This window comes from Rhizobium sp. Rhizsp42, from assembly GCF_047304155.1.
Taxonomy (GTDB): domain Bacteria; phylum Pseudomonadota; class Alphaproteobacteria; order Rhizobiales; family Rhizobiaceae; genus Rhizobium.
This window is the reverse complement of sequence record NZ_JBGLYS010000003.1, coordinates 1-55,150: the sequence shown is the minus strand read 5'-3', so window position 1 is coordinate 55,150 and position 55,150 is coordinate 1. Positions and strand designations below refer to the sequence as shown.

59 protein-coding genes and 1 other RNA gene (1 of these 60 cut by a window edge) are annotated in these 55,150 nt (G+C 62.6%); 24 read left to right on the top strand and 36 right to left on the bottom strand.

Going from position 1 to position 55,150, the window contains the following annotated elements:
• The 3 genes in view from ACCD05_RS04675 to ACCD05_RS04665 are tightly spaced (at most 10 nt apart) and all read right to left on the bottom strand, a layout consistent with a single transcriptional unit that may run on beyond the window.
• On the bottom strand, window positions 1–947 hold the 5' portion of the coding sequence (locus ACCD05_RS04675) for an ABC transporter ATP-binding protein (protein WP_413391325.1). Its footprint begins 82 nt before the window's first position; only the first 947 of its 1,029 coding nucleotides appear in the window; the start codon lies at window positions 945–947; the stop codon falls past the left edge of the window.
• The gene (locus ACCD05_RS04670) at window positions 935–2,629 is read right to left on the bottom strand and encodes an ABC transporter permease (protein WP_413391323.1); all 1,695 of its coding nucleotides are present in this window, start codon (window positions 2,627–2,629) and stop codon (window positions 935–937) included. The genes ACCD05_RS04675 and ACCD05_RS04670 overlap by 13 nt, the downstream gene beginning before the upstream one ends.
• Before the next feature lie 10 nt (window positions 2,630–2,639).
• Window positions 2,640–3,617 (bottom strand): ABC transporter substrate-binding protein, encoded by a 978-nt coding sequence (locus ACCD05_RS04665; protein ID WP_413391321.1) that lies wholly within the window; start codon window positions 3,615–3,617, stop codon window positions 2,640–2,642.
• Window positions 3,618–3,785: 168 nt separating this feature from the next.
• Here ACCD05_RS04665 and ACCD05_RS04660 point away from each other — a divergent pair, with 168 nt between their 5' ends.
• Window positions 3,786–4,844 carry an aldo/keto reductase gene (locus ACCD05_RS04660; RefSeq protein ID WP_413391319.1) on the top strand — a complete coding sequence of 353 codons (1,059 nt, stop codon included), beginning with the start codon at window positions 3,786–3,788 and terminating at the stop codon, window positions 4,842–4,844.
• 19 nt (window positions 4,845–4,863) lie between these two features.
• Here ACCD05_RS04660 and ACCD05_RS04655 read toward each other — a convergent pair whose 3' ends face one another.
• Entirely contained in the window at window positions 4,864–6,087 is a 1,224-nt protein-coding gene (locus ACCD05_RS04655; protein ID WP_413391317.1) for a PLP-dependent aminotransferase family protein, read from the bottom strand.
• A gap of 201 nt (window positions 6,088–6,288) precedes the next feature.
• On the opposite strand from ACCD05_RS04655, the gene ACCD05_RS04650 reads away from it, so the two are divergent.
• Window positions 6,289–7,389 (top strand): branched-chain amino acid aminotransferase, encoded by a 1,101-nt coding sequence (locus ACCD05_RS04650; RefSeq protein ID WP_413391315.1) that lies wholly within the window; start codon window positions 6,289–6,291, stop codon window positions 7,387–7,389.
• Window positions 7,390–7,463: 74 nt separating this feature from the next.
• Here the strand turns inward: ACCD05_RS04650 and ACCD05_RS04645 are convergent, their stop codons facing one another.
• Entirely contained in the window at window positions 7,464–7,955 is a 492-nt protein-coding gene (locus ACCD05_RS04645) for a YidB family protein (RefSeq protein ID WP_047505570.1), read from the bottom strand.
• A gap of 143 nt (window positions 7,956–8,098) precedes the next feature.
• Between ACCD05_RS04645 and ACCD05_RS04640 the strand changes: the two genes are divergently transcribed.
• Window positions 8,099–8,356 carry a GlsB/YeaQ/YmgE family stress response membrane protein gene (locus tag ACCD05_RS04640; protein ID WP_413391313.1) on the top strand — a complete coding sequence of 86 codons (258 nt, stop codon included), beginning with the start codon at window positions 8,099–8,101 and terminating at the stop codon, window positions 8,354–8,356.
• Window positions 8,357–8,461: 105 nt separating this feature from the next.
• Window positions 8,462–9,049 (top strand): class I SAM-dependent methyltransferase, encoded by a 588-nt coding sequence (locus tag ACCD05_RS04635; RefSeq protein ID WP_413391311.1) that lies wholly within the window; start codon window positions 8,462–8,464, stop codon window positions 9,047–9,049.
• Between the two features lie 79 nt (window positions 9,050–9,128).
• Here the strand turns inward: ACCD05_RS04635 and ilvC are convergent, their stop codons facing one another.
• The 3 genes from ilvC to ACCD05_RS04620 form a co-directional block, all read right to left on the bottom strand.
• On the bottom strand, window positions 9,129–10,148 hold the full coding sequence (ilvC, locus tag ACCD05_RS04630) for a ketol-acid reductoisomerase (protein WP_018900336.1): 1,020 nt from the start codon (window positions 10,146–10,148) through the stop codon (window positions 9,129–9,131).
• A 58-nt stretch (window positions 10,149–10,206) separates the two neighbouring features.
• Complete coding sequence (locus tag ACCD05_RS04625) at window positions 10,207–10,860, bottom strand: TetR/AcrR family transcriptional regulator C-terminal domain-containing protein (RefSeq protein ID WP_037178795.1); 654 nt, start codon at window positions 10,858–10,860, stop codon at window positions 10,207–10,209.
• Window positions 10,861–10,980: 120 nt separating this feature from the next.
• The gene (locus ACCD05_RS04620; protein ID WP_413391309.1) at window positions 10,981–11,883 is read right to left on the bottom strand and encodes an AraC family transcriptional regulator N-terminal domain-containing protein; all 903 of its coding nucleotides are present in this window, start codon (window positions 11,881–11,883) and stop codon (window positions 10,981–10,983) included.
• Window positions 11,884–12,120: 237 nt separating this feature from the next.
• Here ACCD05_RS04620 and ACCD05_RS04615 point away from each other — a divergent pair, with 237 nt between their 5' ends.
• On the top strand, window positions 12,121–13,167 hold the full coding sequence (locus tag ACCD05_RS04615; RefSeq protein WP_047505580.1) for an NAD(P)-dependent alcohol dehydrogenase: 1,047 nt from the start codon (window positions 12,121–12,123) through the stop codon (window positions 13,165–13,167).
• A gap of 152 nt (window positions 13,168–13,319) precedes the next feature.
• On the opposite strand, the gene ACCD05_RS04610 is transcribed toward ACCD05_RS04615, so the two are convergent.
• Window positions 13,320–14,582: an NAD(P)/FAD-dependent oxidoreductase gene (locus tag ACCD05_RS04610; protein WP_111562008.1), complete on the bottom strand. Its 1,263-nt coding sequence runs from the start codon at window positions 14,580–14,582 to the stop codon at window positions 13,320–13,322.
• 218 nt (window positions 14,583–14,800) lie between these two features.
• On the opposite strand from ACCD05_RS04610, the gene ACCD05_RS04605 reads away from it, so the two are divergent.
• From ACCD05_RS04605 to ACCD05_RS04595, 3 genes are all read left to right on the top strand, one after another.
• Complete coding sequence (locus ACCD05_RS04605; protein ID WP_413391306.1) at window positions 14,801–15,718, top strand: GNAT family N-acetyltransferase; 918 nt, start codon at window positions 14,801–14,803, stop codon at window positions 15,716–15,718.
• A gap of 66 nt (window positions 15,719–15,784) precedes the next feature.
• Entirely contained in the window at window positions 15,785–16,402 is a 618-nt protein-coding gene (locus ACCD05_RS04600) for a TetR/AcrR family transcriptional regulator (RefSeq protein ID WP_413391304.1), read from the top strand.
• Window positions 16,403–16,473: 71 nt separating this feature from the next.
• On the top strand, window positions 16,474–17,685 hold the full coding sequence (locus tag ACCD05_RS04595; protein WP_413391302.1) for an MFS transporter: 1,212 nt from the start codon (window positions 16,474–16,476) through the stop codon (window positions 17,683–17,685).
• 53 nt (window positions 17,686–17,738) lie between these two features.
• Here the strand turns inward: ACCD05_RS04595 and ACCD05_RS04590 are convergent, their stop codons facing one another.
• Window positions 17,739–18,158 (bottom strand): winged helix-turn-helix transcriptional regulator, encoded by a 420-nt coding sequence (locus tag ACCD05_RS04590; RefSeq protein ID WP_018900326.1) that lies wholly within the window; start codon window positions 18,156–18,158, stop codon window positions 17,739–17,741.
• Between the two features lie 123 nt (window positions 18,159–18,281).
• Between ACCD05_RS04590 and ACCD05_RS04585 the strand changes: the two genes are divergently transcribed.
• Window positions 18,282–19,169: an SDR family oxidoreductase gene (locus ACCD05_RS04585; RefSeq protein ID WP_413391300.1), complete on the top strand. Its 888-nt coding sequence runs from the start codon at window positions 18,282–18,284 to the stop codon at window positions 19,167–19,169.
• Between the two features lie 69 nt (window positions 19,170–19,238).
• Here ACCD05_RS04585 and ACCD05_RS04580 read toward each other — a convergent pair whose 3' ends face one another.
• The gene (locus ACCD05_RS04580; protein ID WP_413391298.1) at window positions 19,239–19,991 is read right to left on the bottom strand and encodes a pyridoxine 5'-phosphate synthase; all 753 of its coding nucleotides are present in this window, start codon (window positions 19,989–19,991) and stop codon (window positions 19,239–19,241) included.
• Window positions 19,992–20,420: 429 nt separating this feature from the next.
• On the opposite strand from ACCD05_RS04580, the gene ACCD05_RS04575 reads away from it, so the two are divergent.
• Window positions 20,421–21,110, top strand: a complete 690-nt coding sequence (locus ACCD05_RS04575; RefSeq protein ID WP_413391296.1) for a MerR family transcriptional regulator — start codon at window positions 20,421–20,423, stop codon at window positions 21,108–21,110.
• Window positions 21,111–21,114: 4 nt separating this feature from the next.
• Here the strand turns inward: ACCD05_RS04575 and ACCD05_RS04570 are convergent, their stop codons facing one another.
• On the bottom strand, window positions 21,115–22,242 hold the full coding sequence (locus ACCD05_RS04570) for an ATP-dependent DNA helicase (RefSeq protein WP_018900321.1): 1,128 nt from the start codon (window positions 22,240–22,242) through the stop codon (window positions 21,115–21,117).
• 174 nt (window positions 22,243–22,416) lie between these two features.
• Here ACCD05_RS04570 and ACCD05_RS04565 point away from each other — a divergent pair, with 174 nt between their 5' ends.
• The 3 genes from ACCD05_RS04565 to ACCD05_RS04555 are packed head-to-tail and all read left to right on the top strand — an operon-like array spanning window position 22,417 to window position 24,113.
• Window positions 22,417–22,797, top strand: coding sequence for a lipoprotein (locus ACCD05_RS04565; protein WP_047505596.1), 381 nt, complete (start codon window positions 22,417–22,419; stop codon window positions 22,795–22,797).
• 21 nt (window positions 22,798–22,818) lie between these two features.
• Window positions 22,819–23,334 carry an RNA polymerase sigma factor gene (locus ACCD05_RS04560; protein WP_413391294.1) on the top strand — a complete coding sequence of 172 codons (516 nt, stop codon included), beginning with the start codon at window positions 22,819–22,821 and terminating at the stop codon, window positions 23,332–23,334.
• Entirely contained in the window at window positions 23,331–24,113 is a 783-nt protein-coding gene (locus tag ACCD05_RS04555) for an anti-sigma factor family protein (RefSeq protein WP_413391292.1), read from the top strand. Before ACCD05_RS04560 ends, ACCD05_RS04555 begins: the two co-directional genes overlap by 4 nt.
• A gap of 27 nt (window positions 24,114–24,140) precedes the next feature.
• Here the strand turns inward: ACCD05_RS04555 and ACCD05_RS04550 are convergent, their stop codons facing one another.
• The 8 genes from ACCD05_RS04550 to ACCD05_RS04515 all read right to left on the bottom strand — a co-directional run bounded on the left by ACCD05_RS04550 (window position 24,141) and on the right by ACCD05_RS04515 (window position 28,060).
• Window positions 24,141–24,512, bottom strand: a complete 372-nt coding sequence (locus ACCD05_RS04550; protein WP_413391290.1) for a nitrile hydratase accessory protein — start codon at window positions 24,510–24,512, stop codon at window positions 24,141–24,143.
• A gap of 80 nt (window positions 24,513–24,592) precedes the next feature.
• Window positions 24,593–25,018 (bottom strand): type II toxin-antitoxin system death-on-curing family toxin, encoded by a 426-nt coding sequence (locus ACCD05_RS04545; RefSeq protein ID WP_413391288.1) that lies wholly within the window; start codon window positions 25,016–25,018, stop codon window positions 24,593–24,595.
• Window positions 25,015–25,266 (bottom strand): hypothetical protein, encoded by a 252-nt coding sequence (locus ACCD05_RS04540; protein WP_413391286.1) that lies wholly within the window; start codon window positions 25,264–25,266, stop codon window positions 25,015–25,017. Before ACCD05_RS04540 ends, ACCD05_RS04545 begins: the two co-directional genes overlap by 4 nt.
• A 71-nt stretch (window positions 25,267–25,337) precedes the next feature.
• Window positions 25,338–26,003: a nitrile hydratase subunit beta gene (nthB, locus tag ACCD05_RS04535; RefSeq protein ID WP_413391284.1), complete on the bottom strand. Its 666-nt coding sequence runs from the start codon at window positions 26,001–26,003 to the stop codon at window positions 25,338–25,340.
• Window positions 26,000–26,656: a nitrile hydratase subunit alpha gene (gene nthA / locus ACCD05_RS04530; RefSeq protein WP_413391282.1), complete on the bottom strand. Its 657-nt coding sequence runs from the start codon at window positions 26,654–26,656 to the stop codon at window positions 26,000–26,002. Before nthA ends, nthB begins: the two co-directional genes overlap by 4 nt.
• Before the next feature lie 78 nt (window positions 26,657–26,734).
• Window positions 26,735–27,328, bottom strand: a complete 594-nt coding sequence (locus ACCD05_RS04525; protein ID WP_413391280.1) for a LysE family translocator — start codon at window positions 27,326–27,328, stop codon at window positions 26,735–26,737.
• 110 nt (window positions 27,329–27,438) lie between these two features.
• Window positions 27,439–27,762 (bottom strand): type II toxin-antitoxin system PemK/MazF family toxin, encoded by a 324-nt coding sequence (locus tag ACCD05_RS04520; RefSeq protein WP_413391278.1) that lies wholly within the window; start codon window positions 27,760–27,762, stop codon window positions 27,439–27,441.
• A 28-nt stretch (window positions 27,763–27,790) separates the two neighbouring features.
• Entirely contained in the window at window positions 27,791–28,060 is a 270-nt protein-coding gene (locus ACCD05_RS04515; protein ID WP_112982586.1) for an AbrB/MazE/SpoVT family DNA-binding domain-containing protein, read from the bottom strand.
• A gap of 62 nt (window positions 28,061–28,122) precedes the next feature.
• Here ACCD05_RS04515 and ACCD05_RS04510 point away from each other — a divergent pair, with 62 nt between their 5' ends.
• Entirely contained in the window at window positions 28,123–28,971 is an 849-nt protein-coding gene (locus ACCD05_RS04510; protein ID WP_413391276.1) for an aldo/keto reductase, read from the top strand.
• 41 nt (window positions 28,972–29,012) lie between these two features.
• Here the strand turns inward: ACCD05_RS04510 and ilvN are convergent, their stop codons facing one another.
• Genes ilvN through ACCD05_RS04490 form a run of 4 tightly spaced genes read right to left on the bottom strand, consistent with a single transcriptional unit; the run spans window position 29,013 to window position 32,137 of the window.
• Complete coding sequence (gene ilvN / locus ACCD05_RS04505) at window positions 29,013–29,585, bottom strand: acetolactate synthase small subunit (protein WP_018900306.1); 573 nt, start codon at window positions 29,583–29,585, stop codon at window positions 29,013–29,015.
• A 26-nt stretch (window positions 29,586–29,611) separates the two neighbouring features.
• The gene (locus ACCD05_RS04500) at window positions 29,612–30,013 is read right to left on the bottom strand and encodes a type II toxin-antitoxin system VapC family toxin (protein ID WP_413391273.1); all 402 of its coding nucleotides are present in this window, start codon (window positions 30,011–30,013) and stop codon (window positions 29,612–29,614) included.
• Window positions 29,994–30,287, bottom strand: a complete 294-nt coding sequence (locus ACCD05_RS04495; protein ID WP_413391271.1) for an AbrB/MazE/SpoVT family DNA-binding domain-containing protein — start codon at window positions 30,285–30,287, stop codon at window positions 29,994–29,996. The genes ACCD05_RS04500 and ACCD05_RS04495 overlap by 20 nt, the downstream gene beginning before the upstream one ends.
• Window positions 30,288–30,343: 56 nt before the next feature.
• On the bottom strand, window positions 30,344–32,137 hold the full coding sequence (locus ACCD05_RS04490; RefSeq protein ID WP_413391269.1) for an acetolactate synthase 3 large subunit: 1,794 nt from the start codon (window positions 32,135–32,137) through the stop codon (window positions 30,344–30,346).
• 341 nt (window positions 32,138–32,478) lie between these two features.
• Here ACCD05_RS04490 and ACCD05_RS04485 point away from each other — a divergent pair, with 341 nt between their 5' ends.
• Window positions 32,479–34,569, top strand: coding sequence for an ATP-binding protein (locus tag ACCD05_RS04485; RefSeq protein WP_413391267.1), 2,091 nt, complete (start codon window positions 32,479–32,481; stop codon window positions 34,567–34,569).
• 14 nt (window positions 34,570–34,583) lie between these two features.
• Here the strand turns inward: ACCD05_RS04485 and miaA are convergent, their stop codons facing one another.
• Window positions 34,584–35,477 carry a tRNA (adenosine(37)-N6)-dimethylallyltransferase MiaA gene (gene miaA / locus ACCD05_RS04480; protein ID WP_413391634.1) on the bottom strand — a complete coding sequence of 298 codons (894 nt, stop codon included), beginning with the start codon at window positions 35,475–35,477 and terminating at the stop codon, window positions 34,584–34,586.
• Between miaA and serB the strand changes: the two genes are divergently transcribed.
• Entirely contained in the window at window positions 35,476–36,366 is an 891-nt protein-coding gene (gene serB, locus ACCD05_RS04475; protein ID WP_413391265.1) for a phosphoserine phosphatase SerB, read from the top strand. The genes miaA and serB overlap by 2 nt on opposite strands.
• A 60-nt stretch (window positions 36,367–36,426) precedes the next feature.
• Here serB and ACCD05_RS04470 read toward each other — a convergent pair whose 3' ends face one another.
• From ACCD05_RS04470 to ACCD05_RS04450, 5 genes are all read right to left on the bottom strand, one after another.
• Complete coding sequence (locus ACCD05_RS04470; RefSeq protein ID WP_413391263.1) at window positions 36,427–38,016, bottom strand: DegQ family serine endoprotease; 1,590 nt, start codon at window positions 38,014–38,016, stop codon at window positions 36,427–36,429.
• A gap of 197 nt (window positions 38,017–38,213) precedes the next feature.
• Window positions 38,214–39,158 (bottom strand): protease modulator HflC, encoded by a 945-nt coding sequence (gene hflC, locus ACCD05_RS04465; RefSeq protein WP_112941792.1) that lies wholly within the window; start codon window positions 39,156–39,158, stop codon window positions 38,214–38,216.
• A gap of 3 nt (window positions 39,159–39,161) precedes the next feature.
• Window positions 39,162–40,256: an FtsH protease activity modulator HflK gene (hflK, locus tag ACCD05_RS04460; RefSeq protein ID WP_047505628.1), complete on the bottom strand. Its 1,095-nt coding sequence runs from the start codon at window positions 40,254–40,256 to the stop codon at window positions 39,162–39,164.
• A gap of 154 nt (window positions 40,257–40,410) precedes the next feature.
• Complete coding sequence (locus ACCD05_RS04455) at window positions 40,411–40,923, bottom strand: dihydrofolate reductase (protein WP_413391260.1); 513 nt, start codon at window positions 40,921–40,923, stop codon at window positions 40,411–40,413.
• Window positions 40,924–40,935: 12 nt separating this feature from the next.
• Complete coding sequence (locus tag ACCD05_RS04450; RefSeq protein WP_111562032.1) at window positions 40,936–41,730, bottom strand: thymidylate synthase; 795 nt, start codon at window positions 41,728–41,730, stop codon at window positions 40,936–40,938.
• Window positions 41,731–41,846: 116 nt separating this feature from the next.
• Here ACCD05_RS04450 and ssrA point away from each other — a divergent pair.
• The 5 genes from ssrA to ACCD05_RS04425 all read left to right on the top strand — a co-directional run bounded on the left by ssrA (window position 41,847) and on the right by ACCD05_RS04425 (window position 43,965).
• Window positions 41,847–42,216: a transfer-messenger RNA gene (gene ssrA / locus ACCD05_RS04445) on the top strand.
• A 127-nt stretch (window positions 42,217–42,343) separates the two neighbouring features.
• On the top strand, window positions 42,344–42,862 hold the full coding sequence (locus ACCD05_RS04440) for an SspB family protein (protein ID WP_018900294.1): 519 nt from the start codon (window positions 42,344–42,346) through the stop codon (window positions 42,860–42,862).
• Between the two features lie 63 nt (window positions 42,863–42,925).
• On the top strand, window positions 42,926–43,120 hold the full coding sequence (locus ACCD05_RS04435) for a DUF4169 family protein (protein WP_018900293.1): 195 nt from the start codon (window positions 42,926–42,928) through the stop codon (window positions 43,118–43,120).
• Between the two features lie 79 nt (window positions 43,121–43,199).
• Window positions 43,200–43,475: a ribbon-helix-helix domain-containing protein gene (locus ACCD05_RS04430; RefSeq protein WP_413391257.1), complete on the top strand. Its 276-nt coding sequence runs from the start codon at window positions 43,200–43,202 to the stop codon at window positions 43,473–43,475.
• Complete coding sequence (locus ACCD05_RS04425; protein ID WP_413391255.1) at window positions 43,459–43,965, top strand: GrpB family protein; 507 nt, start codon at window positions 43,459–43,461, stop codon at window positions 43,963–43,965. Before ACCD05_RS04430 ends, ACCD05_RS04425 begins: the two co-directional genes overlap by 17 nt.
• 36 nt (window positions 43,966–44,001) lie before the next feature.
• Here ACCD05_RS04425 and ACCD05_RS04420 read toward each other — a convergent pair whose 3' ends face one another.
• From ACCD05_RS04420 to ACCD05_RS04410, 3 genes are all read right to left on the bottom strand, one after another.
• Window positions 44,002–47,754, bottom strand: a complete 3,753-nt coding sequence (locus ACCD05_RS04420) for an AsmA-like C-terminal region-containing protein (RefSeq protein ID WP_413391632.1) — start codon at window positions 47,752–47,754, stop codon at window positions 44,002–44,004.
• A 242-nt stretch (window positions 47,755–47,996) separates the two neighbouring features.
• Complete coding sequence (locus ACCD05_RS04415) at window positions 47,997–49,409, bottom strand: FAD-binding oxidoreductase (protein ID WP_018900289.1); 1,413 nt, start codon at window positions 49,407–49,409, stop codon at window positions 47,997–47,999.
• Window positions 49,410–49,515: 106 nt separating this feature from the next.
• Window positions 49,516–50,550, bottom strand: a complete 1,035-nt coding sequence (locus ACCD05_RS04410) for an aldo/keto reductase (protein WP_413391253.1) — start codon at window positions 50,548–50,550, stop codon at window positions 49,516–49,518.
• Window positions 50,551–50,642: 92 nt separating this feature from the next.
• Here ACCD05_RS04410 and ACCD05_RS04405 point away from each other — a divergent pair, with 92 nt between their 5' ends.
• Together ACCD05_RS04405 and ACCD05_RS04400 are read left to right on the top strand one after the other, a co-directional pair.
• Window positions 50,643–51,545, top strand: coding sequence for a LysR family transcriptional regulator (locus ACCD05_RS04405; protein ID WP_413391251.1), 903 nt, complete (start codon window positions 50,643–50,645; stop codon window positions 51,543–51,545).
• 157 nt (window positions 51,546–51,702) lie between these two features.
• A complete protein-coding gene (locus tag ACCD05_RS04400) occupies window positions 51,703–52,791 on the top strand; it encodes an AbrB family transcriptional regulator (protein WP_111562079.1) in 1,089 nt (362 codons plus the stop codon).
• Here ACCD05_RS04400 and ACCD05_RS04395 read toward each other — a convergent pair.
• Complete coding sequence (locus ACCD05_RS04395) at window positions 52,788–53,672, bottom strand: AraC family transcriptional regulator (RefSeq protein ID WP_413391249.1); 885 nt, start codon at window positions 53,670–53,672, stop codon at window positions 52,788–52,790. The genes ACCD05_RS04400 and ACCD05_RS04395 overlap by 4 nt on opposite strands.
• A gap of 33 nt (window positions 53,673–53,705) precedes the next feature.
• Between ACCD05_RS04395 and ACCD05_RS04390 the strand changes: the two genes are divergently transcribed.
• Window positions 53,706–54,113 carry a DUF2000 family protein gene (locus ACCD05_RS04390; RefSeq protein ID WP_413391247.1) on the top strand — a complete coding sequence of 136 codons (408 nt, stop codon included), beginning with the start codon at window positions 53,706–53,708 and terminating at the stop codon, window positions 54,111–54,113.
• Between the two features lie 117 nt (window positions 54,114–54,230).
• Here ACCD05_RS04390 and ACCD05_RS04385 read toward each other — a convergent pair whose 3' ends face one another.
• Window positions 54,231–54,896 carry an OmpA family protein gene (locus ACCD05_RS04385; protein WP_047505753.1) on the bottom strand — a complete coding sequence of 222 codons (666 nt, stop codon included), beginning with the start codon at window positions 54,894–54,896 and terminating at the stop codon, window positions 54,231–54,233.
• Window positions 54,897–54,936: 40 nt separating this feature from the next.
• The coding region (locus ACCD05_RS04380; protein WP_413391245.1) for a hypothetical protein at window positions 54,937–55,150 on the bottom strand (214 nt) is incomplete at its 5' end.

Below are 55,150 nucleotides of genomic sequence, written 5' to 3'. Positions count from 1 at the left end.
TGCCCATCCGCAAGCCTGAGCCGGGCCGCGTAGCGCTCGCCTTCATAGAGCACGGATTCGACCGTTGCCGCGATCCCTTCCCCGCCGAGGATGACATCCTCCTGCCGCACCAGAATATCCGACCGCAAAGCCGAACTGCCCTCACCCGCAAACAGCGGCTCGACCGCCGCCCAATCGAGTTGCCTGACATCACCATCAGGAGACATCAGCGAGAGGATAGCCCCGCGCCCGATCAACCCGCCGACGACACGCCCTTCCGGCCGCGCATAGATCTCATCCGGCGGCGCCACCTGCAGCAGCTGCCCTTCCGACATCACCGCGACATCGGTCGCCAGCGCCATCGCCTCGCTCTGGTCGTGGGTGACATAGACCATCGTCGCGCCAGAACGCTGGTGGAACTCGCGAAACGTCTCCTCCATCTCCTGCTTCAGGTGCCGGTCGAGATTGGCGAGCGGTTCGTCGAGCAGCACCACGTCGGGCGACGTCACGAGGCAGCGCGCCAAAGCCACGCGCTGCCGCTGCCCGCCCGAGAGATCGGCCGGCCGCCGTTCCGCATAGGCTTCGAGCCTCACGGTCGATAGCGCCTCTCCCACCTTTTTACGATAGGCCTCCCCCGAGATACCGCGCACCTTGAGGGGATAGCCGACATTGTCGGCAACGCTCATATGCGGCCACAGCGCATAGGACTGGAACACCATCGCCATGTTGCGCTTTTCCGGCGGCAGCGATTGCGAGGCGTCGGCAAGCAGCCTCTCGCCGAGATGGATCGACCCGTCCGTCGGCGTCTCGAAGCCGGCTATCATTCTGAGCACCGTCGTCTTGCCGCAGCCGGACGGCCCGAGCAGCGCCAGGAAGCCGCCCTCGCGCACGTCGATCGAAAGGTTGGAGACGGCGGCCCGGCCGGTGCCGAAATCCTTGGCGACGCGATTGAGGATCAGTTTCGCCACGGCACAACTCCCTTCGGCAGCCGCTTTGCCATCAGTTCCAGAAGCAGCATCATGAAAACGACCATGAGAACGACAAGCACCGACAGCGCCGAAGCGAGATCGGAGCTGCCGCTGTCATCGAGATTATAGATGGCGACGCCGAGCGTCTGCGTGCCCGCCGACCAGAGCAACGCCGAGATGGTGAGCTCGTTGCAGGCGATCAAAAAGACGAGGATCACCGAGGCGCCGGCCGCCGGTGCGATCAGCGGCACGATGATATCCTTCAGCCGCCGGAAAAACCCCGCCCCCGAAAGCCGCGCCGCCTCTTCCAGCGCCGGATCGAGCTGGTGGAAGGCGCTGACCACGGGCTTGAGGCTGACGGCGAAGAAGCTCGAGAGATAGGCGATCAGGATGATCCAGACCGTGCCGTAGATCGTCACGTTGATCAGCGGGATCGGTGCGGCGAAGACCAGGATGAACGACACCGCGACGACGATCCCCGGCAGCGAATACGGGATCTCGATGACGCTGGCGACCACACGCCCAAGCAGATCCCTGCGCCGCGTCAGCGCATAGGCAGTGAGCACAGTCACCACGAGGAGACATATCGCAGTACCCGCTGCCAGCGACAGCGAATTGACGAAGGCCGTGCGCGTCACCGCCTGTTTGAACAGGATCTCGGAGAAGGCGTGGAAGGTCATCGTCTTGAAGGTCAGCGGCACACCATAGGCCGGCACCAGCGCGCCCGCGAGCAGCGCGAAGAAAGGGGCGGCGAGCATGAAGAAGATGACGATCCAGAGCACCGGAGCGAACAGCAGCTTCCAGTATCCGAGCTCGAAAGTGGCGGTCGCGCCCGCGAGACCGAGCACGCGATAGTCTCGCCCGCGCAGCGCCCGGTCCTGAATGGCGAGCCCCGCCACCGAGATGATCGCGATGATCGCCGAGAGCAGCGCCACGTCGCCGAAGGTGCGGCTGGTGAAGGCCGAGAACTTTGTGAAGATCAGCGTCGGCAGCGTGTAGATCGAGGCCGGAATGCCGAGAATGGCGGGAATGCCGAAATTGCCGGTGCAGGAAACGAAGGAGATAGCCGCTCCAGCGATGATCCCGGGCAGCGACAGCGGCAGGATGATGTCGCGAAACACCCGGAAGCTCGAGGCCCCCGAAAGACGAGCCGCCTCGACCCCATCGCGCGGCAGCGACATCAGGCTCGCCCGCAGCGCCAGATAGACCAGCGGCGCATGCTGCACGCCATAAAGCAGGGCAATGCCGCCGATCGAATAGAGCGGCTGCGGCGAGCCCAGCGGCGGCGCGATATGCAGCGCCTTCAGAAGCGGGCTCGACGGCCCCGACATCTGCACCCAGGCTAGTGCCGTCACCTGCGGCGGGATCATCATCGGCAGCACGAAGAGGAAGCTGATCAGCCCCTTGGCCCTGATATCGGTGAGCGTCAGCAGGAAGGCGAAGGCGCAGCCGATCGCAAGCGAAATGACCGTGCCGAAGACGGCCGTGACCAGCGTGTAATAGGTCGCCGACCAGAGCGCAGGATCGGACAGAACCGCGATCGCGCCGCCATTAGCGAGCGCTGCAACACCCGTCATCGCCAGCCGCGCAAGCGGCAGCACGCTGAGAATGAGAACGATCAGAACGATAAAAGGAAACAGCCAGACGGGCTGGCTGTTTCCGGGACGCACATATCCGTACATCGAGATGAGATCAGTTCGAGCCGTAGATGCCCGAGAAGGTCTTCAGGTCGGCATCGGTGTTCTTCAGCGCGGCGGCAGCGTTGATCGGCAGCACCTTGATCGTGTCACGTGCCGGGAAACCCTCCGGAAGCTTCATGCCGTTGCGAGCAGGAATATAGCCGAGCTTGACGAAGCCTTCCTGGCCCTTTTCGGAGAGCACGTAATCGACGAACTTCTTGGCGGCGTCGGCGTTCTTGGCGCTGGCGAGGATGCCGACCGGCTCGGTCACAGCGGAAACACCTTCCGTCGGGAAGACGAACTCGACAGGTGCGCCCTTGGCCTTTTCGCGGATCGGCATGTAGTCGACGATCATGCCGTAAGCCTTCTCGCCCGAAGCGACGGCCTTGAGGATGCCGCCGTTACCGCCGGCAGCGGTTGCGCCGTTTGCAGCCAGATCCTTGTAGAAGTCCCAACCGAGGCCATCGACGCCGGCAAGCGTCTGCGCGTGGATGAGGGCAGCACCCGAGGTCAGCGGGCTCGGCATGGTGACGAGGCCCTTGGCTTCCGGCTTCGTCAGGTCCTTCCAGCTCGTCGGCTTCAGCGAAGCGGACGTGTTGTAGATGATGCCTGTCGTGATCAGCTTGGTCGAATAGTAGTAGCCGTCGGCGTCAAAAAGCGAGGCGTCGTAGTTGGCAGCCTCAGGCGACTTGTAGGCCATCAGCTTGCCGGCTTCCTTGAGGCGCTCCAGCGTCACGGTGTCGGCGATCAGGAGAACGTCGGCAACAGGATTGCCGGCCTCGATCTCGGCCTGCAGCTTGGCCATGATCTTCGGCGTGCCGTCGCGCACCCAGTCGACCTTGATGTCGGGGTTGGCGGCCATGAAGCCATCGACGGTTGCCTGCGCATCCTCGTTCGGCTGGCTGGTGTAGAGCACCAGGTTTTCGGCGGATGCGGGAATGGCAAACAGGCTTGCAGCGAGAAGGGCTGCGGCGGAAACGATGATCTTCATGGATAATGCCCTCGGTGATGGAAGGCCGTTCATTAGACATCTGGATTAACACGATTGTGACAGCTGCTATTCACCGATCACCGCACCGTCCGCCCCTTGACCCGTTCCCCTCACCCCTATCTTCTAGCCCGCGTTTTCATTTTCGATTTCGGGACAGGAGGAAGTCTTATGGAATATCGTCAATTGGGCCGTTCGGGCCTCAGAGTTTCGACCCTCACCATGGGCACCATGACCTTCGGCGGTAAGGGCTGGGCAAAGACCGTGGGCGACCTCGGCGTTTCGGAAGCCCGTCGCCTCGTCGACATGTGCATCGACGCCGGCGTCAACTTGATCGACACGGCCGACGTCTATTCGGCCGGTGCATCCGAGGAGATCATCGGTGAAATCCTCGGCGGCGTCAGGAAGAACGGCACGCTGATCGCCACCAAGGCCCGCTTCCCGATGGGCGAAGGCCCGAACGACGCCGGCAATTCGCGTTACCACCTGATCAGCGCCTGCGAAGCCAGCCTCAAGCGCATGAAGACCGATGTCATTGACCTCTACCAGGTGCACGAATGGGACGGCCAGACGCCGCTTGAGGAGACGCTGGAGGCGCTCGATACGCTCGTGAAGCAGGGCAAGGTCCGCTACGTCGGCTGCTCCAATTTCTCCGGCTGGCACATCATGAAGGCGCTGGGGATCAGCGAGCGCGAGCACCGCGAGCGCTTCGTCAGCCAGCAGATCCACTACACGCTGGAAGCCCGCGATGCCGAATTCGAGCTGCTGCCGATCAGCCTCGACCAGGGGCTGGGCGTGCTCGTCTGGAGCCCGCTCGCCGGCGGTCTTCTGTCGGGCAAGCACCGCCGCAACCAGGCCGCCCCCGAAGGCACCCGCCAGTTCGCCGGCTGGACCGAGCCGCCGATCCGCGATGAGGACCGCCTCTGGAATATCGTGGAAACGCTGGTGTCGGTCGCTGAAAGCCGCAACGTCTCGGCGGCCCAGGTGGCGCTCGCCTGGCTGCTTGGTCGCCAGGCGGTGACGTCGGTCATCATCGGTGGACGCACGGAAGCGCAGTTCAAGGACAATCTGGCGGCGGCCGACCTGAAGCTGTCGGCGGAAGAGCGCAAGCGGCTCGACGATGTCAGCCTGCCGCAGTTGCTCTATCCCTACTGGCACCAGCGCAACACCGCTAGCGACAGGCTTGGCGAGGCCGATCTATCCCTGCTCGGCCCACACCTCGATCAATAAAACCGAAACGGTCGGCGGCTCAGTGGCCGCCGATCTCGCCCGCGATCAGCTTTCCGAGCCGCGCGATGCCTTCCTCGATCTTCTCTTCGTTGCTCGACGAGAAGCTCATGCGCAAGGTGTTCTCGCCCGAACCATCGGCAAAGAAGGCGCGGCCCGGCACGAAGGCGACCTTGACGGTCTCGATCGATTTCGCGAGCAGCTTCGCTCCGTCCATGCCCTTGGGCAGCGTCACCCAGACGAACATGCCGCCCTCCGGCTTCGTCCAGCTCACGCCCGCAGGCATATGCTTTGCAAGCGCAGCCAGCATCGCGTCGCGACGCTTGCTGTAGGCGGCCTTGATCTTGGCGACCTGCGCGTCGAAGCCCTTGCGGGCGACCTCGGCGATGGCGATCTGGTTGATCGTCGAGGAATGCAGATCGGCCGCCTGCTTCATCAGCACCAGCTTGCGGATGACAGGGGCGTTGGCGACGATGAAGCCGACGCGCAGGCCGGGCGCCAGCGTCTTGGAGAAGGATCCGCAATAGATCGTCCTGGTCTTGTCGATATCGCCCTTCTCAGCAATCTCGAGCGACAGGATCGGCGCGATCGCCTCGCCGTCATAGCGCAACGACTGATAGGCAGCGTCCTCGATGATGGCGATGTCCATCTCGTCGGCGAGCTTGATCAGCTTCTGGCGGCCCTCAAGGTCGACGGTCTCGCCGGTCGGGTTCGAGAAGTCGGCGGAGAGATAGGCGAACTTCACCTTGCCACCGGCTTCCTTCGCCTGCGCCTGGTAGGACGCCGGCGTGCGGTTTCCGTTGGGCGTCAGCTGGTCATAGGCGGGCTCATAGGCATTGAATGCCTGCAGCGCGCCGAGATAGGTCGGCCACGTCACCAGCGCCGTGTCGTTGGGCGACAGGAACAGCTTGCCGAGATAATCGAGCCCCTGCTGCGAGCCGGACACGATAAAGACGTTGTCGAGGCCGCAGGCAATCCCGAGCTTGCCCATCTCGCCCACCAGCCATTCGCGCAGCGGCTTGTAGCCTTCGCTGACCGAATATTGCAGCGCCGAGTTGACCGCCGTGCTGTCGAAGATATCAGAATAGGCCTGCTTGAACTCCTTGTCCGGAAACAGCGCCGGATCGGGAATTCCGCCCGCGAACGAAATGATGTCGGGCTGGTCGAGAAGCTTCAGGAGTTCGCGGATTTCCGAAGCGCGCATGCGCGACGAGCGGGTTGCAAAGATGTTTTCCCAATTCAGCATGGGGTTTCCTCGAAATTTTTTGTCTTTACTGGACAAGACCACGCAATAAATGATAAGTCAACATTGCTGACCTATTTGTTTGCTACCATGACAATTTTCCGCAATTTCAATCCGAAAACAGGCCGAATCGGCCTTTGCAAAGCACACGCTGCGGCAGTAGTGTCGCCGCCGAAATCCCACAGGCTATGAAGGTGCCAGGAAATGACCGCGTCGTCGAATACTCCCGAAATCAAGATCGAATTCCATACCTCGCCGGTCTCCGACGCGGACCGCATCAAGGCTCTCGAAACACCCGGCTTCGGAAAGGTCTTCACCGATCACATGGTGCTGGCGAAGTGGACCGCGGACAAGGGCTGGCACGATGCCAAGGTCACCCCGCGCCGCCCGCTGGAACTCGATCCGGCAAGTGCTGTCCTGCACTACGCCCAGGAAATCTTCGAGGGCATGAAGGCCTACAAGGCCGAGGATGGCCGCATCCTCCTCTTCCGGCCGGAACAGAATGCCAGCCGCTTCAACCAGTCGGCCGAGCGCATGGCCATGCCGCCGGTTCCCGAAGAGCTCTTCCTCAAGGCGGTCGAAGAGCTCGTCCGCATCGACAAGAACTGGATTCCGTCGGGTGACGGCAGCCTTTATCTGCGTCCCTTCATGTTCGCCAACGAGGCCTTCCTCGGCGTTCGCCCGGCGCAGGAATATATCTTCTGCGTCATCGCCTCGCCTGTCGGTGCCTACTTCAAGGGCGGCGCCAAGGCTGTATCGCTGTGGGTCGAGACCGAATACACGCGCGCAGCCGCCGGCGGCACGGGTGCAGCGAAATGCGGCGGCAACTATGCTGCCAGCCTCGTCGCGCAGGCCGAGGCCGCCAAGAAGGAATGCGATCAGGTCGTGTTCCTCGATGCGGCCGAGCATCGCTGGGTCGAAGAACTCGGCGGCATGAACGTCTTCTTCGTGATGAACGACGGCACCGTCGTCACCCCGCCGCTCGGCGGCACGATCCTCCCAGGCATCACCCGCGCCTCGGTCATCGTTCTCGCCGAGGAAAAGGGCCTCAAGGTCGAGCAGCGCCCCTACTCCTTCGCGGAGTGGCAGGCTGATGCGGCCAGCGGCAAGCTCGTCGAAGCCTTCGCCTGCGGCACCGCCGCCGTGCTCGCCGGCATCGGCCTCGTCCGCCACGCAGGCGGCGAATTCAAGGTCGGCAACGGTGAGACCGGCAAGCTGACGACGGAACTGCGCAACGAACTGGTCGGCCTGCAGAAGGGCGTCACCAACGACCAGCGCGGCTGGACTCGCCGCATCATGGCGTAAGCCACCGGATAGATCCGATCACGACGAAAGGCCGGCAAAGTTTGCACCTTTGCCGGCCTTTTCATGTCTGATGATCAGGAGCGCAGAAGTGCCGCGATCTGCGCCTGGCTTGGGATCTGCCCTTGCGGCGTCAGCTTGTCGACGACACCAGGGAGAACCTTGGAAAGCTGGGTCAGCAGCTCCTGCTCGCTGATCCCCGCCTGGCGCGCCAGATCGCTGATCGTCTGCGAGCCGAGTGCGCTTTCCAGATTACCGGGAGCGATGGGCTGGTTCTGGCCGGGCTTTACCCAGGAATCGGCCACCGACCCCTGCCCGGCCTCAGCCAGCTTGCCGAGCAATCCGCCCAATCCGCCGAGACCACCAAGGCTGCCCGCCAGTCCTCCGAGATCGCCCAGCAATCCGCCAGAATCGCCGCCGCCGCCCGCTTGCTGGTTCGGCTGCTGTGGCTGTTCCGGCTCGCTCTTGCCACCGGCGCCAAGCAGCTTGCCGACGAGAAGCGCGCCGAGCGCGATCATGATCGGCTTCGAGATGTTCCCACCGGGAACGGCATCATCAAACAATCCCATGTCATTCTCCTTCGGTGTTGTTTTGAAACGAAGAGCAAAAACACAACATGAGGCCCGCTAGAGCCTTGAATTCCGCCATGACAACTTTAGCTGATGCTGAAAGATGGTCGGATTGTCCGCCCATTCAAGGAGGGGAAAACAAGATGTCTGTCATCGGGTGGATTATTCTCGGACTGATCGCCGGCTTCATCGGCAGCAAGATCGTCAACAAGACCGGCTCAGGCATTCTGATGGACATCGTGCTGGGGATCGTCGGCGCCATCGTCGGCGGCGTCATCTTCACCTTCTTCGGCGCCTCCGGCGTCACCGGCTTCAACATCTACAGCCTCGTCGTCGCCGTCATCGGCGCGGTCGTCGTGCTGTGGCTGTATCATGCCGTGAATGGCCGCAGATCGGTGTGACGCTTCGAACTAGGACGGAGCGTCCGGCCGTGCGTGGCGCGTCGCAACGTTTTATATATACGTTTTGCAATATGCTTTGCCTCCCATCTGACGAGGCAAGGCATCATGTCCGACGAACCGACCTCATCCTTCTACAGAGACAACGCCGCGACCTATGCCGCGCGTGAGAGAACGCTGCCGATCCGCCGTCTCGATGCCTTTCTCTCGAAACTGGAGCCGGGTGCAGCCGTTCTGGAACTTGGCTGCGGCGCCGGCCATGACAGCGCCTACATGCTCTCCAAGGGCTTCGACGTTACCCCGACAGACGGCTCCGCGGAGCTTGCAAGCGAGGCCGAAACCCTGCTCGGTCGCCCGGTCGAAATCATGCGCTTCGAGGAACTGGACGAGGACGAGGCCTTTGACGGCGTCTGGGCCGAGGCGAGCCTCCTGCATGTGCCGCGCGCGCAGCTCGCCGATGTCTTCGCCCGTATCCTGCGCGCACTGAAGCCCGGCGGTCACTTCCACGCCACCTTCAAGGCGGGCAACGACGAGGGACACGACGGCTTCGGCCGCTATTACAACTACCTGTCCGCCGAACTTCTGTCCGATCTGTTGAGCTCAGCCGGCTGGCACAGCGTCGTCATCAGCGAGGGAGACGGCAGCGGCTACGACGGCAAGCCGACACGCTGGCTGTCGATGCGCGCCCAAAAGTAAAAGGCCGGCGCTTTCGCACCGGCCTCTCATTTTCAGCAGATGGGGCTGGCCAAGACGTCGGCCAGCCTGTTGCCATCGATTAGTTGACAGCCTTGTCGACCAGCTTGTTCTTGCCGATCCAAGGCATCATGCCGCGCAGCTTGGCGCCGACTTCTTCGATCGGATGCTCGTCGTTGACGCGGCGGATACCCTTGAAGCGGGCAGCGCCGGCACGGTATTCCTGCATCCAGTCCGAGGTGAACTTGCCGGTCTGGATGTCCTTGAGGACACGCTTCATCTCGGCCTTGGTCTCTTCGGTGATGATGCGCGGACCGGTGACGTATTCGCCCCACTCAGCGGTGTTCGAGATCGAGTAGTTCATGTTGGCGATACCGCCTTCATAGATCAGGTCGACGATGAGCTTCACTTCGTGCAGGCACTCGAAGTAGGCCATTTCAGGCGCGTAGCCAGCTTCCGTCAGCGTTTCGAAGCCGGCGCGGATCAGCTCGACGAGACCGCCGCACAGAACGACCTGTTCGCCGAAAAGGTCGGTTTCGCACTCTTCGCGGAAGTTGGTTTCGATGATGCCCGAACGGCCGCCGCCGACGCCGCAGGCGTAGGAGAGAGCGAGTTCAAGAGCGTTGCCCGAAGCGTTCTGGTGAACGGCAACGAGGCAAGGAACGCCGCCGCCCTTCTGGTATTCGCCGCGAACCGTGTGGCCCGGGCCCTTCGGTGCGATCATGACGACGTCGAGCGAAGCCTTCGGCTCGATCAGGCCGAAGTGAACGTTGAGGCCGTGTGCGAATGCGATGGCAGCGCCGTCGCGGATGTTGCCGGCGATGTCGGCCTTGTAGATGTCGGCCTGCAGTTCGTCAGGCGTCGCCATCATGATCAGGTCGCCCCACTTGGCGGCGTCGGCAACGGTCATGACCTTGAAGCCGTCGGCTTCTGCCTTCTTGATGGTCGGCGAACCGGCCTTCAGCGCGATGGCGACGTTGGCAGCACCGCTGTCCTTCAGGTTCAGCGCGTGGGCGCGACCCTGGGAGCCGTAGCCGACGATGACGACGTTCTTGGACTTGATGAGGTTGAGGTCTGCATCACGATCGTAATAGACGCGCATTTGAATTGTCCTTCCCTTTGCTTGTCTTGTAGACTGTCAGTATTCGGTAAATCTGTCGTCAGACGACGGCCGGCATGTCGGCCAGCGCCTTCTCCGTCCCGTAGAGCCGGAGGAAGGCGGTCACCGCCTTTTCCGCCTGGCGCGCGGTATCCGTAACGCCCGTGGTGTCTCCAAGCAGCATGCGCACATGCAGGTCGGAAACGATCAGGCCGTAAAGTGTGTGATAGGCTTCGTCGGCATCGTTGAAGCGCAGAAGCCCTGCCCTCTTGCCGGAATCGATGAGCCCCATTGCGCGGCGGTCGATCTGCCGGCGGCCGCGCTCGAGCAAGAGCTTGCCGAGCTTCGAGCCGTCGCGCGGCGACTGGCCGATCGCCAGCCGGTTCAGCGCCAGCGACACGTCACCCGCCAGAACCTCCAGCAGATCACGCGAGAAAATCACGAGATGGTCATGCAGGCTGGCCGATGTCAGCCGCTCGCCGTTGCGCTCGAAGGTGCGCACCTTGCTCGCCTGGTAGGCGATCATCGCCGACAGCAGGCCGTCGCGGTCACCGAACCACTTGTAGAGGCTTTCCTTGGAGCAATTGGCCGCGCGCGCGACGCCCGACGTCGTCAGCGCCTTTTCGCCGCCATCGACGAGCAACCGCAGCGCCTGCTCCAGAACGGCGTTCTGGCGCGGCGAGAATTCGCTGGGCTCCAAGTTTTCGACAGACACGGCATTCGCTCCCGATAAGTACCGTACGGTACGGTTCGTGAGCGCTTATCGCCCAGAAGCAATCTCTCGTCAAGAGCCCGCAAAATGCAGAAGCATAAATTTTCGGCGTGCCGCGCTTGTTTATTCGGCAGCGTTCAGCACGGCATCCACATCGCGCGCCGGCGACATCCCGTATAGACGGCTATATTCGCGGCTGAACTGTGACGGGCTCTGATATCCGACGCGGTGCCCGGCGGTGCCGGCGTCCAGCCGCTCGATCAGCATAAGACGCCGCGCTTCGTGCAGCCGGATCTGCTTCTGATACTGCACCGGCGTCATCGCCGTGATCGACTTGAAGTGATGATGGAACGACGAGACGCTCATGTTGACGTGCTCGGCCAGTTCCTCGATGCGCAGCGTCCGCGCGAAATTCTCGCGCAGCCAGGCGATCGCGCGAGCGATCCGGTTGCCCTGACTGTCGGCCATGGCGATATCGATCAGCTGGTCGCCCGCAGGTCCCGTGAGAATGCGATAGAGGATTTCCTGCTCGATCAGCGGCGCCATCGCCGCGATATCCGCCGGACTATCAAGCAAGCGCAGGAGCCGCACGGCCGCATCGAGAAGCTCCGGCGTCGCGGCATTGACGACGATGCCGCGCTGGCCGGATGGAGGTGTCGCGCTGCGCTGTATCGTCGAGCGGCTGAGCAGATGCAGAAGTTTCTCGCTATTGATCGCAAGCGTGATGCAAAGATGCGGCACCTCGGCGCTCGCCTCCACCACCCGCCACGTGACCGGCAGATCGACCGAAGTCAGAAGATAATCGCCCGCTCCGTAGTTGATGGTATCCCCGCCCAGCTGCAGGCTTTTCGCCCCTTGGATGACCATGGCGAAACATGGCCGATAGCTGCTGTGGCAAGGCGCGCTCGGTGTGGTGCGGCGGCTGATCCCGAGCCCGTCGATCCCCGTCTGCACCTCGCCTTCGGCAAGCGCGAAACGGCCCGCGATCGACGCGATCTCCTGGTAGCGGTTAAACAGCAAGCTCATCAGTCGCACTTTCCGGTGGGAACGGCCTCGTCGCCGTATTGGAGGCTTATGTAGAATGGAATTGCCGCTTCGCAAATAGATCGCCCGGCGACTTTTGCAGGTCGGCTGAGTTTTGCAGGCCAAGCGACTTTTGCAGGATCGTGCAAAAACGAGAGAGGATCGCTCTAACGCTTCTTACTGCGTTGCGGCATAAATGCCCCGGTCCGAACCACCCCTCTAAATATATGGAGTTTTCCCATGGCTATCGCAAAAGGCTATGCTGCTACAGACGCCTCCAAGCCGCTGACGCCGTTCACCTTCGAGCGTCGGGAACCGAACGCGGACGACGTCGTCATCGACATCAAGTTTGCAGGCATCTGCCACTCCGACATTCACACCGTTCGCAACGAATGGCAGAATGCCGTTTACCCGATCGTACCGGGCCACGAGATCGCCGGCATCGTTTCGGCCGTTGGCGCCAATGTCACCAAGTTCAAGGTCGGCGACCGCGTCGGCGTTGGCTGCTTCGTTGACAGCTGCGTCGGTTGCGCCACCCGCGACGTCGACAACGAGCACTACATGCCGGGCCTCGTCCAGACCTACAACAGCGTCGAAGCCGACGGCAAGACGGCAACCCAGGGCGGTTATTCCGACTCGATCGTCGTCAAGGAAGGCTACGTCCTGTCGATCCCGGATAACCTGCCGCTCGACGCTTCCGCACCGCTGCTGTGCGCCGGCATCACGCTCTACTCGCCGCTCGCACACTGGAAGGCCGGTCCCGGCAAGAAGGTCGCGATCGTCGGCATGGGCGGCCTCGGCCACATGGGCGTGAAGATCGGTGCGGCCATGGGTGCCGACATCACCGTTCTCTCGCAGACGCTTTCGAAGAAGGAAGACGGCCTGCGCCTCGGCGCCAAGGAATACTATGCGACCTCGGACGCATCGACCTTCGAAAAGCTCGCCGGCACCTTCGACCTGATCATCTGCACGGCAGGCGTCGCCATCGACTGGAACGCCTATCTGAACCTGCTGAAGGTTGACGGCTCGATGGTCATCGTCGGCGCGCCGGAGCATGCCATCCCGGTTCACGCCTTCTCGCTGATCCCAGGCCGCAAGAGCCTGTCCGGCTCGATGATCGGCTCGATCAAGGAAACCCAGGAAATGCTGGATTTCTGCGGCAAGCACAACATCGTCTCGGAAATCGAGAAGATCAACATCCAGGACGTCAACGAAGCCTACGAACGCGTCCTGAAGAGCGACGTTCGCTACCGCTTCGTCATCGACATCGCCTCGCTGGCGGCCTGATCGAACGGATAGCGGGCTCGCCCGCTCCATCAGTCGAAAACCGAAGCCCCTGTCATCCGACGGGGGCTTTTTCGTTGCATACACCAGAAACAGAAAAGCCCCCGGTTCGCACCGGAGGCTTTGGATTGGTCGTCGCGATAGTCCGACGAGGCTTACTTCTCGTCGGCGATTGTCTCGCGCTGCGTGATCAGGCGGGCGCTGTGCTGGCCGCTGAGGAAGATCCACAGCCAGCTCCAGGCGACCGAAAAGCGCGAACGCGTGCCGATCAGGAAGTAGATGTGGGCGATACCCCAGATCCACCAGGCAAGTCCGCCCTTGAGCTTGATCCTGCCGAAATCTGCAATCGCGGCACTCCGGCCGATCGTCGCCAGGCTGCCCTGGTGCTTGTACTTGAAGGCCGGCGGCGTCTTGCCCTTCATCCGTGCGTGAATGACCTTGGCGACAAAGGCGCCCTGCTGCTTGGCGGCGGGTGCGACACCCGGCACCGGCGCGCCGCTCTCCTGCGTCACCGAAGCGGTGTCACCGATGACGAAGACCTCGGGCAGCCCCGGTGCCGTCAGATCCTTCTCGACGATCGCGCGGCCGGCGCGGTCCGCCGGGATGCCCAGCCACTTCGCGGCCGGCGACGCCTGAACACCGGCGGCCCAGCTGATCGTCCGGCTCGGGATGAACTCCTCGCCGATCTGCACACCCTCGGCCGTGCACTCGGTGACCGGCTTTCCAAGCCGCACTTCGACGCCAAGATCGTTGAGCGCCTTCAAGGCATATTCGGACAGTTCGGGCACGAAGGTCGGCAGGACGCGCGGCCCGGCTTCCACGAGGATGACCTTGGCCTTGCGCGTATCGATGTTGCGGAACTCTCGCGGCAGCGTCTTGTGCGCCAGTTCGGCGATGATGCCGGCAAGCTCCACACCGGTCGGGCCGGCGCCGATGATGATGAACGTCAGGCATGCATCGCGCTCGGCCGGATCGCGTGCGGTCTCGGCCCGTTCGAAGGCCAGGAGCACGCGGCGGCGGATCGTCGTCGCATCCTCGAGCGTCTTCAGGCCCTGCGCCACCGGCGCCCAGTCGTCGCGCCCGAAATATGCATGGGTCGCACCCGTGGCGAGCACCAGCGTATCGTATTTCAGGACGTTGCCGTCGCGCAGCGTGACCGACTTCGTGCCGGTATCGACGCCCGAGACATCGCCCAGCAGCGTCGTCACTTCGGGGCGGTCGCTATAGAGATGGCGGATCGGCCAGGCGATCTCTGAGGTCGACAAAATCGTTGTGGCGACTTGGTATAGCAGGGGCTGGAACAGATGGTGATTGCGCCGATCGACGAGCGTAATGCGGACACCAGCGCCTTTAAGGTCGTTTACGAGTTGCAGCCCTCCGAAGCCTCCTCCAACAACGACGACGTGATGATCAGCCATAGGTTACCCTTTTGGTAGTTTGCATAAGAATTGACCAATGTCATCTAACATACCCCCGTATCAACCACCGTTTCAGCATAGCTAACCTGCGTTGGCGAGCCTGCGACCAATCAGCGCGCGGGCCAGGGCCAAAACTAAGTCGATAGTCTAGCCGCCACAATTTAGTTGACTCAGTCAATCAATTGAAGGACAGGGTCTCTCAACAGGAGACCTGATCCATGTCCGATTCCGCCCTTATCGACGCCGCCCGCGACTTCAATCGCTTCTACACCAACTTCCTGGGAGTCCTGAACAAGGCCTATCTCGACACACAATTCACGCTGACAGACGCCCGCGTGCTCTTCGAAGTCGGCTCGCAGGAACGCGTCAGCGCCGTGGCGCTGGTCCGCGACCTTCACCTGGACCCGGCCTATCTCAGCCGCATCCTGAAGCGTTTCAAGGCCGAAGGCTTGATGGAGACAACGCCCGATCCCGACGATCGGCGAAGCCAGATCATCTCTGTCACCGACCAGGGACGTCAACAATTCCAGGACCTCGTGAGACGCTCCAACGCCCAGATCGCCGGACGCTTCGACAAACTGGCGGCAGGCGAACCGCAGAATGTCGTCGCGGCGATGAAGACGATCCGGTCCCTGCTGGATCCCGAAGCGACGCTGCCGCCTCTGGTCATCCGTCCGCACCGCTCCGGCGATATCGGCTGGATCGTGGAGAGCCAGGCAAAGTTCTATAGCGAGGAATATGGCTGGGACATGCGCTTCGAGGGCCTCATTGCCGAAGTCGCGGGCCGTTTCCTCACCAATTTCGATCCGGCCATGGAATACGGCTGGATCGCCGAGCGTGGCGGCGTCAACATCGGCTCCGTCCTGATGACCAACGGCGGCGACGGCATCGCCAAGCTGCGGCTCCTCTACATCGACAAATCGGCGCGCGGGCTCGGCCTTGGAAAGACATTGGTCGACGAATGCATCCGCTTCGCCAGAGCCAAGGGCTACCGGCAGATCTCGCTCTGGACCAACGATATCCTGTCTACCGCGCGCACCATCTATGTGAAGGCTGGCTTTCAGCTCGTATCCGAGGAGAAGCACCGCATGTTCGGCCCCGAACTCAACGGGCAGACCTGGGTTCTCGATCTTTAGACTAAATTGCGAAACCACAAGTTTTCGGCTTGATTTGGAAACGATCATTTCCTAATCAGTCGATCCATGACCACACACGCACTCATCGACACCGGCCGAGCGCGCGGACGCCCGCGTGAATTCGATATGGACGCAGCGCTTGGCAAGGCGCTCGACGTCTTTTCCGAACGCGGCTATCACGCCGCCTCGATCAGCGAGCTGACCGAGGCGATGCAGCTGACCTCGGGCAGCGTCTACAAGGCATTCAAGGACAAGCGCGGCATCTTCCTCGCCGCCTTCGACCGCTATCGACGAATCCGCCGCGCCCTGCTCGACGCCCGCCTTCAAGAAGCCGCCACCGGCCGCGACAAGGTCCGCGAGCTTCTGAGCTCCTACGCATCGTCTTCACATGGCACATCAGGTACGCGAGGATGCCTCGTGGTCGGCAGCGCCAACGAGCTCGCGATCTTCGATGAGGAGGCCGCGCAACGTGTCTCGGACGCCTTCGACGCCAACGAGGCGCACCTTGTCGAACTCATCCGGCTCGGCCAAAGCGATGGCTCCATTTCAGCCACGCTCGATGTCGAAGCCACCGCGCGCACCCTGCTTTGCCTGACCGCCGGCATGCGCATCGTCGGCAAGACCGGCCGCACCGCGCCCGATATGGACGCCGTCGCCCGCGAGGCGATGAAGCTTCTGACCTGATCGTTTTCCCACGAGCGCGCAAAACCGCGCTCGACCACCCGTACTATCCGTTTGCCCCACCGGAGCCCAGCATGAGCCTTTCGTCCACCACACCGGAGACCGTTGCCGCGCCAACGATCTCGCCTTTGATGACATTTCTTTTCGCCGCCGCCTGCGGGCTCGTGGCCGCCAATCTCTATTATGGCCAGCCGCTGGCCGGCCCAATCAGCGCGGCGCTCGGCTTCAGCCCGGCGGCCACCGGCCTGATCGTCACGCTGACGCAGATCGGCTATGGCCTCGGCCTGCTTTTGATCGTGCCGCTGGGCGATCTCATGGAAAACCGCAAGCTGGTGCTGACCCTGGTCGCCGCCTCGGCCGTGTCGCTGATCGGCGCCGCACTGTCGACGACGCCGACGATGTTCCTGACCGCCTCGCTCTGTATCGGCCTGGGCTCGGTCGCCGTTCAGGTCCTCGTCCCCTTCGCCGCCAACATGGCACCCGATGCCTCGCGCGGCCGCGTCGTCGGCAATGTCATGAGCGGCCTGCTCTGCGGCATCATGCTCGCCCGCCCGGTCGCAAGCTTCCTTGCGGAAGCCACCTCCTGGCATGTCGTCTATTACGCGTCGGCCGTCGTCATGATCCTGCTTGCCGCCATCCTGCGCGTCCAGCTGCCGGTCCGCACCCCGCACACCCGGCTGAGCTACGGCGCGCTGCTCGCCTCCATGGCGCATCTCGCCCTGCATTCCCGCGTTCTGCAGCGCCGCGCGCTCTATCAGGCCGGCATGTTCGGCGCCTTCAGCCTGTTCTGGACGACGACGCCGCTCCTGCTCGCAAGCCCCGCCTTCGGCCTGACGCAGAACGGCATCGCGTTCTTCGCGCTTGCCGGTGCCGCCGGCGCCATCGCCTCGCCGATCGCCGGCCGCCTCGCCGACCGCGGCCTCACCAAGATCGCCTCGACCATCGCCATGCTCTGCGGCATCACCGCCTTCCTGATCAGCCATTTTGCGACCGACGGCTCGGCGCTCGCGCTGACCCTGCTGACAGCGGCCGCGATCATTTTGGATTTCGGGGTAACGACCAATCTCGTCGTCGGCCAGAGGGCGATCTACGCGATCAGCCCGGAGCACCGCAGCCGCCTCAACGGCCTCTTCATGGCAACCTTCTTCGCCGGCGGTGCGCTCGGCTCCGCCATCGGCGGCTGGGCATTCGCCACCGGCGGCTGGACGCTGACTGCCTGGATCGGCCTCTGCTTCCCCAGCCTCGCCTTCCTGCTGTTCCTCACCGAAGGGCTGCGGAAGCGCTGATCAGTATCGGGAACGGCGTGACTCTTCACTCAGCGCCGCAAGCCACGCAAGCGTCACGCACCCGATGCGTCGAACTTGACCCGGGCGGAGCGAACGGCCTCATGGTTGTTCTCCGCCCAGTTCAAAAGCAGTGCCAGCGTCTGGTAGAGCGAGTTTCCGAGATCCGTCATCCGGTATTCGACGCTCGGCGGCTTGGTCGGAAAAACCTCGCGCTCGATATAGCCGTCGCGCTGCAGGTCGCGCAGCGTCTGCGTCAGCATCCGCTGTGAGATATCCGGGATCATCCGGCGAAGTTCGCCGAAACGATAAGGCTGCTGCGACAGCGCCTCCAGCATCAGTGTCGACCACTTGCCGCCGATCTGCTGCATCATGTCCCGCACCGGGCAATTGTTGAAATCGAGCTTGGAGAGATCGACCTCGTTCCGCACGCGCGGCTCGGCCTTGCTCTTCAGGTTGACGACAGTGCCGGCCATTCTGCTGGTTCCCTTTTGGTAACTTACGGCGCAAAAACTGCCTTCTTTACAGTTGTCGGTCAATCCCTATTTTAGCCCTAGTCTCTTTTCGAGACCAGCAATCGAACCTAGAGGTTTACAGACATGAGCGAAACGATCCTCATCACCGGTGCCGCCGGACAGCTTGGCCAGCGCGTCATCCATCACCTGCTCGAGACCTACAAGGTTCCCGCGGCCAACCTGATCGCCGCCAGCCGCGACACCTCCAAGCTGGCCGACCTTGCCGCCAAGGGCGTCCAGACCCGCAGGGCCGATTTCGATGATGCCGCCTCGCTGGAAGCCGCCTTCAAGGGCGCAGACCGCGTGCTCATCATCAGCACCGACGCGCTCGCCGTTCCCGGCCAGCGCCTGAAGCAGCACACGACAGCCGTCGCCGCCGCCGTCAAGGCCGGCGTCAAGCACATCGCCTACACGTCGATGCCATCGCCCGACAAGTCGCTCGTCACCTTCGCGCCGGATCATCTCGGCACAGAAAACGCCGTCAAGGCAAGCGGCCTGCCCTACACGATCATCCGCAACGCCTGGTATCTCGACAATTACATGCACTCCATGCCGCACAATCTGCAGGGCGGCAGCTGGTACACGGCATCGGGCGACGGCAAGGTCCCGAACATTTCGCGTGACGATTGCGCGCTTGGCGCAGCCGCAGCCCTCGCATCGGGCACCAAGGACAGCGCCACCTACACGCTGACCGGCGCGCAGTCGCTTTCCGCCGATGAGATCGCCGCCGCCATCTCGCAAGCCGCCGGCAAGCCGCTCGCCGCCGTGAAGGTGACCGACGACCAGCTGCGCCAGGGCCTGCTCGGCGCCGGTCTTCCTGATTTTGTCGCTGACATGCTGGTTTCGGCCGACGCCAATATCCGCGCCGGCAATTTCGATCACGTGACCGAGGACTTCACCAAACTGACCGGCAAGCAGCCGCAGTCGCTGAAGGATTACTTCGTGGCCAACAAGGCAGCGCTCGTCGCCTGACAGCGCGTTCCCTGAAGCCACAACCCGCTCCGCACCACCGGGGCGGGTTTTTGTTTGGCCAAACTGGATTTAGATCTTCTGGCCGCAGGCGCGGCAGAAGCGGCGCACGGTCTCCGCCATGCCGAACTCCAGCGCATCTGCCGTCAGCCCGTGGCCGATCGAGACTTCCGCAAGCTTCGGAAGCCGCTTCACCAGCGGCGGCAGATTGGCAACGGTGAGGTCATGCCCGGCATTGACGCCAAGCCCGATCGCCAGCGCCGCATCCGCCGTCTTGCCGAGCGCCTCGAGGATCGGCCCGACCCGCTCCGGCGCATCGTAACAGCCGCCGTATGGACCGGTGTAGAGCTCGATCCGATCGGCGCCCACCGCCTTGGCAATCGCCACCGCTTCCTCGTCCCCGTCCCCATCGGCAAACAGCGATACGCGCGTGCCTATCTTCTTCAGCCGCGCGATTACATCCGTCAGCAATGCGCGATCCTTGCGGAAGTCCCAGCCGTGATCGGACGTCGCCTGCGAGGGATGATCCGGCACCAGCGTCACCTGCTCGGGCGCCGCCTTTACGCAGAGCTCGAGGAACTCGTCCGTCGGATAGCCCTCGATGTTGAACTCCGCTTCCGGAAATTCATCGTCGATTAGGTTGCGGATGACAGGGAGATCGGAAAAGCGGATGTGCCGTTCGTCGGGGCGCGGATGAACCGTCAGCCCGCTCGCGCCCGATTTGAGCGCGATGCGCCCCAGCGCCTCGACGCTTGGCCAGGGCAAGTCGCGACGATTGCGAAGCATGGCGATGGCGTTGAGATTGACGGAAAGCGTGGTGGGCATGGCGAGTTTCCATTCAATGAAAGAAGCTGCCCCGCTTTTAAGCCAAGGACACCGTCGCGGCCAACGAGATTCGTGCATGATTGCATGTGAATTTCTGATTGGTGGTCCGCCGCCGCCACATCGCCGCAAGCAAAGTAACGCCAAGGGCAAGACGTATCAGAAAAACGATTAAGCATCTGGGACAGAAACGCGCCTGATGATTCGTTCAGAAGTTGCAGTGCAGCCGAATGTACATTCGACTATTATTTACAAGTGACTATTTTTAAGGATAACAAATCAGTCGTTTAACGCATAGTCTGATCGCAATGGATCACCAGATCGAGGATCCGTTGCTTTGCATGCCGACCGGGAATGCATCGTCAAAACCGCTCGACCGCGCCCGTATCCGTGTCATGCGCGCACTTGATCATGCGTAGAACAGGAGGGCTCATGTCCGAACGACATAAGCAGGCTGCCAGACCAAACGCTCCGCCCCAGGCGCCTCCGGATTTCAGGTTCCTGCCGCGCGTCGCACGCCCGGCAAGCCTGCCCGGCGGCAAGGTCGCGATTGCCGATATGGCCAACGCCTTCGGCGTCACCCACCGAACCCTGCATTTCTATGAGGAGAAAGGGCTGATCGCCTCGAGCCGCATCGGGCTGATGCGCGTCTACGAGCACGCCGACATCAGGCGCATGGCGGTGATAAACGTCTGCCGCGAAGCGGGCATGCCGGTGGCCGTCATTCAGGAACTGATGGCCGATCTCTGCAGATCCACCTCGCAGCAGGATGCCGACGCCGTCTTCGCCGCCGCGCTTGTCTCACGAAAGCGCGAACTGACGGCCGAAATGTCGACGCTGCACCGCCAGCTTCAGCAGGTCACCGAACTGCTGGAAAACACCGCCCCCGGCGACGAGCCGCCGCTCAACGACAACCAGCATGAGCGCTCGCTGACCGAACAGGAATATCGCTGCCTCGTGCTGATGACCGAAGGACTATCGACGCAACGCATCGCCCGCACTCTCGATCTCAAGGAGGAAGACGCAAAATCGATCGAGGCCGCGATTATAAGAAAGCTCGACACCAACAACCGCTTTCAGGCGATCGCCAAGGCGGTCCTGCTCGGCATCGTGCAGATTTAAATATTCAGCGGACGATCGTCAGCGTTTCGGCCGCGCGCGTGATCGCCGTATAGAGCCAGCGCTCCCTCGTATCGCGAAACGCCCAGCTTTCATCGAACAGCACGACATTGTTCCACTGTGAACCCTGCGCCTTGTGCACGGTCAGCGCATAGCCGAAATCGAACTCGTCATAGCGCTTGCGGGTATTCCAGGGAATCTCGCCCTCGACATCCTCGAAGGCCTGCTTCAGCAGCTTGATCTTCGCCGCCCCGCGATCGATATCGTCGTCTTCGGGACGGATCAGCAGGTTGATCCCCGGCTTCGTCGTCTCCTTCGAGGACGTCATCACTTGCCAGAGCGAACCGTTGAGCAGCCCCTTGGCGGGATCGTTGCGCAGGCAGACCAGCTTGTCGCCCGTCTGCGGATAATCGGCGGTGAAACCTTTCAGTTCGCGCAGCCGCTGATTGTAGCGCCGCCGCGTGCGGTTGGTGCCGACGAGCACCTGGTCGGCATCGAGCACCAGCGACTGGTTGACCTCGTTCTTAGAGATCACCTGCGCCGCGCCATAATCGCCATACATGATCTCCTTGCCCTCGCGCACCTGCATGGCGAGCCCGATGATCGGGTTGTCACGCGCCTGCCGGTGGATATCGGTCAAGAGATAGTCGGGTTCCTGGTTGGTGAAGAAACCGCCACCGGAGACCGGCGGCAACTGGCCGGGATCGCCGAGCACCAGGATCGGCGTGCCGAAGCTCATCAAATCCTTGCCTAGCGCCTCATCCACCATCGAGCATTCATCGACGATGATCAGCGCCGCCTTGGCGACGGGGCTCTGGCGGTTGATGGTGAACATCGGCGCGATCGAGGTCTTGCCGGTCTCTTCGTCCTCGACGGCCTCTTCGCCGCGCGGCCGGTAGATCAGCGAATGCAGCGTGCGCGCATTGCTGGCGCCGCGCGTGCGCAACACCTGCGCCGCCTTGCCGGTGAACGCCGCAAACAGCACCTCGCCATCGACATGCTCGGCGAAATGCCGCGCGAGCGTGGTCTTTCCCGTGCCGGCATAGCCGAACAGGCGAAAAATCGGGGCCTTGCCCTCCTTCAGCCATTTGGCAACGGCTTTCAGGGCTTCGTCTTGTTGCGGAGCAAATTGCATGATCCATCGACTTGGCAGGATTCGTCAGCGATAGGCAACCGCAAAATGCCGCGAGGCGGCCAGCCTTCCCGCCCGATCGAAAAAATCTGACGGCACCAGGGAATAAAATCGCCCCCCGCCTTGTCTCATGTCAGGCAACGCAGACCGCGTGCGCCCAACCCGAGGAGACACCCGATGAAATCCGCGAAATTCCTGATCGCTCTCGCCGTCGCATCCGCAGCAGCCACCGCCGCCTTCGCCGCCCCGCCAGTCAAGACGGTCGATTCCGCCAAGGGCAAGGTTCTCGCCGGCGAAAACGGGATGTCGCTCTACACCTTCAAGAAGGACACGAAGGACGTTTCGAATTGCTACGACGATTGCGCCAAGAACTGGCCGCCGCTGATGGCCGATGGCAATGCCAAGCCGGAAGGGGCATACTCGATCGTGGACCGCAAGGACGGCATGAAGCAATGGGCGAAGGACGGCATGCCACTCTACTTCTGGGTCAAGGACAAGAAAATGGGCGATATCACCGGCGACGGCGTCAAGGATGTATGGGATGTCGCAAAGCCATAAGGACAGGGCAGGCTTGATCGCATGAAGCCACCCGCACCCGAAACATTCGAGGGCCAGATCCTGGCCCTCCTCCCATCGCTCAGGCGCTATTCCCGCAGCCTGACGCGCTCCGACAGCGATGGCGAGGACCTGCTGCAGGATTGCGTCGAGAAAGTGCTCGCCCGCCGCGCGCAGTGGCGCGGCCTGAACCTGCGCGGCTGGGTGCTGACGATCATGACCAACCTCTACCGCAACCAGCGCCGCACCATCCTGCGCGGCAACACGGTCGATATCGACGGCGCCATGGACGTGGCAGCCCCCGAGACATCCGCCGACCCGCTCGAACGCTCCCGCTTGGAAGACGCGCTGAACGGCCTGTCGGAAGATCACCGCGCCGTGCTGATGCTCGTGGTCATCGAGGGCTACACCTACCAGGAAGTGGCCGACATGCTCGACATACCCCTGGGCACCGTCATGTCGCGCCTGTCGCGCGCCCGCCAGCAACTGGCCGAACACATGAAATCAGACAACGTCATTACGCTTCGGAGACCAAAATGAACGCCGCCGACCAACCCGTCACCGAAGCGGACCTCCACGCCTACACCGACGGCCTGCTCGCCGATGCCGACCGCGAGCGCATCGAAGCCTGGCTGCGCGACAATCCCGAGGATGCCGCACGAATAGCCGAATGGCAGGCGCAAAACGCCGGCATCAAGGCGATGTTCTCAGGCTACGAGAAAAGCAGGCCCGGCGACGCCGACATGATCGGCAAGCCCGCCGTGCTATCCCCCTGGTCGAAGCGCCTCGCCGCGGTCGCCGCAACCTTCGCCGTCTTCGCCGCCGGCACGATCGCCGGCCACTATGGCCCCGCTCTTTTCGAGCGTCCCCAACTGCAGCTGACGGCCCAGGAAACCTTCCCGAAGGAAGCCCAGAACGCCTTCCTCGTCTACGCCAGCGAAGTCCGCCACCCCGTCGAGGTCTTCGCCAACGAGGAAGCCCACCTCGCCACATGGCTCGGCAAGCGTCTCGCTATATCGAACCTCAAGGTGCCCGACCTCACGAGCCTGAACTACCACCTCGTCGGCGGCCGTCTGCTGCCCGTCGACGGCAAGCCGGGCGCGATGTTCATGTACGAGAACCAGACCGGCGAACGCCTCACCGTCCTCGTCGGCCGCAACACGGCGAACAAGACCACCAGCTTCCGCTTCGCCTCATCGGACAACATCGAGACCTTCTACTGGATCGACGGCGAACTCGGCTACGCCGTCACCGGCGAGATTTCACGCGAGGAGTTGAGGAAGGTCGCCGAGGAATGCTACCGCCAGTTTCCATCGTGATGTCACCACGAGGAGACGACCGCACCATCAACGCTGCGGATCATTTTCGAGCGTAATCGGCGTCCCATGCGGTGTCGCCTCGGCAGCCCGCTGCCAGCTCTGCTGCAGGCCCATGATCGTCTCGGAATCGGCCACACCGCGATCGACGAGGATCGACGACAACGCCGCCACCCAGCAGTCGAAATAATCGCTGCCATCCTCCGCCCGGCCAGGCTTGTGCAGCTCGCCGGACAATGCCTCGGCCCACTCGGTCCAGGCAAACAACCCGCGCTCATGCAGATGCACCGTCATCGCAAACGCCTCAGCCGCCCAAGGCTCCGGAAACACCGGCTCGCCATCCTGGGAGCGTGGCAGCTGTGGTGACTGGGCAAGCGGCGAGCGCGTATCACACTGGCTCAAGATAGCTCTCCCGAGCACTGAATGAGGTCGATCATACTGATCTCCTTGATAGCATCATGAAAATCGCCAGGTCCTTTGTCTTACGAATTGGAATTAGGCACCAGACGATCTCTGACAATCTCAACCACTTCGTCAAACAAGATCCTATCGTCCATCAACTGTTCGACAGCCTTCGCAACAAATAGCTTTGCGGCTTCCGCTTGCTGGGGATCGCGATCGTACAAAAGCGTATAGCCATTCAATGCCAGGAAGTAGCGCGCAGCCGCCCAAGCAGTCCGCTTGTTGCCTTGTCCGAAACCGTGAGCTTTTCCCACGCCATAGATCATATGCGCGGCGAGAACGGCAAAGTCCGTCTCTCCATATGCAAATTGATTTCTAACGCGATCGATTCCGGCTTCTATCGCCCCCATGTCGCGGACAAGGTGAGGCTCCCCGGTCGCTCCGACAGCCCGCTTGTTAAAGTGAACGACATGGTCAGCCGCCACCCAAACGGGTTCGTCGCTCACTTGGCAAGATGCTCCATAATCACGGCATCTTCCTCAAGCAGGTAATCCATGAATGCATCTGGATCGAGCGGGACGGGCTTAATCGCGGTCGCGGATTTGGCAACATCGCGCCCGCGCTTAGGCAAAGCATTGTTCTGACTCACGACCGCGGAAGACGTCCCGGCTTTGGCATCTCTACCTACCAGAACGTAAGACCCATCACGCGCGGATCGTGTCTGAGAACCCACTTTAACACTTTTCTTGCTCATGCTTGCAAATATAGCGACGGCCTGTCGCTTGTCAAAGAGGCGGAAACGCCGGTCCCGGCGACCTTCTGAAATCAGTCGCCAGCCGGAACCAGATACGATTCCCACGCATCGATCGACACCGTCAGCGACGGATCCGCCCCCTCGCCCCAGATCTCGCCGCCATCGAACACGACGGTGTAGACCCATTGCGGGTTCTCGCCCTTGCCATGCGCGTTATCATCAGGAAACACGAAGGAACCCTGCACCGCCTCGATGACGCCGACCTTGGCGCGCGCATAACGCGGCAGCCGCGTATGCGTCGTCGGATTGAAATTTCTCGTCTTCACACGATCGCCAACAGCGAACCGCGCCGGCTGATCCAGCGGCCGATCGCAGGGGCCGCCCTTGGCGAGAACACCTGATACCATATCGGCCTTCAGCACCCGCTTCGGCGCAGCGCCGTCGAACTGCCTGTGGCCGCTTTCGATCTCGTCCGCGCTGGTAAAGCCGTGGCGCTCGAGCAGCACCTCCAGCGCCCGCGTCCAGATCTCGTAATAGCTGGCCGAGAGATAGCTGGCCGGCGGGATGCTTTCGCGCGCGTGTCGGCTCTCGTCGATGTTCCAGGCGCCGAAGGCGCCGCAGGAGAGCGTCAGCCCCAGCGCCCGCTTTTCCCACTCCGCATGGAAATAGGGCTCGTCCTTCTCGGGCGCGATAGCGCCGAAGCCCATCTGCCCGCCGAGATCGTGCGGCCCGTTCATGCCGTCGCTCCAGGTGCTGCAGCAAGGCCGGCGCCGATCATCGAGTCGCGACTGACCAGATCGGCCAGCTGCTCCTCGCTCAATCCCTCGGTGCCCTCGGGCCGCTGCGGAATGACCAGATAGCGCAGCTCCGCCGTCGAATCCCAGACGCGGATCTTCTGCTCTTCAGGCAGGCTCACGCCGAATTCGCCGAGCACCCCGCGCGGGTCGATCACGGCCCTCGAACGATAGGCCGGCGCCTTGTACCATGTGGGAGGGAGCCCCAGCACCGACCATGGATAGCAGGAGCAGAGCGTGCAGACGACGAGATTGTGCGTCTCCTCGGTGTTGAACACCGCGCGCATGTGCTCGCCTTGCCGTCCCGTGTAGCCGAGGCTGGCGATCGCAGCCGTCGCGTCGCGCTTCAGCCACTCGGCGAAATCGGGATCGCTCCACGCCTTGGCGACCACGCGCGCGCCGTTCCTGGGCCCAACCTTGGTCTGATAGGTGTCGACGATCGCGTCGATCGCCGCGGGATCGATCAGCCCCTTCTCCGTCAGCACCGTCTCCAGCGCCTTCACGCGAGCCTGCATGTCGGAATAATGGTTGTCGTGGTGATGATCATGATGATGATCGTGATCATGGTGATCGTGATGTTCGTGGTCGTCGTGCAAGAGACTATCCTCCGCGAGTGTCGACCTATCCTTAGGCACTCGCGAAGCGGACGCCAAGTCCCCTCTGACGCGACCGGCCTATTTCAGCATCGGCCAGAGGCTGAGCACCAGAAGCACCGCCATGATGATATTGAACCACTTCAGCCGCACAGGATCGGACAGCCAGTCGCGCAGGGCCGAGCCGAAACCCGCCCAGGTGGAAACACTCGGCACATTGACGGCGGCAAAAGCCAGCCCGACGATCATGACGCTGACGAAGTAGATATCCTGGATCGTATAGGTCGCCATCGCCGTCACCGCCATCACCCAGGCCTTCGGATTGACCCACTGAAACGCCGCCGCCGACAGGAAAGACATCGGCTTCACCGCGCCCTTCCCCTCACTCAGCGACCGCGACGTCGCGATCTTCCAGGCGATCCACACCAAATAGGCGCCGCCCGCAAACTTCAGCGCCGTATAGACCGCAGGCACTGTATGCAGCACCGCGCCGAGCCCGAACCCGACGCCGATCAGCAGCGAGAAGAACCCGGCGCCAATCCCGATCATGTGCGGGATCGTCCGGCGAAAGCCGAAATTCACGCCCGAGGTGAACAGCATCATGTTGTTCGGACCCGGCGTGATTGATGTGGTGAAGGCAAAGAGAAGCAGTGCCAGAAATGTATCCAGCGGCATGGGTGACCTCCGTGGCCCGCAAATCATCGCCACGGGCCTTGTTAATTTAGGTCAGCATAATTGACCTAAATCGGAGTTTCCATCTGCCTATTGTCATGGTGACAGGATTGTCAGCCGGAAGCACTGGCCACGTCGAGGTCGAGCAGCCTGCCGACATAGCTTCTGACCAGTGTGACGAAACTTGCGGGCGTCGGCTCGATGAAGCGCAAGAGCCTTGCAGCCTTGTCGATCGACCGAATCTGGTCTGCCAACACCATCCCCCGCGTTTTCAACCCATCTGGCAATGCGATCTTGGTCATCCATGGCTGCATGTTGCTCGTGATCGGACAGACGATCACCCGGCGCGACCGCAAGTTCATCATATCGACCGACAGGATGATGACAGGTCGAATTCCAGCTTGTTCGCTGCCAAGGATTGGATCGAGATTGGCCATATATAGAGCGCCGGCGAAAGGCGATGCATCACTCATCATCGTAGAAGCGCTCGGAACCGACATCACGCCCCCAATCCACGGTTTCCGGCTCGTTCTCCCACCCCAGCCTGTCCATCTCCGCCACCAATTCCGCAAGTGAAGGCGCCAGCTGCTGCTTCGGCTTTTCCAGCGTCGCCTTGCCGTCGCGAACGTCGAGGTTGACGATATCGCCGGCGCGCAGATGCAGTTCGTCCGTCACCGCCTTGGGCAGGCGGATCGCGATGCTGTTACCCCACTTGGAAATCGTCACCTTGGTCATATCTAGCCCCTGATATCCAATGTATATCACTTGCCGGAGACACCGACAACACGAGGCCCACCATGCAAGACGATCCGATCCCAACGCTGACCATGCGCGACGGCAGGGAAGTGCCCGTGCTTGGCCAGGGCACCTGGAACATGGGCGAAAAGGCTACTGAGGCCAAGCGCGAGATCGAGAGCCTGCGCGCCGGCCTCGACCTCGGCATGACGCTGATCGACACCGCCGAGATGTATGCCGAGGGCGGCGCCGAGAAGATTGTCGGCGAAGCGATCCGTGGCCGTCGCGACGAGGTCTATCTGGTCAGCAAGGTCTATCCCTGGAATGCCAGCCGCAAGGGCACGATCGAGGCCTGCGAAAACAGCCTGTCGCGCATGGGCACCGACCGCATCGATCTCTACCTCCTGCACTGGCGCGGCAACCACCCGCTGGCGGAGACCGTCGAGGCCTTCGAGACCTTGAAGGCTCAAGGCAAGATCGGCCAATGGGGCGTTTCCAACTTCGACACCGACGATATGGAAGAACTGCTCAACGTTCCCGCCGGCAGCAATGTCGCCGCCAACCAGGTGCTCTACAATCTCGGAAGGCGCGGCATCGAGTTCGATCTCCTGCCCTGGTGCCAGGAGCGCAACATTCCGGTCATGGCCTATTCGCCGATCGAGCAGGGCCGCATCATCCACCACCCCGAAATCATCCGCATCGCCAAGGCCAACCAGGCAACCCCCGCGCAACTGGCGCTGGCCTTCCTGCTGGAACGCGAAGGCGTCATCGCCATCCCCAAGACCTCGAATGCCGCCCGCGTCACAGAGAACCGCGACGCAGTCTCGCTCGACCTCAGCGACGAGGACCTCGCCGCCCTCGACGCCGCCTTCCCGCCACCATCAAGAAAAAAGCCGCTGGAGATGCTCTGACCTCCAGCGGCTTCCTGTTCAACGGACTTTGGTGTCGGGACTTACATGCCCTGCGGACCGCGGTTCATCGCGGCGATCCCGGTGCGGCAGACCTCGATCAGGCCCAGCGGCTTCACGATCGCCACGAACTGGTCGATCTTCGAGGACTTGCCGGTCAATTCGAGAATGAAGTGCTCGACGGTCGCATCGACGACCTTGGCATGGAAGGCATCGGCCAGGCGCAGTGTCTCGGCGCGCGTCTCGCCATCGCCGGCCACCTTGATCAGCGCAACCTCACGCTCGATCGGCCGCTCCTGCCCAAGTTCGCGGGCGCGCACCGTGAGATCGACAACGCGATGCACGGGAATGATGCGCTCGAGCTGCGCCTTGATCTGCTCCAGCACCTGCGGCGTGCCGCGCGTCACGATGGTGATACGCGACAGATGCGCCTGGTGCTCGGTCTCCGACACCGTCAGGCTCTCGATGTTGTAGCCGCGGCCGGAAAACAGACCGATGACGCGGGCAAGAACGCCCGGCTCGTTGTCGACGAGAACCGAAAGCGTGTGGTTCTCGATGGCCGCCGTTTCCGGCGAAATGAAGTAGGCGGAGCCCGTCGGCTGTAGGTGTGCGTTCATGTCTTGGTCCGTTTCCTCAGATTATGTCAGGACGCCAGCTCAACGCTGACGGAATTCATGTGTTTTTGAGCAAGCTTGACGAGACCCTTGTCGAAGGTGAGAAAGGTCTCGCCGGCCGCGGTGAGGCTGACGTGCAGGGCGTCGGCGAAATCCATGCCGGCTGCATGAGCGCGAACGGCAACCGCCACGGACGTGTGCTGCTCAAATTCGAAAGCGCCGATCTCAAGAGCCGCGGAAAGAAGCTGATTGATTGTCTGACGCGAGATTTTCATGATCCCGCGCATCACCCATTCACCTTCAAGCAGAACAGTCGGCGTTACCACCAGCGTCGCCGATGACAGCAAAGCTTCCGCGATGCGGCCGTGCTCTGATGCTTCTTTCACCAGTGCACGCACGAAGACGTTGGTATCAACGACTATTCTTCTCATTCCAGCGCCGCTTGGCCTCCTCCAGAACCGCTTGCTCGATCATCTCGTCTGTGATCGGCGGCCCCTCGTATTTAGGCCGCATCGCCAGAAACTCCTCGATCGTGAGCGTCTTCTTCTTGGCGGGTACTTCCTGTTCCGTCTCCACCGGCTGCAACACCACCCCGCGCCCGCCATCGACGATCTCGAGCTCGGCGCCCGGCTTCCAGCCATGCGCATCACGGACCGCCTGCGGCAGTGGCACGCTCCCGTTCTCCGAAATCCTCACTCTGGCCATGGCACCTGCTCCTCAAGGAAGGGACGCGATCAATCTAGCGCGTCCCCTCGCTTCGATCAAACCAGCGCACGCCCCTTGGCGTCGATGGCGTTGGCGACGGCCTCGTCGGTGGCTTCATCCGGCAAAAGCATCTCGTTATGTGCCTTGCCCGACGGGATCATCGGGAAGCAATTGGCGAGATTGGCGACGCGGCAATCAAAGATCACAGGCTTCTTGACGTCGATCATCTCCTGGATGGTCGCGTCGAGATCGCCCGGCTTTTCGCAACGCAGGCCGACGGCGCCATAGCCTTCCGCCAGCTTGACGAAATCGGGCATCGCCTCGGTGTAGGAGTTCGACAGGCGGTTGCCGTGCAGCAGTTGCTGCCACTGGCGCACCATGCCCATATACTGGTTGTTCATGATGAAGATCTTGATCGGCGCTTCATACTGGATCGCCGCCGACATTTCCTGGATGCACATCTGGATCGATGCGTCGCCGGCGATGTCGATGACGAGGCTCTCCGGATGCGCGATCTGCACGCCGAGTGCGGCCGGCAGGCCGTAGCCCATCGTTCCCAGGCCACCCGAGGTCATCCAGCGGTTCGGCTTCTCGAAGCCATAGAACTGCGCCGCCCACATCTGGTGCTGACCGACTTCGGTGGTGATGAAAGTGTCGCGATCCTTGGTCAGCGCATAGAGGCGCTCCAGAGCATATTGCGGCATGATCACGTCGTTGCTGTGCGTATAGGCAAACGAGTTGCGCGCGCGCCAGCGGGTGATGTCCGACCACCAATCCGCGATCTGGCTCTTCTCCGGCTTCTTCGGCAGGGCGCGCCACAGGCGAACCATGTCTTCCAGGATATTGCCGACGTCGCCGCGGATGGGAACATCGACGCGGACATTCTTGTTGATCGACGACGGATCGATGTCGATGTGGATCTTCTTCGAGTTCGGCGAGAACGCATTCAGGCGGCCGGTGATACGGTCGTCGAAGCGGGCGCCGATGCAGACCATGACGTCGCAGTCATGCATCGCCATGTTCGCCTCGTAGGAGCCGTGCATGCCGAGCATCTTCAGCCAGTTCTTGCCGGATGCCGGATAGGCGCCGAGACCCATCAGCGTCGAGGTAATCGGGAAATCGGTGAGCTCGACCAGTTCGCGCAGCAGCTTGGAAGCCTCGGGCCCGGAGTTGATGACGCCGCCACCGGAATAGATGATCGGACGACGCGCCTTCGACATCAGCTCGATCGCAGCCTGGATCTGGTTGAGATCGCCCTGAACCTTCGGCTGATAGCTCTTCTGGATCGCGTGGGCGGCCGGCGGCGTGTAGGTGCCGGTGGCGAATTGAACGTCCTTCGGAATGTCGACCAGAACCGGACCCGGACGGCCCGACTGCGCGATGCGGAAGGCCTCATGAATGATGGCCGCCAGATCGTTGACGTCCTTGACCAGCCAGTTGTGCTTGGTGCAGGGGCGCGTGATGCCGACCGTATCGGCTTCCTGGAAGGCGTCGGAGCCGATCAGCGAGGTCGGAACCTGGCCGGAGAGGCAGACGAGCGGGATCGAATCCATCAGCGCGTCCTGCAGCGGGGTGACCGCGTTCGTGGCGCCGGGACCTGACGTGACGAGCATGACGCCGACCTTGCCGGTGGAGCGGGCATAGCCTTCGGCCGCGTGGCCGGCGCCCTGCTCGTGGCGAACGAGGATGTGCTTGATGTCGTCCTGCTGGAAGATCTCGTCATAGATCGGAAGCACGGCGCCGCCGGGATAGCCGAACAGGTGTTCGACACCATTGTCCTTGAGCGCGCGGATAACGATTTCCGCGCCTGTCATCCGATTTTCGTCCGTCTGCTTGTCCGTGCCCGTCATGTTTTTGTTCCATTTTGACTGCTGGGATTTGAAGGTCTTGGCGGCGAGCCTGAATTTCAGGCATAAAAAAAGGCCCCTTGGGGAGCCTGTTATCTAGCGCATGGGTGGCTATCGCCGGATGGTTACACCATCCTGCCCATGCGCTGTCCCACCACAATAAGAATTGCTGCTATCTTCATGGCCGGAAGTGATAGACAGAAAATTTCGCAGCGTCAACGCTTAAAGCAATAAAAAGCCAAGCATGCAGTGTCGGTAATAAACATGGCCGCAGAAGCCCTTGCGGCAAAGGGTTTATTAAACGTTCGCTTATATCCTGCCCTGCAATCTCAGGGAGTAGCCCTTTGCAGAACAACGACTTGCAGACGTCAGGCAGCGCGGGCGAGCATGACCGCCGCGATGTGCTAGCGCCGGGAAACCGTTTCCTCGGCCGCGTCGTCGCGTGCAGCGGGTCCCGCGCCACCATCGCAGCCGTCGCCGAAGCCGGCGCCACCGACCTCACCGAACTCTGGTCCGTCGGCCGCCTGATCTCGATCACCGTCGGTCGCAACCGCGTCGTGGCGCTCGTCTATTCTATGAATACGGGCACGCATGCCTGGGGCGAAGGCGAGGACAACTATTTCAAGATCGAGACCGAGCTGCTCGGCGAGGTCCGCGTCGACGAGGACGGCACGGAGCAATTCTCGACCGGCATCTCGCGTTACCCCTATCTCGGCGCCGTCGCGCACCGCATCCGCTCCGCCGACCTGATGCGCATCTATGACGCGGGCACGGGAACCACCGCCGTCATCGGCAAGTTGACCCAGGACGACACCATCGATGCGTCCATCCACGTCCCCTCCATGCTGTCGAAACACTTCGCCATCGTCGGCTCCACCGGCGTCGGCAAGTCGACCGCCGTGTCGCTGCTGCTTCACAAGGCGATCGAGGCCGACCCCAAGCTGCGCGTCCTGATCCTCGACCCGCATAACGAATTCGCCGCCGCCTTCCCCAAGCACTCCGTCGTCGTCGATACCGATACGCTCGACCTTCCCTTCTGGCTGATGCGCCTGGAAGAATTCGCCGAAGTCGTGTTCCGCGGCCGCACGCCGGTGCCGGAAGAGCTCGACATGCTGCGCGACATCCTGCCGGAAGCCAAGCGCGCCTTCCGCGGCAGCGACAATTCGCTGGTTCGCCGCACCACCGAGAAAAGCTCGATCACCGCCGACACGCCGGTTCCCTACCGCATGGCGGACCTCCTGGCGCTGATCGACGAACGCATCGGCCGCCTGGAAGGGCGCGGCGAAAAGCCGTTCCTGCGGTCGCTGAAGATGCGCATCATCGCCGCGATCAATGACCCGCGCTACCACTTCATGTTCTCCAACAACACGATCTCCGATACGATCATGGAGACGGTGGCCGAGATCTTCCGCGTGCCCGGCGACAACAAGCCGATCTGCACCTTCCAGCTCTCCGGCATCCCGTCGGAGGTCGTCAATTCCGTGGCCTCTGTACTGTGCCGCATGGCGTTCGAAATCGCGCTGTGGAGCGATGGCGCCATCCATATGCTCGTCGTCTGCGAAGAAGCGCACCGCTACATTCCGTCGGACCCCACGCTCGGCTTTTTCCCGACGCGCCAGGCGATTGCCCGCATCGCCAAGGAAGGCCGCAAATACGGCGTCTCGCTCGGCATCATCACGCAGCGCCCGGGCGAACTCGACCAGACGATCCTGTCGCAGTGCTCGACGCTGTTTGCCATGCGCCTTGCCAACGACCGCGACCAGGAAATCATTCGCTCGGCCATCCCGAATTCCTCGATCTCGACGACAAGCTTCATCTCCTCGATCGGCAACGGCGAAGCCATCGCGTTCGGCGAGGCGATCAGCGTGCCGATGCGCATGCGCTTCTCCCGCGTCAGCGAGGACCTGCTGCCGAAGGCCAATGGCGCCACGCCGAAATTCACCGAGGAAGATCCAGATAATGTCGATCTGCGCAAGATCGTCACCCGCATGCGCGCGGTGAGCGGCCCCGACATCTCCGCCTTCCAGCAAAGCGTCAAGAACGCCGGCCTCGACCTAGGGGAAGAAGAGGACGCGGACTACGACAAGGTCTTCGCGGCCGACGTCTATCCGCCGATCATCCCGGCGCCGATCCCGGTCACCCCGCCGCTCGCCCCGATCGAACCCTACCGCCGCGACATGCTGCCGTCAGCCCCAGCATCGCGCGAACCGGCAGCACCGCCGCGATCATCGCGCGAATCCTTCGGCGTCGCCGCCGACACCTCGATCGACAGCCGCTTGGAAGCACTGAGACGCGAAATGCGCGGCGAACAAAATCCGGCCCCGCGTCCCGCCGACCCACAAGCGCAGCCGACGAGTATTCGTCGCGAACCCGGCGTATCGCTGCGCGAAAGCATCCTGAAGAAGCCGCTGAGCAGCCTTTACGACAAGGATTGAGTGGGCGGACCGAGTTAGCTCCGCCGCTCCCAGCTCTCATCCATCTGGTTGCGAAACCACGTCATCTGCCGCTTCGCATATTGCCGCGTCGCAGCCGCTCCTTTTTCGAGCACATCTTCGCGCGACATCGTACCATCAAGCATGGCCGCGATCTGCGACACACCGATCGCCTTCATCACGGGCATCTCAGGCGCCGGCGACAGCGCCAGCAGCGCCCTCACCTCGTCGGCGGCGCCCTCAGCCAGCATAAGCTCGAAACGCCGGTTGATACGGTCGTGCAGCACCGCGCGCTCCGGCAGCACCACGATCTTTCGCGCCCTGTCCGGATCGATCACCATGGGGCCGGACCGCCCCTGCAGCTCGGTAATCGACCGTCCCGTCACCTCAAGCACCTCCAACGCCCGGACGATCCGCTGACCATCCTGCGGATTGAGCGCCGCCGCCACGTCGGCATCGCGCGCCGCGAGCTCCGTATGAAGCACCGCGCCCCCTTCCTCGATCAGCCGCGCCCTGAGCCGCGTGCGGACTTCCTCGGGGATCGCGGGCATGTCGGAGAGGCCGCCGGTCAGCGCCTTGAAATACAGCCCCGTTCCACCGACGAAGACAGGCAGACGCCCGTCCGCCCGCAGTTGCGGCAACAGCGCCGTCACGTCGCGCAGCCAGGCGCCGGTCGAATAGGCGGTCGCGGCGGGCACGTGGCCGTAGAGATAATGCGGCACGCCCTGCATATCCTCGTCCGACGGACGCGCCGTCAGCACCCGCAGCGTGTCGTAGACCTGCATGCTGTCGGCATTGATCACGACGCCATCGTGACGTTTCGCGAGTTCAACGGCCAGCGCGGACTTGCCGCTGGCCGTCGGCCCGGTTATCAGGATCGCGTCCATTGCGTTCAGAAGGTTTTCCATCATGGCTCTCGTTGCCACGCTTGTTGCCAATCCGTCAAATCCTGTTCTGACAGCCGCCATCGCCGAGAAGGCCGCCGACGCCGCCAAGGCATCCGGTCTCTACTGGCTGGCCGACGGAGTAGCCTGCGATATCGCGCTGCGCGACGGCACCGACGCGACAGCCGCCCACGCCGCGATAACGGCGGTCATCGCCAGCGCCCCGATCGATCTCGTCATCCAGGACCAGCAGACGCGCCGCAAGAAGCTTTTGATCGCCGACATGGATTCGACCATGATCGGCCAGGAATGCATCGACGAACTGGCGGCCGAAGTCGGCCTCAAGGACAAGGTGGCCGCGATCACCGCCCGCGCAATGAACGGCGAGATCGCCTTCGAACCCGCTTTGCGCGAACGCGTGGCGCTCCTCAAGAGCCTGCCGATCTCCGTCATCGACGAAGTGATCGCCAAGCGCATCACGCTGACGCCGGGTGGCATGGAACTCATCGCGACGATGAAGGCGAAGGGCTATTACACGGCGCTGGTCTCCGGCGGCTTCACCGTCTTCACCAGCCGCATCGCAGCCACCCTTGGCTTCGACGAAAACCGCGCCAACATCCTGCTCGAGGAAAACGGCCACCTCACCGGCTTCGTCGCCGAACCGATCCTCGGCAAGCAGGCGAAAGTCGATGCGCTTGAGGATATCTCCAAGAAACTCGGCATCTCCCCTGAAGAGGCAATGGCCGTCGGCGACGGCGCCAACGATCTCGGCATGCTGCATCTCGCCGGCGCAGGCGTCGCCCTCCACGCCAAACCCGCCGTCGCCGCCGAAGCGAAAATCCAGATCAACCACGCCGACCTCAGTGCGCTCCTTTACATCCAGGGCTACCGCAAGACGGATTTCGTGACGGTATAAAACAGAAACCGGACCACTGGGGTCCGGCTTTCAGATATCCATGAATTGGCTGACGCAGCCCTACTCCATCGGCACCGCAACAAACCGCAGGTCGCCGTTTGCAGAGGCGATCATCATCTGCGCGTTGCGGCGGCCTTCCTGCTTCAGCGACTGCACCTTGGCGACGACGGTCTCCGGCGAGCGCATGAATTCCTGCGCCACTTCCACGATCACATCGCCGGCCTTCAGGCCCTTTTCGGCCGCAAGCGAACCCGGCTTGACCTCTGAGACGAGAACGCCGTCGACGCTCTCGGCGATGCCGAAGCTCTTGCGATTGTCCGCATTGAGCGCCGATAGCGACAGGCCGAGCACGTTCTTTGCATCGCCGACATCAGGCGCCGGCTGGGCCGGCTTGCCCTTGCCGTCGGGCATAGGCTGGGCCTGATCGCTGTCGGGCTCATCCATGTCCTGGTTTTCCTGCGGATCCGGGTTGATCACGCCGCCGTTGCTGTCCGAGCTGTCCGCAGCCGCCTGATCGCTGTCTTCGAGCCGGCCGAGCGTGACCTTGACGGTCTGCTCCTTGCCATCGCGCAGCACCACGACATCGACTGCCTTGCCCACGGGGCTTTCAGCCACCACGCGCGGCAGGTCGCGCATCTCGTTGACGGCCTTGCCGTCGAATTTCAGGATGACGTCGCCGGCCTTGATCGAGCCGTCGTCGACAGGCCCGCCCTTGATGACACCCGCAACCAGCGCGCCTCTGGCGCTAGAGAGGCCGAGGCTGTCGGCCACGTCGTCGGTAACGGGCTGGATGCGCACGCCGAGCCAGCCGCGACGCGTCTCGCCGAAGTCGCGCAGCTGCTGCACGACGCCGGCCGCGAGTTCCGAAGGCACCGAGAAGCCGATACCGATCGAGCCGCCGCTCGGCGAGATGATCGCCGTGTTGATCCCGATAACCTCACCCTTCATGTTGAAGAGCGGACCACCGGAATTGCCCTTGTTGATCGCCGCATCCGTTTGGATGAAATTGTCGTAAGGCCCGGCGTTGATATTGCGCCCACGTCCCGAGATGATGCCGACGGTGACCGAACCGCCGAAGCCGAACGGGTTGCCGATTGCCATCACCCAGTCGCCGATGCGCATGCCGCTGGAATCGCCGAACTTGACTGACTTCAGCGGCGCCTTCGGCTCGACCTTCAGCACCGAGAGGTCGGTCTTGGTGTCGGTGCCGATCAGCTTGGCCTTGAGCTTGCTGCCGTCGGCGAAATTGACTTCGATATCGTCGGCGCCTTCGATCACGTGGTTGTTGGTGACGATGAAGCCCGCTGGATCGATGACGAAGCCGGAGCCGAGCGAGCTGACATTGTGGTTGCCGCCGGGCCGCCCCTTCTGCTTATTGAAGAAGTCGTTGAAGAACTCCTGGAACGGCGATCCGTCGGGTGCGCGCGGCGCCGGGCCGGCCCCCTCGTCGTCCTTGACGTTCTGCGATGTCGAGATGTTCACGACCGCGTCGAGCAGTCCTTCCGCGAGATCGGCAACCGACGCCGGACCGTTGGTCGGCGGCGTGGCCTGTGCATGAACAACCCCGGCAAAGCCGACATTAGCCAGCATTGCTGCCCCGGCCAGAAGCGCGAGCGATCGTCTGAAGGTCGGGCGGATCGTGGGGGCCATCAAGCATCCTCATGTGTGTCAAAAACGCACTCTGAACATGAGCATAAGGCGTAATGATGGAGGGTGAAATCACCTTTTCGCGAAATCCCGTGCAATCTGCGTGGGGTGTTCGTGAACTCTGGGAACCGCGGCAAAATCCCCATAAAATAAAGGGGCCGGCAAGATGCCGGCCCCGATAGAACTTCAGATGATCGCGATCAGTTCGCCGGTGCAGCCGGAACCGCAGGCAGGCTTGGTGCCGCCGAAGGAACCTGGCCTGGCTGGCCGGTCGCGCTGTTGAAGTAGCGGAAGAAATCCGTGTCCGGCGAGAGCACCAGCGTCGTGTCCTGCGAGGACATAGCCGTGGTGTAGGCCGCCATCGAGCGGTAGAACTCGAAGAACGCTGGGTTCTTGTTGAACGCATCGGCAAAGAGCCTGCTGCGTTCCGCTTCGCCTTCACCGCGCAGGATTTCGGAATCACGCTGCGCTTCGGCGGTGATTTCGACAACCTGTCTGTCGGCGATGGCGCGACGACGCTGACCCTCTTCGCCACCCTGCGCACGCAGGAGTTCGGCTTCGGCAAGACGCTCGGCGCGCATGCGGTCGTAGGTCTTCGGCGCGACTTCGCGCGTCAGATCCGTACGGCGAATGCGCACGTCCTGGATGTTGAGGCCAAGCGCCTCGGCATCCTTGTGCAGGTCATCACGCACCTCGAGCATCATCGCCACGCGCTCTTCGGAAAGAGCGGCATCGAAATCACGCAGACCGTAGACGCGGCGCAGCGACGAATCGAGCTGCGTGCGGAGACGTGCTTCGGCGGATTCGCGGTCGCCCGATACCGTTTCGCGGAAGCGGCGAACGTCGCGGATGTCGTAGATCACGAAGGCATCGACATCGAATGTCGCGCCGCCGCGAACCTGCACGCGGATGTTGTCGAGGTCGAAGCGAAGCGCCTGCTTCTCGACGATCTGGACGCGATCGGCATCCATGAAGGTGAACGGCAGCTTGAAGTAGATGCCGGGCTCGGTCTTCACCGACTGGATCTGACCGAAGCGAACGACGATCGCCTGCTCGCGCGCGTTGACCACGAAGATCGACGAGTAGAGCACCATGAGAACCACGGCGAAGACGACGAGAAAGATGGGAAGTTTATTCGACGTCATGGATCAACCTCCCTGCTGCGCCGGTTTGCCGATTTCGTTGAGCGGCAGATAGGGCACGACCCCCTGCTTCTCGTCGATGATGACCTTCTTGGAGTTCTTCAGCACCTGTTCCATGGTTTCCAGGAACAAACGCTTGCGGGTCACTTCGGGAGCCTTCGTGTATTCGTCGTTGACGGAACTGAAGCGCTGCGCCTCACCTTCCGCTTCCTTCACGACGCGATCCTTGTATGCGGCAGCCGCTTCGCGGATCTGCGCCGCGTCACCGCGAGCCTGACCGAGCTTCTGGTTGGCATACTGGTTCGCTTCCTCGACGAGACGCTGCTTGTCCTGGTCGGCACGCTGCACTTCTTCGAAGGCATCGGCGACTTCACGCGGCGGCGCGACGTCCTGGATGGTGATCGCATTGATCGAGATACCGCTCTTGTAGCGATCCATGGTGCCCTGCACGATGGCGGCCACTTCGGTTTCGATCGGCTGACGATTGTCGCGGAACGCGTCCTGGGCAGGACGGCGGCCGACGACTTCGCGCATTGCGCTTTCGGCGACCTGCTGCAGCGTCTCGGCTGGGTTCTCGACGTTGAAGAGATAGGCCTTCGGATCCGTCACGGTGAAGAACACCGAGAACTGGACGTTGAGGATGTTCTGGTCACCAGACAGCATCAGGCCGTTCGACGAAGAAGACGAGGTCGCGCCGATATTCTGCTGCTGGACCGTGACCTTGACGATTTCGACCGTTTCCATCGGCCACAGGTGGAAATGCAGGCCCGGTGCGGCCACTTCCTGCTTCGGATTACCGAAACGCAGCTCCACCCCGCGCTCGTCCGGCTGGACGATGTAAATGCACTGGAAGAGCCAGAAAGCCACGATGACAGCCGCGACGATCAAGAGAACGCCTGTGTTGAACCCGCCGGGCACGACGCCGCGCAGCCGGTCCTGACCACGACGGATCATGTCTTCCAGATCGGGAGGTCCGCCCTTTCCGCCGCCACCACCGCCGCGTGGACGGTTCGGCCCCTGCCCCCATGGTCCCTGATTATTTCCTCCACCGCCGCCGCCGCCCCAAGGGCCGCCGCCGCCATTCTGATTGCTCCAGGGCATCAAAACCTCGTTGTTCGTTACACTCTGCGATCGCTTAACCCACGGGGGCGACGGATATTCGCGCTCGAAACCGTTATAGGTATCGCTGCATCGGCTTTCAACGCAGCATGAGGAACTTGGCAATGTTTATTGGAAAATAGTTTCTTTTCGCCGCTCAGCGCCTGTCATAAACGACGTAGCGGGTCGGATAGGTATCCTTCTCGCCCGCTGGCACGTCGAGTGTCTCGCCGGCACGCCAGATGGCGGGATCGATCGCGGGAAACGACGTATCGCCATCCACATCCGTCTCCACATGCGTCAGGCAGAGACGATCGGCGATATCGATCGCCTGGCCGTAGATCTGCCCGCCGCCGATAATGCAGATCTCGTCCGCGCCGGTTTCCACCGCCAGCCTCTCCGCCAGCGCGACAGCTTCGTCGAGCGAGCCGACGGTGCTGACGTCAGGATGATCGATGACCGTTGAACGCGAGATCACCACGTTCGGCCGTCCCGGCAGCGGGCGACCGATCGAATCATAGGTCTTGCGCCCCATGATCACGGGCTTTCCCAGCGTCAGCGCCTTGAACCGCTTCAGATCGGTCGAAAGCCGCCACGGCATGTCGCCGTCACGGCCGATGATGCCGTTGCGCGCAGCGGCAACCACGATCGTCTTGCGGATATCGGACATGAAACCCCTCAATCAGACCGCGATCGGCGCCTTGATGCTGGCATCGGCCTCATAGCCGACCAGCTCGAAATCCTCGAACTTGAAGCCGAAAATGTCCTTAACCTCGGGATTGATGCGCATGAACGGCATCGGCTTCGGCTTGCGCGTCAACTGCAGCTTCGCCTGCTCGAAATGGTTATGATAGATGTGCGTGTCGCCGAGCGTATGCACGAAGTCGCCGAGCTTCAGCCCGGTCACCTGCGCGACCATCATCGTCAGCAGCGCATAGGAGGCGATATTGAACGGCACGCCCAAAAACACGTCCGCCGAGCGCTGATAGAGCTGGCACGACAGCTTTCCGTCGGCGACGTAGAACTGGAACAGGCAGTGGCACGGCGGCAGCGCCATGTTGTCGACTTCGGCGGGATTCCAGGCAGAAACGATATGACGGCGCGAATTCGGGTTCTTGATCAGGCCGGACACCAGATTGGCGATCTGGTCGATATGCCCGCCATCGGGCGCCGGCCAGGAGCGCCACTGCGCGCCATAGACAGGGCCGAGATCGCCCTTCTCGTCGGCCCACTCGTCCCAGATCGAGACACCATGCTCCTTGAGATAGGCGATATTGGTGTCGCCCTTCAGGAACCACAGGAGCTCATGGATGATCGAGCGCAGGTGCAGCTTCTTCGTCGTGAGGACCGGAAAGCCCTCCTGCAGATCGAAGCGCATCTGGTAGCCGAACACCGAACGCGTGCCGGTTCCGGTCCGGTCGCCGCGGTCGGTTCCGGTTTCCATCACGTGGTTCAAGAGATCGAGATATTGCTTCATCGCCCGCCGCCGATTCCATTTTTCCCATATTTAAGCCCATCGACCGGCAAAACCAATCACGCCCCCGTGTTTTTCCCGGTGATTCCTTGAAAGACCACGATGCTTTTGTGACGATGGCTCTTCCCATGCGCTCCGGAAAACACTATATCAGCCTTGCCAGTCCTCGGATTGGCTATGGCGATAAATGAGCGGTGTAATAAGCCTATTGGACCCGGGGGCGGTACCCGGCGCCTCCACCAAAAACCGGCGGCCTTACAAAGAGATGGCCGGCTTTTGATGGGGGCGAAACAGGATCGACAAGGGTGTAAAGATCGTCTTTTTGCTCGGCATTGTACCGCCGTTATCGGGCTAAAATTGTAGTTGCAAACGACAACTATGCGGAAGCTCGTCTCGCTGCTTAATCGCGGTGTGACACTTCAAATTAAGTCCTGAAGGTTCGCACCTTAAGGCGGGGTCCGAAGGCACCTGGCAACAGAAGCCTTCACCTTCTCCCCCAAGCTCAAATCATGTATGATTTGCGAAAGCATGACTCGGCTGCGGGCTTTTCCAAGCCGCTTGAGCATGGCATATAGGCTTGGAACAGACGTACGGACGAAAGAAAGACAGGGAAAGCATGGGGCAGGATCATATCCGGTACGACATTCTGGCACAGGACGCGCTTCGCGGCGTCATCCGCAAGGTATTGTCGGAAGTCGCGGCAACCGGCCGCCTGCCGGGCGAGCATCACTTTTTCATCACCTTTCTGACCGGCGCTCCCGGTGTGCGCATCTCGCAGGCCCTGAAGTCCAAGTATCCCGAGCAGATGACCATCGTCATCCAGCACCAGTTCTGGGAAATGAAGGTCACCGAATCGAGCTTCGAGATCGGCCTCTCCTTCTCCGACGTTCCGGAAAAGCTCTTCATCCCCTTCAACGCCATCCGCGGCTTTTACGATCCGTCGGTCAATTTCGAGCTTGAGTTCGACGTGCCGCTCGCCGATAGCGACGAACTGCCGGAAGCAGAGATCACCGCCTACCCGGTCGCCCCCGAAAAGGCGGAAAAGACCGAAGACGCGGCGGCCAAGCCTGCCGACGGCGACGAGAAGAAAGCCGGATCGGTCGTCTCTCTCGACGCCTTCCGCAAGAAGCAGTAAGAACCAAAGGGAAGCAATCGCTTCCCTTTTTCATATCGCCTGTTTTTATATTGTAGGTGTCCCGTGAGCGCCGAAATCGTCAATCTCCGCCAGTTCAAGAAGAAGCAGGCCCGCTCCGACAAGGAGAAGCAGGCCGAGCAGAACCGGATTTCCTTCGGCCGCACCAAGCAGGAAAAGCAGCTCACCAAGGCTTTGAACGACAAGGCCGAGCGCGCGCACGACCAGGGCCGCATCGACAAGAACGACGACGCCGAATGACCGCGCGCGACCGCGAAAAAGACTCAGCGATCAAGCCTTTGCGCGCGTTTGCGGAATCAGTTTCCGAACAATCTGCGCAATGATCCGCAAGCACTCCATCACGCTGCATGGCCATCGCACCAGCCTGTCGCTGGAAGACGAGTTCTGGACCGAGCTCACCGCCATCGCCGCCGCCCGCACCATCCCGCTCGCCGGCCTGATTTCCGAGATCGACGACAACAGGGACGCCGACAGCAACCTCTCCTCGGCGCTGCGTCTCCACGTGCTCGCCTGGCTGAAATCGACGGGCGTCGCTCCGTCGCCACAGGATAACCAGCCCGACAACGGGGAAGCGACGGATGCCGGAGCGCGTTGAGATCGTCCCCTATGACGCAGAATGGCCGGCGCACTTCCGCGAAATCGCTGCCGCCCTGAAAACCCTGCTGGGCGATCGCATGCTCGATATCCACCACATCGGCAGCACCTCCATCCCGGGGATGGCCGCCAAACCGCTCATCGATATCGATGTGAACATGCCGACCGCAGCCGACGTCATCGACGCCTGCCCGCTGATGGAAGCGGCCGGCTACGAGCCGCGCGGCAACCGCTACGACGCCGACATCTTCGCCTTCATGAAGCGCGCCACGACACCCAGGCAGCGGATCTACCTATGCCCCGAAGGCCACGACACGCACCACCGGCGCATCCAGTTCCGCGATTATCTGAGAACCCACCCGCAAGCCGCCGCCGACTATCAGGCGCTGAAGCTCAAGCTGGCCGAACGCTTCGAATATGACGGCGACGGCTACACCGCCGCCAAGGCCGCCTTCGTCAACGACATCGTCGCCCGCGCCCGCAAGCGCTGAGACCTCACCGACAGCCGGCACCGGCCGCGCAAGACGCTATTGCGGAACCTGCACGCCCGGCAAACCCGGCACCGTGTTGAAGTTCAGCGAATTCTGCGGCGGCGTGATCAGTTGCTCCTGCGCGCGGCGCGCCGCCTCGGCCGCGGCCTTGGCATCCGCTTCCGCCTTGGCCTTCGCGGCGGCTTCCGCCTGCGCCTTGGCTTCAGCTTCGGCCTTGGCCGCTGCTGCCGCCTGGTCGCGCTCGGCCTGCTGGGTCGCGAGCAGTCTCAGCCGCTCCTCCTCCGCCCTGCGCTGCGCCTCGATGGCGGCGGCCTTCTCGCGCTCCTGATCGTTGAACTTGGCGAGCGACACCTCGCGGCGCAGACGCTGCTGTTCGAGAACGTTCGACTGCAGCTTCTCAACCCGCCGCCGTTCGCGCTCAAAGGCGCGCAGCGACAGGTAGCCGGTGATATCGGTGACATCCATGACCCGGCCCGGCGATCCGAGAACGCCGGAGAAGTCGAGCCGGATCGACGGATCCGCGCCGGTCAGCGCCTCGCCCATCGGATTGAGGTTGATGTCGAGCGACGCGTTGATCCGCTCCTGCGGCAGGTCGATCTGCGCATTGCCCGTCAGCGTCGCCTGGTCAGTGGCGACAGTCACGTTCTGAACCCTCAGCACTCCGTCCGTGACGTTGAACGGCACCGCCGTCGCCGGCAGCTTCGCCTCGCCGTTGTTGAGCAGCGTCTCGACGATCGGATGCACCTTGCCGGCGTTCAGCTGGTCTTGCATCGGGTCGGTCGCCGACAGAAGCGGCGCCAGCATGCCGAGATTGAGACCGCGCACGCTGGTATCGCCGAGCTTCATCTCGCCGGAACCGTTGAGCGAGCTTGCGATATCCTTCATCGACTTGCCGGAAGCCTCCATCGACAGCGCCAGCCCGAACTTGCCGCTGGCCACAGGCGAACCGCCGTCCCGCTGCCACACGACACCGCCGAGATCGGCATCGGCAAGCGCAAGCTTGGTCTGCAGGAAGCCGGTTCCATCGGCATTGGTGAACTTCACATTGGCATCGACAGTGCCACCGTCCCAGTTGCCCTTCATGTCGTTGAGCTGCAGTTCGTCACCCTTGTAGGCGACGTTAGAGGTGAAGTCGGTGATCGGGTTCGACCAGCCGAGCCAGAACTGCTTGGCGTTAAGCTTCAGGTTGACATCCATGTCCTTGAACACGGGAATGCCGAGCGGCGCGGCCAGGAGGTTGCCGTTCGCGGGATCGGTCATCGGCCCGTAGACCGCTTCGCCAAGCCAGGTGGCATCGGCCTTCGTCAGGGCAAGATCGCCCGAGGCGGTCGTCCGCTCTGCCTTGCGATCCAGCGTCATCGCACCGGTGAATTCGTTGTCCGCCGCATGGCCGGCAATGTTGCCGAAAGCGACCTTGTCGCCGTCGATCGCCGCCGTCGTCGTCAGCTTGAACGGCAGGCCGGTGCCCATCTGCGGCACGCCGATACCGTTCATCACGAGATAAGGGTCGAGATCGGCGCTCTCCAGCGACAGCGCCAGCTGCCCGTTCATGAAGCTCTGCGGCCGGATATCGACCTTGCCGGCGGCGGTAAACGAGGTGCGGTCCGTGGCGAATGTCAGGTTGGCATCGGCCGGATCGGTCCCCTCCGCCTGCACCTTCAGCGTCATGCGGCCGTTCGCATCCGCATCGACAGGCAACGGATCGAGCCCCGCCTGGCCGAACAGCACCGACGTCACATTATTCTCGAGCGTCGCCTCGAGGCTGGTCGTGCCCTTGCCGGTCAGCGCCAGAAGGTCGGACATGCGGTAATCGAGGTTCACGCGGCTGCCATTGGCGACACCGGCAAGCGTCACCGAGAGGCCATCGCCCTGATCGCCGCCGAGCGTGACGGCGCCGCGCAGCGCCGTGTTCGTGTACCAGGCCGCGTTACGCACCAGCCGATCCATAACAGGATGGGCCGGCAGCTTCTGCTTCAGCATCGTGAAAAACGGGCCGGGATCGGCCGCCTTGAAGGTGATCTCGCCCGAGCCCTTGTAATCGAGCAGCGAGCCCTCGGCGCGGCCGGTCGCCGTGAACTCGGCGCCCGCCAGGTTCTTCACCGAAAGCTTGTCCACCCCGAGCGCGCCGTCGGCGATCGTGAAGCTCGTCTCGACATCGCCCGCTTCGACACCGAACGCCGTGAACTTGTCGGCCTTGAGCTGCGCCTTGATCTTGTGGTCGAGCACGTTATTGCCCGCATCCTGCCCGGTAAACAGGCCGGTCAGTGCCCTCAGCGCATCGAGATCGAGCGCATCGCCGGCAAGCGCGACATCAAGCGTCGGCGCCTGGTTCGGCACCGCCTGGCGGTCGAGCCTGCCCTTGAGCGTCGCGGGACCAACCGCGATCTCGAGATCGTCGAACGTCTGCCGCTCATGCGTGAGGTTCACATTCGCCGAAAACCCGGCCTGCTGCAGCGACCGTATCGCCGGATCGACATCACCCGACAGCCACGAGGCAAGCCCGGTCGGCTGCTTGGAGGCGACGGTGATCGCACCCTTGAAGGATGGCTGCCCCTGCAGCGTCAGCTGACCGTTACCCTCGACCAGCGTGCGCCCCGGCAGCGTGCCGAAGGCATGGTCGATCGTCCAACCACTGCCGGCCGGCTCCAGATCGAGCTGCACGTCGCGAATGGTGGTATCACCGGCAACAATCGCCGGCAGCCTGACACTCGCCTTGCCGGGCACCTGCGGCACCGGGATCTGCGAGACGATCTGGATCAGCGCGTTCAGCCGCTGCTTGGCCGACAGGCTCGGATCGCGCGAGGTCTTGCCGCCGGAGCCCTGGTTGCCGATGCGGTTGACGTCGATCTGCTGGCCATCGGCGGTAAGCAGGAACTGCGGCTTCACGCCGGTATCAAGCGTCGCTTCGCCGGTCACCACATAGGGGTCTTCCACCGCGCCGATCTCGAGACGGTATTCGGGAATGCGGATGCTCTCGTTGGTAAGCTCGAACTTGCCCTTCAGCCGCGGCGGCTGGGTCTTGTCGGTGCCCTTTGCCTGGTTCGTGCCCGTGCGCTCGATCTGCGCCGACATCGTGCCCTGGTAATTGGGCTTGCGGTCGACGAGCTTCAGCTCGCCATCGAGATCGACCGAAACAGGATGCTTGTCCGGCTGCAGCCGGGTGCGCATCCTGAGAACGCCGTTCTCGTCCAGCTGGTTGCTGGAGATGAGGAAATTGCCATGCTCGCCGTCGAGCGCCGCATCACCCTCGATCCGCCACGGCCCGGCCAGCGATTTCGCCGACATCTCGGCGTTGATCCCGGTCACGAGCCGCGTACGGCCCGATTGGTCGTCGATGAACTGCACGTCGCCGCCGCTGACATGCACGTTCTCGAGAACGACGGTCTTGGCGGGAATTTCCGGCTGACTGCCGCGCGTCCAGTCGAGCGTGCCGTCCTTCAAGAGCCGCAGCTTGACCTTGGGGTTGACTACACGCATGTCGAAGATCAGCGCCTCGCCCGAGAGGAACGGCGCCAGTTCCGCATCCATGGAAAACTGCTCGACCTGCACGATCGGCGAGCCGTCCTGCTCCTGGCCGACGCGCACGTCGTGCATCGTCACCGAGGGGAACGGCAAAAGGCGCGCATCGACCGCGCCGTGGACCACGACCTTCTTGCCGATGATACGGCTGGCCTGATCCTCGAAATTCTGTCGGAAGCCGGTCCAATCGATGAACATAGGCGCGAACAGCGCCACGAACAGCGCCACGACAACCACACCACCCAGTACGACGAGAAACCGGCCTACCAAGTCAATCATTCTCCATTCGGGCTACACCGCGGACACCAGGCCAAACTCGATCAGGAAACCCGATCGAATTTTGACCCTAGATCATCAACCCGAAGCGTGTGAAGCCGCTTTCAGGCAACAAACCGCGCAATTCCTTGTTACGCCCACGCTTTCCCGGCGGCGCTCCGATTCGCTACGCTGTTCTCAATCCCTATCGGCATTCATGCCGCAAGCAAGCCAAGATCAAAACAGAGTGTTGATTTTCAGGCAGAATGGAAAATCTTGCCCGGATTGAAGATGTTATCCGGGTCGAGCGCATGCTTGACCTGGCGCATCAGATCGACCGCGCCCCCGAGCTCTTCTTCGAGAAACGCCATCTTGCCCTGACCGATACCGTGTTCGCCGGTGCAGGTGCCGTCCATTTCAAGCGCCCGCTTGTTGAGGCGCGCCACGAAGCCCTCGGCAACGGCGATCCCTTCCTCCGTCTTGTCATCGAACAAGAGCAGCACGTGAAAGTTCCCGTCGCCGGCATGGCCGACGATCATCGCCAGCAAGCCGTGCTCCTCGATATCGGCCTGCGTCTCGCCGATGCAATCGGCCAGGCGCGAGATCGGCACGCAGACGTCGGTCGACAACGCCGCCATCTCCGGCGCCAGCGCGCGCGAAGCCCAATAGGCGTCATGGCGGGCTTTCCAGAGTTTGTTGCGTTCCTCGGCGTTGACGGTCCATGCGAACTCGCCGCCCCCGCACTCCGCCGCGATCTCGCCGAACTGCGCCGATTGCAGCGCGACGGTCTCATCGGTTCCGTGGAACTCGACGAACAACGTTGGCTTTTCGTCGTAGTTCAGTTTCGAATAGGCATTGCAGGCACGGATCTGCAGGGCGTCGAGAAGCTCGATGCGCGCGACCGGCACGCCCATCTGGATCGTCATGATGACAGCGTCGCAGGCGGCACGCACCGTCGGAAACGCACAGACGCCGCCGCCGATCTTCTGCGGAATACCCTGCAGGCGCAGCGTCACCGAAGTCAGGATGCCAAGCGTACCCTCGGACCCGACGAAAAGCCGCGTCAGATCATAGCCGGCGGAGGATTTGCGAGCGCGCCGCGCCGTGCGGATTTCCTCGCCATTGGCGGTGACGGCGGTCACCGACAGGACATTGTCCTTCATCGTGCCGTAGCGCACGGCGTTGGTGCCGGATGCCCGCGTCGCCGTCATCCCGCCGATAGAGGCGTTGGCGCCGGGATCGATCGGGAAAAACAGGCCGGTGTCGCGCAGATAAGTGTTGAGGTCCTCGCGGGTCACGCCCGGCTCGACGGTGCAGTCGAGGTCTTCCATATTGACCTCCAGCACACGGTTCATCCGGCTGAAATCGATCGAAATGCCGCCATTCGGCGCATTGACCTGCCCTTCCAGCGACGAACCGGTACCAAAGCCGATGACGGGCACCTTGTGCTCGGCGCAAACCTTGACGACAGCCTTCACATCATCGGCGCTCTCGGCGAAGAGCACGCCGTCAGGCAGCTGCGAGGGAATGTAGGTGGTCGTATGCGCGTGTTGCTCGCGAAACGACTGGCCGGTCTGGAAGCGCTCGCCGAAGCTCTGTTTCAGGATACCGAGAACGCTGGCGATACCCGCCTCGTTGCGTGTGCCGGCCTTTGCGTCTTTGAGCGCCATCTCTTTGATCTCCTTACCGTCGTTGCCCGAGGGCACGTTGGTATGAGACAAGAGATGGCGACTGTCCAGTGGCAGAATGGCCGCAGCAGTACGGCCATCACCGACCTCAGACGAGCGGCGGGTTCAATCGCGCGAAACCCTCCTGCCGCTGATACGGAAAATAGGGATAAGGCGCGCTGACGGCACTGGCCTTGTCGAGCCGCTCGACCTGCTCCTTCGACAGCGACCAGCCGACAGCGCCAAGGTTCTGCCGCAGCTGCTCCTCGTTGCGCGCGCCGATGATCACGCTCGACACGGTCGGGCGGCCGATCAGCCAGTTGAGCGCGATCTGCGGCACGGTCTTGCCGGTCTCTTCGGCGACGATGTCGAGCGCATCGACGATATCGTAGAGCTTCTCATCGTCGACGTGAGGCCCGTATTCCGCCGTCTGGTGCAGCCGGCTTCCCTCGGGCAGCGGCTGCCCGCGCCTGATCTTTCCGGTCAGCCGTCCCCAGGCAAGCGGGCTCCACACCAGCGCCCCGACGCCCTGGTCGGCGGCGAGCGGCATCAACTCCCACTCATAGTCGCGGCCGGCCAGCGAGTAGTAGACCTGATGCGCCACATAGCGCGAATAGCCATGCTGAGAGGACACGCCGAGCGATTTCATCAGCTGCCATCCGGAGAAGTTGGAGACACCGACATAGCGGATCTTCCCGGCATCGATCAGCTGATCCAGCGTCGACAGCACCTCCTCGATCGGCGTCGATGCATCGAAGGCGTGCAGCTGCAGGAGGTCGATATAATCCGTCCCAAGCCGCTTCAACGCTGCATCCGTTGCCCGCAGCAATCTTGCGCGCGACGTCCCCCAATCCCCCGGTCCGTCACCGATAGGAAGCGCCATCTTCGTCGAGATCAACACCTGATCACGCCTGCCCTTGATCGCATGGCCAAGCACCTCCTCGGACGCACCCGCCGAATAGACGTCGGCGGTATCGAACAGCGTCACCCCCGCCTCGATCGCGATATCCACCATCCGCGACGCCTCGGCGCCCGTGGTATTGCCCCAGGCGCCGAAGAGCGGCCCAGATCCGCCGAACGTGCCCGCGCCGAAACTCAACACCGGCACGCGAAGGCCGGATGCACCAAGCTGTCTGTATTCCATGGTCTGTCTCCTGTTGTTTCACCAGAGATAGACACTCCACACGCGATGAAATAGATTGCCGTCAGGCACACAATTCATGAATTGAAGTCATCATGAGCAGACCAGACATCAACCGCTCCGGAGAGATGGAAGTCTTCGTCCGCGCCGTCGAGCTAGGCGGCTTCACCGCCGCCGCCCATGCCTGCCGCATGACGCCATCGGCCGTCAGCAAGCTGGTCGCGCGGCTCGAAGCCCGGCTTGGCGCCCGCCTCGTCAATCGCTCCACCCGCAAGCTGCAATTGACGCCCGAGGGCTGCGCCTTCTATGAGCGCAGCGTCACCATCCTCGCCGATATCGCCGAAGCCGAGCGCTCCGCAGCATCTGGAGAACTTGCCGCCGGCCCGGTGCGCATCAACACCAGCGCCTCCTTCGGCAACCACATCCTGGCGCCGCTCGTCTCGGGTTTCCTGGCGCTCCACCCAAGGATCACGCTCGATATCTCCCACACCGACAGGGTCGTCGACCTCCTCGACGACCGCGCCGATGTCGCCATCCGCGCCGGACCGCTGAAGAGCTCGACGCTGATCGCCCGCAAGCTCGGGGCGACGGACATGGTCATCGTCGCCTCGCCCGGTTACCTCGAAACACGCGGCACGCCCGCCACCGTGTCCGATCTCCAACATCACCGCCGCATCGGCCTCTCCTATGCTCGCAGCGTCGAGGGATGGCCCATGCGCGATGGCGGCGACGTCATCCGGCTGCCTCTCATACCGGGCATCCAGGTCGCCGATGGCGAGGCGATGCGGCACATGGCCTTGTCGGGCGCCGGCCTCGGCCGCCTCGCCCGCTTCACCGTCCGCGCCGACATCAAGGCCGGCCGCCTGATCCCGGTTCTCGAAGACCTCAACCCTCACGACACCGAGGAATTCCACGCCGTCTATATCGGCCAGGGCGGCCCTCTGCCGGCGCGGGTGCGCGCGCTCCTCGATTTCCTCGCCGCCAATGTCAGGATGTAAAAGCCCAAGAATTCGCAATTGACCCCCGACCCCGCCCGCGCCTATATCCACGGCACGCCATCGGCGCCCGCCGATTTTCCAGCAAAGCCTCTGCCGCTCCCCCAGACGTCGCATCGACCCGTCATCAGCATTGGCAAGACATGCATCGGATAAGCCGTTGAAAGACGCCAGCCGCCAGTTCCGAACCGCCAGCCTGCCGCGCTGGGCTTTGCTGCTCGCCCTCTCCACCATTCTTGTCGTTGGCCTGGAAATGCTCGGCCTGCCCGCCTCGCTGCTGATCGGCCCGATGGTGGCGGCGATCCTCCTCGCCGTCTCGGTCGGCAAGGGCTCGCTGCGTGTCCCGCGCTGGCCGCTGCTTTTCGGCCAGGCGCTGGTCGGCTTCATGATGGCCCGTGCCATCACCGTCGATATCCTGCAGACGATGGCGAGCGACGCCCCACTCTTCCTCTCCATGATCTTCGCCGTCATCGCCGCAGCCGGCCTGCTCGGCTGGCTCTTGACCCGCTGGCAGGTGCTGCCGGGCACGACGGCGGTCTGGGGCTCATCGCCGGGTGCTGCGGCGGCCATGGTCGTCATGTCTGAGGCCTATGGCGCCGATGCGCGCCTCGTCGCCTTCATGCAATATCTGCGCGTCGTCTTCGTGGCCGTCGCCGCCTCCGTCGTCGCCCGCCTGTGGGTGGCAGCCGATGGCGGCGAGCCGCCACCGCTCATCCTGTTTCCGCCGATCGACTGGCCGGCCCTGGCCGCAACCGTCGCGCTCACCTGTCTCTCGGCCTATTGCGCCACGCGCTTCCGCATTCCCGGCGGCACCATCATCGTCTCGCTGTTCACGGGCTCGCTGCTGCAGGGCCTCGGCCTCCTGAAGATCGAGCTCCCCATGTGGCTCCTGGCGATCAGCTATGCCTTGATCGGCTGGAGCATCGGCCTGCGGTTCACGCGCGGGATCATCGCCCATGCCGCCCGCGCCCTGCCGCGCGTGACCGCCTCGATCCTGATCCTGATGTCGCTGTGCGGCTGCATGGCCTATGCGCTGCATGTCTTCGCCGGCGTCGATCCGCTGACCGCCTATCTCGCTACCAGCCCGGGTGGCGCCGATTCCGTCGCCATCATCGCCGCCTCCAGCAATGTCGACGTGCCCTTCGTGATGGCCATGCAGATCGGCCGCCTGCTCATCATCCTGTTGACCGGCCCGATGCTCGCGCGCTTCATCGCCAAGCGCTCCGGCCTTGCGGAAAATCCGGCCTAGAAAAGGTCTCGCCTCAGCCCCGCCCATTGGCCTGGCGTCATGCCATAGGCCTTCTTGAAATGCCGATTGAAGTGGCTCTGGTCGGCAAAGCCGGTGGCGAACGCCGCCTCGGCGAGTGCCTCCCCGGCCCCGATCATCGCACGCGCCTGCTGCAGCCGCCGCATCAGCAGATAACGGTGCGGGCTGGTCGCGAACGCCGCCCGAAAATGCCGCGCCAGCTGAAACCGGTCGAGCCCCGTGACCGCCTCCAGCTCGCCCGATGTGACCGGCCGTGTCGCATGCGCCTCGAGATAATCCCGCGCCAGCCTCGCGCGCTGCCAGGCAATGCTGCCGAGCGGCCGGGGCGGAGCACCCGCATGCCGCGCCAGACCATCCGCCACGCGTGACACGAAATCGTCGACGAAGAGTTCATCCAATTCCCGGTCCAGCTCGCCAAGCGCCGCCAGAAGCGTGCCGGCAAGCACGGGATCGTTGACGACAGGCTGATCGACGAAGGGCAAGCCGATGCGCGCCGCTTCAAGACAATCGAAGAGCAGCGAGGGTTCCAGATAAAGCATGCGGTATTGCAGCCCGTGATCGGTCCCGGCCCCGCCATCATGCTCCTCGTCGGGATGCAGCACGATCACCTGCCCCGGCAGGCTGAAACGCCGCTCGCCGCGATAGGAAAAGGTCTGCACGCCCTTGATCGTCACCCCGAGCGCATAGGTATCGTGACGATGCGGCTCAAACGCGTTTCCCGCGAACTGCGCCTCGATGCGCTCGATGCCAGGAAAGGCCGGCGCGGTCAGGATGCCGGGCGAAATAGCGCGCCCGTTGGCACCCTTCTCCGTGCACAAACGTTCAAGACCCTCAAGGGCGTGATGGCTTAGATCCTCATCCAACCGACGTCGAAACCCGCATGAAAAGAGACTGGAATGTTTGATACCAAAATTGCGATCGTGCTGCGAAACAATCTTCCATCCTGGCAGACGCTGAATGTCACCGCCTTCCTGATGAGCGGCATCACCGGCCAGAACCCGGAGATCATCGGCGACGCCTACAAGGACCGCGCGGGCAATCTCTACAACCCGCTCTCGATCCAGCCGATCATCGTTCTGGCAGCACCCGAGGAGACCATGTCCACCATCCACCGCCGCACGCTGGAGCGCGGCATCACGGCGTCGCTCTTCATCGAGGAGATGTTTGCGACCGGCCACGACGCCGCCAACCGCGCCGTCTTCGAAAAATACGCGCCCGATGATGCCAAGATGGTCGGCATCGCCATCCGCGCCGACAAGAAGATCGTCGACAAGATCACCAAGGGCGCTGTCATGCACCCTTGAAGCAATGCCAGGAAAAGTGTGAAGCGGTTTTCCGGCCGGAATTGCGTAATTCAAACTACTCTGACGCAAAACGACCGGGCATCGAGCCCGGCCGCTTTAACTCTCAAGCCAGCCCGATCAGCTCTGGGTGATCGGCGCGATCTGGATTTCGACGCGGCGGTTCTGCGCGCGTCCGGCTTCCGAAGCGTTCGAGGCCACCGGCTGCGACGGGCCGAAGCCGACGGCCGACATGCGGCGCTGGTCGATACCCTGACCGCCGAGATAGCCGGCGACGGACTCGGCGCGGCGCTGCGACAGATCCTGGTTATGCTGCAGGCTGCCGGTCGAATCGGTGTGGCCGTTGACGTCGATCAGCGTGCGGTTGAACTTGCGCAGCACGATCGCCACCGAGTTCAGCGTCGGGTAGAAGCCCGGCTTCACGGCATCCTGGTCTACGTCGAAGGTGATGTTCGACGGCATGTTCAGGATGATGTTGTCGCCGTTGCGGGTAACGGAGATGCCGGTGCCCTGGAGCTGCGCGCGCAGTTCCGATTCCTGCTGGTCCATGTAGTTGCCGATCGCGCCGCCGGCGAGAGCGCCGACACCGGCGCCGATCAGCGCCGCGTTACGTCGACCAACCGGCGAACCACCAACGGCGAGACCCGCGAGCGCGCCGACGCCGGCGCCGAGCAGCGCGCCGCCCGATGTGTTCGACATCTTCTGCTGGCCCGTATACGGATCCGTCGTCGTGCAGGCGCTGAGGTAGGTCGCGGCAACGGCGAGAAGGATGAATTTCTTGATCATGGACAGGCGTATCTCCAATTCGATGGTGATGCGAGCAGTATTAAGGAATGCGGCAAGAAGATGAAGTGCGCGCCCTGAATACTGGAAAATCGATGGATTGCACAGCCTTAGAGCCGGAACTCCCGAAAAAGTCACCGGCGTCGGCGACGCGGGCCCCCAAAAGCGGCCCCAGCAAAACAATACCCGGCAGAAGTTGTGGGACAGCAGCCGCCCCCGATAGTAAGGTGGGGTTTGGATGTTTAGTGATTTGAGGC

Coding starts and splice junctions, on each gene's coding strand:
- ACCD05_RS04640 (WP_413391313.1), top strand. CDS start 8,099: ATGTCTGTCATCGGGTGGATTATTCTCGGACTGATCGCCGGCTTCATC.
- ilvN (WP_018900306.1), bottom strand. CDS start 29,585: ATGAACGCACACCTACAGCCGACGGGCTCCGCCTACTTCATTTCGCCG.
- ACCD05_RS04450 (WP_111562032.1), bottom strand. CDS start 41,730: ATGAAGCAATATCTCGATCTCTTGAACCACGTGATGGAAACCGGAACC.
- hflK (WP_047505628.1), bottom strand. CDS start 40,256: ATGCCCTGGAGCAATCAGAATGGCGGCGGCGGCCCTTGGGGCGGCGGC.
- ACCD05_RS04490 (WP_413391269.1), bottom strand. CDS start 32,137: ATGACGGGCACGGACAAGCAGACGGACGAAAATCGGATGACAGGCGCG.
- ACCD05_RS04645 (WP_047505570.1), bottom strand. CDS start 7,955: ATGGGATTGTTTGATGATGCCGTTCCCGGTGGGAACATCTCGAAGCCG.
- ACCD05_RS04610 (WP_111562008.1), bottom strand. CDS start 14,582: ATGGCTGATCATCACGTCGTCGTTGTTGGAGGAGGCTTCGGAGGGCTG.
- ACCD05_RS04575 (WP_413391296.1), top strand. CDS start 20,421: ATGTCCGAACGACATAAGCAGGCTGCCAGACCAAACGCTCCGCCCCAG.
- nthB (WP_413391284.1), bottom strand. CDS start 26,003: ATGAACGGGCCGCACGATCTCGGCGGGCAGATGGGCTTCGGCGCTATC.
- ACCD05_RS04580 (WP_413391298.1), bottom strand. CDS start 19,991: ATGCCCACCACGCTTTCCGTCAATCTCAACGCCATCGCCATGCTTCGC.
- ACCD05_RS04635 (WP_413391311.1), top strand. CDS start 8,462: ATGTCCGACGAACCGACCTCATCCTTCTACAGAGACAACGCCGCGACC.
- ACCD05_RS04585 (WP_413391300.1), top strand. CDS start 18,282: ATGAGCGAAACGATCCTCATCACCGGTGCCGCCGGACAGCTTGGCCAG.
- ACCD05_RS04385 (WP_047505753.1), bottom strand. CDS start 54,896: ATGATCAAGAAATTCATCCTTCTCGCCGTTGCCGCGACCTACCTCAGC.
- hflC (WP_112941792.1), bottom strand. CDS start 39,158: ATGACGTCGAATAAACTTCCCATCTTTCTCGTCGTCTTCGCCGTGGTT.
- ACCD05_RS04595 (WP_413391302.1), top strand. CDS start 16,474: ATGAGCCTTTCGTCCACCACACCGGAGACCGTTGCCGCGCCAACGATC.
- ACCD05_RS04410 (WP_413391253.1), bottom strand. CDS start 50,550: ATGGAATACAGACAGCTTGGTGCATCCGGCCTTCGCGTGCCGGTGTTG.
- ACCD05_RS04425 (WP_413391255.1), top strand. CDS start 43,459: ATGCCGGAGCGCGTTGAGATCGTCCCCTATGACGCAGAATGGCCGGCG.
- ACCD05_RS04590 (WP_018900326.1), bottom strand. CDS start 18,158: ATGGCCGGCACTGTCGTCAACCTGAAGAGCAAGGCCGAGCCGCGCGTG.
- ACCD05_RS04555 (WP_413391292.1), top strand. CDS start 23,331: ATGAACGCCGCCGACCAACCCGTCACCGAAGCGGACCTCCACGCCTAC.
- ACCD05_RS04665 (WP_413391321.1), bottom strand. CDS start 3,617: ATGAAGATCATCGTTTCCGCCGCAGCCCTTCTCGCTGCAAGCCTGTTT.
- ACCD05_RS04605 (WP_413391306.1), top strand. CDS start 14,801: ATGTCCGATTCCGCCCTTATCGACGCCGCCCGCGACTTCAATCGCTTC.
- ACCD05_RS04670 (WP_413391323.1), bottom strand. CDS start 2,629: ATGTACGGATATGTGCGTCCCGGAAACAGCCAGCCCGTCTGGCTGTTT.
- ACCD05_RS04500 (WP_413391273.1), bottom strand. CDS start 30,013: ATGAGAAGAATAGTCGTTGATACCAACGTCTTCGTGCGTGCACTGGTG.
- ACCD05_RS04495 (WP_413391271.1), bottom strand. CDS start 30,287: ATGGCCAGAGTGAGGATTTCGGAGAACGGGAGCGTGCCACTGCCGCAG.
- ACCD05_RS04620 (WP_413391309.1), bottom strand. CDS start 11,883: ATGAGCTTGCTGTTTAACCGCTACCAGGAGATCGCGTCGATCGCGGGC.
- ACCD05_RS04655 (WP_413391317.1), bottom strand. CDS start 6,087: ATGCTGAATTGGGAAAACATCTTTGCAACCCGCTCGTCGCGCATGCGC.
- ilvC (WP_018900336.1), bottom strand. CDS start 10,148: ATGCGCGTCTATTACGATCGTGATGCAGACCTCAACCTCATCAAGTCC.
- ACCD05_RS04405 (WP_413391251.1), top strand. CDS start 50,643: ATGAGCAGACCAGACATCAACCGCTCCGGAGAGATGGAAGTCTTCGTC.
- ACCD05_RS04415 (WP_018900289.1), bottom strand. CDS start 49,409: ATGGCGCTCAAAGACGCAAAGGCCGGCACACGCAACGAGGCGGGTATC.
- ACCD05_RS04390 (WP_413391247.1), top strand. CDS start 53,706: ATGTTTGATACCAAAATTGCGATCGTGCTGCGAAACAATCTTCCATCC.
- ACCD05_RS04440 (WP_018900294.1), top strand. CDS start 42,344: ATGGGGCAGGATCATATCCGGTACGACATTCTGGCACAGGACGCGCTT.
- ACCD05_RS04660 (WP_413391319.1), top strand. CDS start 3,786: ATGGAATATCGTCAATTGGGCCGTTCGGGCCTCAGAGTTTCGACCCTC.
- ACCD05_RS04615 (WP_047505580.1), top strand. CDS start 12,121: ATGGCTATCGCAAAAGGCTATGCTGCTACAGACGCCTCCAAGCCGCTG.
- ACCD05_RS04520 (WP_413391278.1), bottom strand. CDS start 27,762: ATGGCCAATCTCGATCCAATCCTTGGCAGCGAACAAGCTGGAATTCGA.
- ACCD05_RS04650 (WP_413391315.1), top strand. CDS start 6,289: ATGACCGCGTCGTCGAATACTCCCGAAATCAAGATCGAATTCCATACC.
- ACCD05_RS04430 (WP_413391257.1), top strand. CDS start 43,200: ATGATCCGCAAGCACTCCATCACGCTGCATGGCCATCGCACCAGCCTG.
- miaA (WP_413391634.1), bottom strand. CDS start 35,477: ATGATGGAAAACCTTCTGAACGCAATGGACGCGATCCTGATAACCGGG.
- ACCD05_RS04525 (WP_413391280.1), bottom strand. CDS start 27,328: ATGCCGCTGGATACATTTCTGGCACTGCTTCTCTTTGCCTTCACCACA.
- ACCD05_RS04560 (WP_413391294.1), top strand. CDS start 22,819: ATGAAGCCACCCGCACCCGAAACATTCGAGGGCCAGATCCTGGCCCTC.
- ACCD05_RS04600 (WP_413391304.1), top strand. CDS start 15,785: ATGACCACACACGCACTCATCGACACCGGCCGAGCGCGCGGACGCCCG.
- serB (WP_413391265.1), top strand. CDS start 35,476: ATGGCTCTCGTTGCCACGCTTGTTGCCAATCCGTCAAATCCTGTTCTG.
- ACCD05_RS04455 (WP_413391260.1), bottom strand. CDS start 40,923: ATGTCCGATATCCGCAAGACGATCGTGGTTGCCGCTGCGCGCAACGGC.
- ACCD05_RS04540 (WP_413391286.1), bottom strand. CDS start 25,266: ATGAGCAAGAAAAGTGTTAAAGTGGGTTCTCAGACACGATCCGCGCGT.
- ACCD05_RS04470 (WP_413391263.1), bottom strand. CDS start 38,016: ATGGCCCCCACGATCCGCCCGACCTTCAGACGATCGCTCGCGCTTCTG.
- ACCD05_RS04570 (WP_018900321.1), bottom strand. CDS start 22,242: ATGCAATTTGCTCCGCAACAAGACGAAGCCCTGAAAGCCGTTGCCAAA.
- ACCD05_RS04565 (WP_047505596.1), top strand. CDS start 22,417: ATGAAATCCGCGAAATTCCTGATCGCTCTCGCCGTCGCATCCGCAGCA.
- ACCD05_RS04515 (WP_112982586.1), bottom strand. CDS start 28,060: ATGACCAAGGTGACGATTTCCAAGTGGGGTAACAGCATCGCGATCCGC.
- ACCD05_RS04510 (WP_413391276.1), top strand. CDS start 28,123: ATGCAAGACGATCCGATCCCAACGCTGACCATGCGCGACGGCAGGGAA.